This is a genomic window from Faecalibacterium sp. OM04-11BH (genome assembly GCF_003482185.1).
Lineage (GTDB): Bacteria > Bacillota > Clostridia > Oscillospirales > Ruminococcaceae > Faecalibacterium > Faecalibacterium tardum.
The window spans coordinates 1-56,638 of sequence record NZ_QULS01000010.1 but is presented as its reverse complement, the minus strand read 5'-3'; the positions used below and the strand labels follow the sequence as shown (position 1 = coordinate 56,638).

General features: G+C 53.4%; 54 protein-coding genes, 1 tRNA gene and 2 pseudogenes. 21 read left to right on the top strand and 36 right to left on the bottom strand.

The window, feature by feature from the left end:
* Positions 1–73: 73 nt before the first annotated feature.
* From DXB44_RS09760 to DXB44_RS09745, 5 genes are read right to left on the bottom strand one after another with little or no spacing between them, the layout of a single operon-like run.
* The gene (locus tag DXB44_RS09760) at positions 74–412 is read right to left on the bottom strand and encodes a GIY-YIG nuclease family protein (protein ID WP_055186469.1); all 339 of its coding nucleotides are present in this window, start codon (positions 410–412) and stop codon (positions 74–76) included.
* An 11-nt stretch (positions 413–423) separates the two neighbouring features.
* Positions 424–630: a hypothetical protein gene (locus tag DXB44_RS09755; protein WP_118658596.1), complete on the bottom strand. Its 207-nt coding sequence runs from the start codon at positions 628–630 to the stop codon at positions 424–426.
* Positions 631–651: 21 nt separating this feature from the next.
* Positions 652–804 carry a hypothetical protein gene (locus DXB44_RS14540; RefSeq protein WP_155515407.1) on the bottom strand — a complete coding sequence of 51 codons (153 nt, stop codon included), beginning with the start codon at positions 802–804 and terminating at the stop codon, positions 652–654.
* A gap of 34 nt (positions 805–838) precedes the next feature.
* Positions 839–1,021 (bottom strand): hypothetical protein, encoded by a 183-nt coding sequence (locus DXB44_RS09750; protein WP_118658595.1) that lies wholly within the window; start codon positions 1,019–1,021, stop codon positions 839–841.
* 29 nt (positions 1,022–1,050) lie between these two features.
* On the bottom strand, positions 1,051–1,236 hold the full coding sequence (locus DXB44_RS09745) for a hypothetical protein (protein ID WP_055186471.1): 186 nt from the start codon (positions 1,234–1,236) through the stop codon (positions 1,051–1,053).
* Between the two features lie 254 nt (positions 1,237–1,490).
* Here DXB44_RS09745 and DXB44_RS09740 point away from each other — a divergent pair, with 254 nt between their 5' ends.
* The 3 genes from DXB44_RS09740 to DXB44_RS09730 all read left to right on the top strand — a co-directional run bounded on the left by DXB44_RS09740 (position 1,491) and on the right by DXB44_RS09730 (position 5,082).
* Positions 1,491–2,591 carry a WYL domain-containing protein gene (locus DXB44_RS09740; RefSeq protein WP_118658594.1) on the top strand — a complete coding sequence of 367 codons (1,101 nt, stop codon included), beginning with the start codon at positions 1,491–1,493 and terminating at the stop codon, positions 2,589–2,591.
* Between the two features lie 175 nt (positions 2,592–2,766).
* The gene (locus DXB44_RS09735; protein ID WP_118658593.1) at positions 2,767–3,990 is read left to right on the top strand and encodes a DUF3048 domain-containing protein; all 1,224 of its coding nucleotides are present in this window, start codon (positions 2,767–2,769) and stop codon (positions 3,988–3,990) included.
* 12 nt (positions 3,991–4,002) lie between these two features.
* On the top strand, positions 4,003–5,082 hold the full coding sequence (locus DXB44_RS09730; protein WP_118658592.1) for a DUF3048 C-terminal domain-containing protein: 1,080 nt from the start codon (positions 4,003–4,005) through the stop codon (positions 5,080–5,082).
* Positions 5,083–5,661: 579 nt separating this feature from the next.
* Here the strand turns inward: DXB44_RS09730 and DXB44_RS09725 are convergent.
* The 3 genes from DXB44_RS09725 to DXB44_RS09715 form a co-directional block, all read right to left on the bottom strand.
* Entirely contained in the window at positions 5,662–6,267 is a 606-nt protein-coding gene (locus DXB44_RS09725; RefSeq protein ID WP_118658591.1) for a Tat pathway signal sequence, read from the bottom strand.
* A 99-nt stretch (positions 6,268–6,366) separates the two neighbouring features.
* Positions 6,367–7,041 (bottom strand): histidine phosphatase family protein, encoded by a 675-nt coding sequence (locus DXB44_RS09720; protein ID WP_118658590.1) that lies wholly within the window; start codon positions 7,039–7,041, stop codon positions 6,367–6,369.
* Positions 7,042–7,079: 38 nt separating this feature from the next.
* Positions 7,080–7,646 (bottom strand): leucine-rich repeat domain-containing protein, encoded by a 567-nt coding sequence (locus DXB44_RS09715; RefSeq protein WP_118658589.1) that lies wholly within the window; start codon positions 7,644–7,646, stop codon positions 7,080–7,082.
* 415 nt (positions 7,647–8,061) lie between these two features.
* On the opposite strand from DXB44_RS09715, the gene DXB44_RS09710 reads away from it, so the two are divergent.
* The 5 genes from DXB44_RS09710 to DXB44_RS09690 all read left to right on the top strand — a co-directional run bounded on the left by DXB44_RS09710 (position 8,062) and on the right by DXB44_RS09690 (position 11,271).
* A complete protein-coding gene (locus DXB44_RS09710) occupies positions 8,062–8,757 on the top strand; it encodes a helix-turn-helix transcriptional regulator (protein ID WP_055186477.1) in 696 nt (231 codons plus the stop codon).
* Positions 8,758–8,874: 117 nt separating this feature from the next.
* Entirely contained in the window at positions 8,875–9,492 is a 618-nt protein-coding gene (locus DXB44_RS09705; protein ID WP_055186478.1) for a twin-arginine translocation signal domain-containing protein, read from the top strand.
* A gap of 170 nt (positions 9,493–9,662) precedes the next feature.
* Entirely contained in the window at positions 9,663–10,175 is a 513-nt protein-coding gene (locus tag DXB44_RS09700) for a twin-arginine translocation signal domain-containing protein (protein ID WP_097779430.1), read from the top strand.
* 44 nt (positions 10,176–10,219) lie between these two features.
* On the top strand, positions 10,220–10,759 hold the full coding sequence (locus DXB44_RS09695; protein WP_118658588.1) for a twin-arginine translocation signal domain-containing protein: 540 nt from the start codon (positions 10,220–10,222) through the stop codon (positions 10,757–10,759).
* 421 nt (positions 10,760–11,180) lie between these two features.
* A tRNA-Ser gene (locus DXB44_RS09690) sits at positions 11,181–11,271 on the top strand.
* 198 nt (positions 11,272–11,469) lie between these two features.
* Here DXB44_RS09690 and DXB44_RS09685 read toward each other — a convergent pair.
* The 4 genes from DXB44_RS09685 to DXB44_RS09670 all read right to left on the bottom strand — a co-directional run bounded on the left by DXB44_RS09685 (position 11,470) and on the right by DXB44_RS09670 (position 14,731).
* Positions 11,470–12,711 (bottom strand): site-specific integrase, encoded by a 1,242-nt coding sequence (locus tag DXB44_RS09685; RefSeq protein ID WP_118658587.1) that lies wholly within the window; start codon positions 12,709–12,711, stop codon positions 11,470–11,472.
* 14 nt (positions 12,712–12,725) lie between these two features.
* A complete protein-coding gene (locus DXB44_RS09680; protein WP_118658586.1) occupies positions 12,726–13,001 on the bottom strand; it encodes a helix-turn-helix domain-containing protein in 276 nt (91 codons plus the stop codon).
* A gap of 693 nt (positions 13,002–13,694) precedes the next feature.
* Positions 13,695–14,132 carry a DUF188 domain-containing protein gene (locus DXB44_RS09675; RefSeq protein WP_118658585.1) on the bottom strand — a complete coding sequence of 146 codons (438 nt, stop codon included), beginning with the start codon at positions 14,130–14,132 and terminating at the stop codon, positions 13,695–13,697.
* Positions 14,129–14,731 carry an alpha/beta hydrolase-fold protein gene (locus DXB44_RS09670; RefSeq protein ID WP_243111112.1) on the bottom strand — a complete coding sequence of 201 codons (603 nt, stop codon included), beginning with the start codon at positions 14,729–14,731 and terminating at the stop codon, positions 14,129–14,131. The genes DXB44_RS09675 and DXB44_RS09670 overlap by 4 nt, the downstream gene beginning before the upstream one ends.
* Positions 14,732–15,161: 430 nt before the next feature.
* On the opposite strand from DXB44_RS09670, the pseudogene DXB44_RS09665 reads away from it, so the two are divergent.
* The 6 genes and pseudogenes from DXB44_RS09665 to DXB44_RS09640 form a co-directional block, all read left to right on the top strand.
* Positions 15,162–15,413, top strand: a pseudogene (locus tag DXB44_RS09665) (HPr family phosphocarrier protein); the annotation flags it as partial.
* Between the two features lie 199 nt (positions 15,414–15,612).
* A complete protein-coding gene (locus tag DXB44_RS09660; RefSeq protein ID WP_118658583.1) occupies positions 15,613–17,313 on the top strand; it encodes a histidine kinase in 1,701 nt (566 codons plus the stop codon).
* Positions 17,314–17,316: 3 nt separating this feature from the next.
* Positions 17,317–18,093 carry a response regulator gene (locus tag DXB44_RS09655; RefSeq protein WP_118658582.1) on the top strand — a complete coding sequence of 259 codons (777 nt, stop codon included), beginning with the start codon at positions 17,317–17,319 and terminating at the stop codon, positions 18,091–18,093.
* A 137-nt stretch (positions 18,094–18,230) separates the two neighbouring features.
* Complete coding sequence (locus tag DXB44_RS09650) at positions 18,231–19,319, top strand: extracellular solute-binding protein (RefSeq protein ID WP_118658581.1); 1,089 nt, start codon at positions 18,231–18,233, stop codon at positions 19,317–19,319.
* 24 nt (positions 19,320–19,343) lie between these two features.
* On the top strand, positions 19,344–20,432 hold the full coding sequence (locus DXB44_RS09645) for an ABC transporter ATP-binding protein (protein ID WP_118658580.1): 1,089 nt from the start codon (positions 19,344–19,346) through the stop codon (positions 20,430–20,432).
* Entirely contained in the window at positions 20,419–22,074 is a 1,656-nt protein-coding gene (locus DXB44_RS09640; protein ID WP_118658579.1) for an iron ABC transporter permease, read from the top strand. The genes DXB44_RS09645 and DXB44_RS09640 overlap by 14 nt, the downstream gene beginning before the upstream one ends.
* Before the next feature lie 500 nt (positions 22,075–22,574).
* Here DXB44_RS09640 and DXB44_RS09635 read toward each other — a convergent pair whose 3' ends face one another.
* The 22 genes from DXB44_RS09635 to DXB44_RS09525 form a co-directional block, all read right to left on the bottom strand.
* Entirely contained in the window at positions 22,575–22,955 is a 381-nt protein-coding gene (locus tag DXB44_RS09635; RefSeq protein ID WP_118658578.1) for a hypothetical protein, read from the bottom strand.
* 4 nt (positions 22,956–22,959) lie between these two features.
* Positions 22,960–23,772 carry a hypothetical protein gene (locus DXB44_RS09630; protein WP_118658577.1) on the bottom strand — a complete coding sequence of 271 codons (813 nt, stop codon included), beginning with the start codon at positions 23,770–23,772 and terminating at the stop codon, positions 22,960–22,962.
* Positions 23,773–23,835: 63 nt separating this feature from the next.
* Complete coding sequence (locus DXB44_RS09625) at positions 23,836–24,210, bottom strand: TnpV protein (protein ID WP_118658576.1); 375 nt, start codon at positions 24,208–24,210, stop codon at positions 23,836–23,838.
* Positions 24,211–24,296: 86 nt separating this feature from the next.
* Positions 24,297–25,148: a DUF6017 domain-containing protein gene (locus tag DXB44_RS14435; RefSeq protein WP_147366434.1), complete on the bottom strand. Its 852-nt coding sequence runs from the start codon at positions 25,146–25,148 to the stop codon at positions 24,297–24,299.
* Positions 25,149–25,608: 460 nt separating this feature from the next.
* Positions 25,609–26,052, bottom strand: coding sequence for a DUF188 domain-containing protein (locus DXB44_RS09610; RefSeq protein ID WP_118658630.1), 444 nt, complete (start codon positions 26,050–26,052; stop codon positions 25,609–25,611).
* A gap of 80 nt (positions 26,053–26,132) precedes the next feature.
* On the bottom strand, positions 26,133–26,801 hold the full coding sequence (locus tag DXB44_RS09605) for an alpha/beta hydrolase-fold protein (RefSeq protein WP_118658629.1): 669 nt from the start codon (positions 26,799–26,801) through the stop codon (positions 26,133–26,135).
* 322 nt (positions 26,802–27,123) lie between these two features.
* Complete coding sequence (locus tag DXB44_RS09600) at positions 27,124–27,777, bottom strand: SIS domain-containing protein (protein WP_097779446.1); 654 nt, start codon at positions 27,775–27,777, stop codon at positions 27,124–27,126.
* 4 nt (positions 27,778–27,781) lie between these two features.
* Positions 27,782–29,098, bottom strand: a complete 1,317-nt coding sequence (locus DXB44_RS09595) for an HAD-IIIA family hydrolase (RefSeq protein WP_118658573.1) — start codon at positions 29,096–29,098, stop codon at positions 27,782–27,784.
* A complete protein-coding gene (locus tag DXB44_RS09590) occupies positions 29,095–30,093 on the bottom strand; it encodes a kinase (protein WP_118658572.1) in 999 nt (332 codons plus the stop codon). The genes DXB44_RS09595 and DXB44_RS09590 overlap by 4 nt, the downstream gene beginning before the upstream one ends.
* 1 nt (position 30,094) lies before the next feature.
* Positions 30,095–30,844, bottom strand: a complete 750-nt coding sequence (locus DXB44_RS09585; RefSeq protein ID WP_118658571.1) for a WecB/TagA/CpsF family glycosyltransferase — start codon at positions 30,842–30,844, stop codon at positions 30,095–30,097.
* 62 nt (positions 30,845–30,906) lie between these two features.
* Positions 30,907–32,400: a flippase gene (locus tag DXB44_RS09580; protein WP_118658570.1), complete on the bottom strand. Its 1,494-nt coding sequence runs from the start codon at positions 32,398–32,400 to the stop codon at positions 30,907–30,909.
* Positions 32,354–33,574: a glycosyltransferase gene (locus tag DXB44_RS09575; protein ID WP_118658569.1), complete on the bottom strand. Its 1,221-nt coding sequence runs from the start codon at positions 33,572–33,574 to the stop codon at positions 32,354–32,356. The genes DXB44_RS09580 and DXB44_RS09575 overlap by 47 nt, the downstream gene beginning before the upstream one ends.
* Positions 33,528–34,739, bottom strand: coding sequence for a glycosyltransferase (locus DXB44_RS09570; RefSeq protein WP_158581888.1), 1,212 nt, complete (start codon positions 34,737–34,739; stop codon positions 33,528–33,530). Before DXB44_RS09570 ends, DXB44_RS09575 begins: the two co-directional genes overlap by 47 nt.
* Entirely contained in the window at positions 34,715–35,698 is a 984-nt protein-coding gene (locus DXB44_RS09565) for a glycosyltransferase family 2 protein (protein ID WP_118658567.1), read from the bottom strand. The genes DXB44_RS09570 and DXB44_RS09565 overlap by 25 nt, the downstream gene beginning before the upstream one ends.
* The gene (locus DXB44_RS09560) at positions 35,655–36,971 is read right to left on the bottom strand and encodes an O-antigen ligase family protein (RefSeq protein ID WP_147366430.1); all 1,317 of its coding nucleotides are present in this window, start codon (positions 36,969–36,971) and stop codon (positions 35,655–35,657) included. Before DXB44_RS09560 ends, DXB44_RS09565 begins: the two co-directional genes overlap by 44 nt.
* 61 nt (positions 36,972–37,032) lie before the next feature.
* Positions 37,033–38,355 (bottom strand): nucleotide sugar dehydrogenase, encoded by a 1,323-nt coding sequence (locus tag DXB44_RS09555; RefSeq protein ID WP_118658565.1) that lies wholly within the window; start codon positions 38,353–38,355, stop codon positions 37,033–37,035.
* Between the two features lie 25 nt (positions 38,356–38,380).
* The gene (locus DXB44_RS09550; protein ID WP_118658564.1) at positions 38,381–39,196 is read right to left on the bottom strand and encodes a ChbG/HpnK family deacetylase; all 816 of its coding nucleotides are present in this window, start codon (positions 39,194–39,196) and stop codon (positions 38,381–38,383) included.
* Positions 39,196–39,858 carry a VanZ family protein gene (locus DXB44_RS09545; protein ID WP_118658563.1) on the bottom strand — a complete coding sequence of 221 codons (663 nt, stop codon included), beginning with the start codon at positions 39,856–39,858 and terminating at the stop codon, positions 39,196–39,198. The genes DXB44_RS09550 and DXB44_RS09545 overlap by 1 nt, the downstream gene beginning before the upstream one ends.
* Positions 39,859–39,908: 50 nt before the next feature.
* Positions 39,909–41,843, bottom strand: a complete 1,935-nt coding sequence (locus tag DXB44_RS09540) for a polysaccharide biosynthesis tyrosine autokinase (RefSeq protein ID WP_118658562.1) — start codon at positions 41,841–41,843, stop codon at positions 39,909–39,911.
* Between the two features lie 15 nt (positions 41,844–41,858).
* Complete coding sequence (locus tag DXB44_RS09535; RefSeq protein ID WP_118658561.1) at positions 41,859–43,469, bottom strand: prealbumin-like fold domain-containing protein; 1,611 nt, start codon at positions 43,467–43,469, stop codon at positions 41,859–41,861.
* A gap of 62 nt (positions 43,470–43,531) precedes the next feature.
* Positions 43,532–45,094, bottom strand: coding sequence for an EAL domain-containing protein (locus DXB44_RS09530; RefSeq protein ID WP_118658560.1), 1,563 nt, complete (start codon positions 45,092–45,094; stop codon positions 43,532–43,534).
* 637 nt (positions 45,095–45,731) lie between these two features.
* Positions 45,732–46,367, bottom strand: a complete 636-nt coding sequence (locus DXB44_RS09525; protein ID WP_005925497.1) for a PAS domain-containing protein — start codon at positions 46,365–46,367, stop codon at positions 45,732–45,734.
* A gap of 277 nt (positions 46,368–46,644) precedes the next feature.
* On the opposite strand from DXB44_RS09525, the gene DXB44_RS09520 reads away from it, so the two are divergent.
* The 6 genes from DXB44_RS09520 to DXB44_RS09495 all read left to right on the top strand — a co-directional run bounded on the left by DXB44_RS09520 (position 46,645) and on the right by DXB44_RS09495 (position 54,087).
* Positions 46,645–47,019 carry a RidA family protein gene (locus DXB44_RS09520; protein WP_005925500.1) on the top strand — a complete coding sequence of 125 codons (375 nt, stop codon included), beginning with the start codon at positions 46,645–46,647 and terminating at the stop codon, positions 47,017–47,019.
* A gap of 37 nt (positions 47,020–47,056) precedes the next feature.
* Positions 47,057–48,382, top strand: a complete 1,326-nt coding sequence (locus DXB44_RS09515) for an L-serine ammonia-lyase, iron-sulfur-dependent, subunit alpha (protein WP_118658559.1) — start codon at positions 47,057–47,059, stop codon at positions 48,380–48,382.
* Positions 48,383–48,432: 50 nt separating this feature from the next.
* Entirely contained in the window at positions 48,433–49,629 is a 1,197-nt protein-coding gene (locus DXB44_RS09510; RefSeq protein WP_118658558.1) for a dicarboxylate/amino acid:cation symporter, read from the top strand.
* 758 nt (positions 49,630–50,387) lie between these two features.
* Positions 50,388–51,572 carry a cation diffusion facilitator family transporter gene (locus DXB44_RS09505; protein ID WP_118658557.1) on the top strand — a complete coding sequence of 395 codons (1,185 nt, stop codon included), beginning with the start codon at positions 50,388–50,390 and terminating at the stop codon, positions 51,570–51,572.
* Positions 51,573–51,627: 55 nt separating this feature from the next.
* Complete coding sequence (locus DXB44_RS09500) at positions 51,628–52,815, top strand: pyridoxal phosphate-dependent aminotransferase (protein WP_055186496.1); 1,188 nt, start codon at positions 51,628–51,630, stop codon at positions 52,813–52,815.
* Positions 52,816–52,875: 60 nt separating this feature from the next.
* Positions 52,876–54,087, top strand: a complete 1,212-nt coding sequence (locus DXB44_RS09495; protein ID WP_118658556.1) for an NADP-dependent isocitrate dehydrogenase — start codon at positions 52,876–52,878, stop codon at positions 54,085–54,087.
* Positions 54,088–54,231: 144 nt separating this feature from the next.
* Here DXB44_RS09495 and DXB44_RS09490 read toward each other — a convergent pair whose 3' ends face one another.
* Positions 54,232–55,119 carry an aldo/keto reductase gene (locus DXB44_RS09490; RefSeq protein ID WP_118658555.1) on the bottom strand — a complete coding sequence of 296 codons (888 nt, stop codon included), beginning with the start codon at positions 55,117–55,119 and terminating at the stop codon, positions 54,232–54,234.
* A gap of 111 nt (positions 55,120–55,230) precedes the next feature.
* On the opposite strand from DXB44_RS09490, the pseudogene DXB44_RS15030 reads away from it, so the two are divergent.
* Positions 55,231–55,368 (top strand): annotated as a pseudogene (locus tag DXB44_RS15030) (MerR family transcriptional regulator); the annotation flags it as partial.
* 294 nt (positions 55,369–55,662) lie between these two features.
* Here DXB44_RS15030 and aroD read toward each other — a convergent pair.
* Positions 55,663–56,418 carry a type I 3-dehydroquinate dehydratase gene (aroD, locus tag DXB44_RS09480; protein WP_118658554.1) on the bottom strand — a complete coding sequence of 252 codons (756 nt, stop codon included), beginning with the start codon at positions 56,416–56,418 and terminating at the stop codon, positions 55,663–55,665.
* Between the last annotated feature and the right edge of the window lie 220 nt (positions 56,419–56,638).

Here is a 56,638-nt window from a genome sequence, read left to right as displayed (position 1 = left end):
GGCGCGGAACAGCAAAAAAGACACCGGCCGAAGCTGGTGTCTTTTCAGGTTCCCGGGGGCTGCCACGGAAGCGTTACTTCCCGGCGGGTCTGCCTTCCCCGCCTTTGGAGCGGTTCAGGGTGGGGTGGTGCTTCTCGATGGACTGCTGCTCGTGCTCCCGGCGGGTGCGGGAGGTGGAGCGGCCGTCGGCCACCATGTACTCAAGGGTGCTGCCGCAGCCCTGACCGGTGGGCAGCTTACCGCTGCGGATATGCTCCCGCATACGCCGGGCGAGATCGTTGGTCTCCCCGATGTATGTAATGCAGCCGGAGCCGTCCCGCATCCGGTACTCGCCGGGACTATTGGGCGGCCTGTGTCCGGCCCCGGTGGTGGGGTCGAATTTCCACGGGCGGCCTGCCTTGTAGATGGACATAGGGTACCTCCTTATCGGTGGCCTCCGCGCTTGCGGAGGGAAAGCTCTGCGGTGGGGAAACTGGCAGGGAATGCGGGCTGCGGCGGTCGCTGCGGCTCTGGGGAGCACTGCGCTTTGCCGCAGTACCGGCACACCAGACCAAGGTCGCCGGTCGAGGGGTTATAGCTGTAGGTGCGGCGGCAGTGGACGCACTGTCGGGTCATGGGCAGCAGACTCATGCAGAAACCCTCCTTTCCGGGTCAGCGGCGGTCGCTGTCGTGCTCCCGGGCGTCCCGGGAGATCTCGGCTGCGTCGGACAGGGCCTTGAGCCCGATGGCGGCGAGGAGCAGCCCGCCGACGGGCGGGGTGGTGGAGACCACAGCGGCCGTAGCCGCAGTGAGAAGCGTGAACATACGGACACACCTCCTTTCAGGTGCAGAAAAGGCTTCAGGCCAGCGCGGATACGCTGCGGCGCTGCCGGTCGGCGAAAAGCGCGGCGCCGCAGACGGCACCACCCAGCGTGCCGATGGCGGCGGCCCGCACGGTGTTTGTGCCGGTGAGGGTGGCGAGGGCGCCGCACAGTGTGCTGCCCACACTGATGCCGGAGATCAGGGTGTTCAGAAGTTCCACGAAAGACACCTCCTTTCCTGCCGGGGCGCTCAGGCGAGCTGGCGCGCTGCGGCCTCGGTACCCTGCACGGTGCAGGCTGCCGCAGTGGTCCCGGCACCGATCAGGGTGCCGACAGCCGTGCCGGTGGCGACGGACGTGCCGGTGATGGTGGCGATGGCGCCGCCGATGGTGCCGCCCAGCGTTGCGCCGGCGATAACGGTAGAAAGAATAAACATGATAGACCCTCCTGTTGCAGATTACATGAGCGAAAACGAAATGAGCCGGAACCTGCCCGGGAAGCCGCGCTCTGGCGGCTCCCGTGGGGGTGGCTCCCTTGACTGTGGCTTTATTATACAGCAGCCTGAATGGAATTCCTAGGTGACAAAAAACTTTATTTTTTGTTCCAATTCCGGTAGAAATATGCTATAATCGCCTTATAAAAGTACCGGTATGGAACGAATGCCCGTTTTTGAGCCTGCGGAGGTGCAAGATGCTGTTTTCGGAGCTTGAGGAAGTTCTGGAGGATCTTTCCAGAAACAAACAGCGGCTGACTGTGAGCCGCCATGCCTACAATATCCTGCTTCAGGATGACGAGATCTTTGAACCGGACAAAAAACAAAATCGCTCCGGCGGCGATCCCTCTTCTACACTGGTCAACCAGCTATTCCAGAACCTTTACGAAACGGCGGAGTCCTCCATCTGGATGCGGCTCGGCGCGGAAAAGGAAAAGCTTGCCGAGCGCTTCCATGGGCAGGAGAACGCCGAAGCCTGTACCGTGGCGGTGCTTGCGCTGCTGCAGGAACAGCTTGAAGAAAAGGCGCGCTGCCGCCAGCAGGACAAGGGCTGCTCTTTTTTCGTCCGGCTCAGCAAGCCCGTGCTGGAAGCGCTTGCTTCCGATGAGCTGCGGAAGGATGCCGCGTTTTACGGCGACAAGGTCGGCAGCTACCTGAAAGCACTTCTGGAGGAATACTGCGCGCTGCCCTATGCAGAGCGGGAACGCATCTATTACAAGCAGCAGCTGCAAAGCATTGAGCTGGCCATCACCAGGCAGGAAAAGCTCAAGCTCACCCTGAACAGCAGAAAAAAGCCGACCGAGGGCACGGCTGCACCGAACAATATCACCTACCTGAAGCCCCTGTGCATCCAAAAGGACACCGAGCAGCTCTACAATTACCTTGTCGGCATGACCTCTGCCCAGCCCGGCGGCCCATGGGGCATGGGGTGTGTCCGGCTCAGCTCCATCAAAAAACTCAGCAGCCTGAAATGCAGCGGCTTCATCAGCGCTGACGACCGGCGGAAGATCGCAGAGACGATCCAGAAAAACGGGGTGCAGTACCTGCCGGAGCAGGGGGCAGGGCAGACCATCCTTGTCCGGCTGACGCCATCCGGGGAAAGAAAGTACCAGCAGATCCTTCATCTCCGGCCGCAGTACGCCCGGAAAGAGGGGGCAGTGTACACCTTTACCTGCACACAGCGTCAGGTGGAAAACTACTTTTTCAAGTTCGGCCACGATGCCAGGATCCTTGCCCCGCAGGAGCTGGCAGATAAATTCAAGCGGATGTATGAATCGGCGGCAGAGCAGTACAAGTGAAAAGCCGCAAAATCCTTTCCCGCGCGGGCGCTAATTTTCACTTTACAAACGCCGCAAGAACCGTTACAATTACAATCAAAGCAATGCCGAAAGGCCGTTCGTTTTCATCCACCGTGCGCAACCGTTCCGACAGCGCCGGGGCTGCGCAGAACACTCTTGTCAGGAGGTTTTTTGCATGAAAAAGATCACACGCCGTACCGTTCTTCGTGCCTCGGGGCTGGCAGCCGCCTCGCTGGCTCTGTCCGGCTGCGCACCCACCGGCAGCGCCTGTGTGGGCAACGGTTTTTCCGACTGGCTGCAGCAGACCTTGGGGAAGAGCGGCAGCGCCGCCTCTTCTGAAAGCACCGAAGCCGCTGCCCCGGACGCCGGAGCTGCGTCTGAAGCCCCGGCAGAAAGCGCCGACAGCAGCCTGCCCGCCTACAACGCCGACCCCCTTACCGGTGAGCCCCGCCGCAGCAATGGCCGCATGGTGGGTGTGATGGTGAACAACATCAGCAACACCCAGCGACAGAACGCCCGCCCGCAGCGCGGCCTTAGCTCTGCCGACCTGCTCATCGAGAGCAAGGTGGAGGGCGGCATCTCCCGCTTCTGCGCGGTGTACTATGACGCCAATGCCATCCCGGAAGTAGGGCCGCTGCGCTCCGGCCGCGACCAGTTCTTGCAGCTGCTCATGCCGTGGCAGGCGCTGTACTATCACGATGGCGAAAGTGCCCCCTGCACCAAGTTTATCAATGTGTACAACTACTCCGGCCTGAACATCGGCGGCAAGAGCTACTTTGATACCCCCACCCATCCCCATGTGGCGCACCGCGACAGCCGCGGCCGCAATGTGGCGTATGAACACACCGAGTTCACCTCCGGCGCCGAGATCCGGCAGGCCGCTGCCAACGCGGGTATCGGGCTGCAATACCCCTACGAGAGCACCTTCTTCCGCTTTGCGGACTACCGCACCGGTGCAGAGAACAAGATGTCCGGCGCTGCCGCCGCCAAGACCATCAACATCGTGCACTCGGACAGCTACAAGACCACCTTCAGCTACAACCGCTGGGATCACCTTTATAAAATGTCCATGTACAGCCGCGCCGCCGGTGCTTTTGAGAACACCGTGGACGAGCTGACCGGCAAGCAGCTTGGCTTTACCAATCTGCTGGTCTGTTTTGCGGGCATCGCGGACTACCCCGGCAACTCCGGCGGCGTGCAGCAGGTGGACTATGCGTCCGGCGGCGAGGCCTATTTCTTCACCCGGGGCGCAGTGCAGCGGGGCACATGGCAGAAAGCCTCCCCGGAGCACCCGCTCAAGGTCTATGCCGCCGACGGCAGCGAGCTGTGCTTCAACCGGGGCAAGACCTATCTGGCCATCGTGGACGACGACGAGTGGCAAAACTTCAACTATCAGTAAGGGGAGAAGCCCATGAAACGCAAATGGAGCCTGCGCCTTGGTGCAGCCGTGCTGTGCGCGGTGCTGCTGGGCAGCTGCGGGAGCACCGCCGCTGCGCCCGCAGAAAGCACCGCCCCGGCAGACCCGCTTACCGGACAGCAGCTGCTGTACCCGGAACAGCGGGCGGCTGCGGTGGTCATTGAGAACACCACCGGCAGCACTACCCAGTGGGGCATCGGCAGCGCCTCGGTGGTGCTGGAAGCCCTGACCGAGAGCGGCAGCTCCACCGAGCTGTGTCTGGTATACCCCGCCCTCAGCGCAATGCCCGTGGTAGGGCCGGTGACGCGCGGGCAGGACTTATACTGGCGGCTGCTCAGCGGGCAGCAGGTGCTGCCCATCCAGTGCGGCAGCAGTGCGTATGCCAAGCGGTATCTGGAATACTATAACCTCCGCGCGGTGGACGCGCAGGAGGTGGGGCGCAATGCCTTTGTCAGCACCGGTTATGGCTGGAACAGTACGCCTTTGTGGCGCACCAGCGGCAAGGCGGTCGCCTCGGTGCTGGACAGCCTGAGCATCTCCACTGCCGTGAACCAGAACACCGCCTCCGGCAGCGAGAGCGAAACGGCGGGCGTGCTGCCTGCCCTGCTGCCCCAGCGGGACACCGGCCATCTGCCGGATGCAACCGCTGCAGATGCGGTAAAAGTGACCGTGAATTTCCAGTCCGGCGGTGCCACCGGCTTTGTCTACGATGACGCCCTTGCCGCCTACGGGATGCTGCACGCGGATGGCACCCCTCAGCTGGACGCCAACACCGGCACACAGGCAGCCTTTGACAACCTGCTCATCCTGTACAGCGGCTCTTCCCTGCGGGACGATGGCCGCACGCTGGACTACGATCTTTCCATGGGCGGCGGTGTCTGGCTGAACGGCGGACACCTGTGGCAGATCACATGGACGCAGGGCGTAGAGAGTACCCTTGCCCTCTACGATTCCAACGGCAAGCCGCTGGAGCTCCCGGCAGGGCGCAGTTACATTGCCCTGCTCTCCAGCCTTACCGGGCAGGAACTGCTGGTGCAAAACAGCACCGGGGAGGCGCTGGTGGGCGCCGGTTGATCTCCGGCAACGGGACGATTTTGAATGCGCTCCGCGGGGAAGGTTCTGCTTGCCAGGGGATGTTCTCTTTTGGTGGCAAAAGAGAACCAGAAAACCACCAGCGATTTCGACGCGCTGGAGCCACGAAAAAGGGGCTGCTCGCCCCTTTTAACCCCAAAGCAGAGGGCTACACCGGAAAAAACTGAAGATTCACGCCTGTTCGGCGTGAAGATCTTTTAACCGTTTTTTCCGGCTCCGCCGATTTGAAGCCCCTCAGTCTCGCTACGCTCGACAGCTCCCCCAAGGGGGAGCGGGCACGCCCGCAGCGCCGCGCTTTCGCAGAAAGCGGTGCTGCAAATGCCGTTTCCCTCTATGACTCCTCCCGTGAAAATGGGTTACAGGAAAGTCCGCAGACTTTCCTGTAACCCGAAATTTAAAATCATTCTTCCGCTGATTATGGCCAGAGCACAGCGGAGGCCATTTCAAATCGTCTCGACCTCGGAGAAATCTGGCACGCCGCAGGCGATGACGGAAGGGGTCTTACCAAGCAAAAAAGAGCCATTGCACGTCATTTCGTGCAATGGCTCTTTTACTATGCTGTTACAGGTCTACCACGCTGCCGACCTCGGCGGGGGTGGTGGGCACGGGGCCCAGAGCGGCTTCATCGGCATCGCGGCGCACCGTAAAGATGGCGCTGCGCCCGGCGGCAAAATCCGGGTGCCATGTCAGCGCAAGGGTCTGCCAGTCCTCCGGCACGGCGCAGAAGCAGTGCAGCAGCGCACCGCGTCCGGCGGCAAGGTTCAGGGTGAACACCGAAGCATCCGCTGCATTCTCGCTGTACAGCGGGGCGGCAAAGCTGCCGCAGGGCACGCTCTGACCGTCGCAGGCAGCGGTCACGCCGGTGCCCATGCTGTACAGCTGCTCCCGGGTGCGCAGACCACGGCTTTGCAGATAGCTGGTATCCACCGGCAGGCTGGCCGCCGAAAGGTTTTCCACCGAGAGGTACACCAGCACGCCGCCCAGCTCCGGTGCCGGGGCATAGCCCAGCAGCTCTACGGCAGCTTTGCCGTCCAGCAGGGCAGGCTCACCCGCAAGACACGGCTGCTGCGCCGCAGCACAGACCCCGGTAAGCAGCGCAGCCGCAAGGCTGACCGCACCGGAACCGGCACATTTCAGGAATGACCGGCGGGAGATGGATTGGGACATGACAGCGTTCCTCCTGTATACGATACAATACACTACCCTTTAACAATAAAGGATTCTGCGCGTTCTGTCAAGGGGCAGCGGGAAACTGTAACCCTTTGTTTATTCGTAGGCCTCGTTTTCCTCGGCTTCGGCCTGCCCCTGCAGGGTGTCGGCGTAGCCGAAGGGTACGATGTCGATAGCCTCCACCAGCTTGTCCCGCATCCACAGCTGCACATCGGTCTGCACGGTGTAGCCGCAGCCCGGGTCTGCCATCCACTGCTCGGGGCGGCGGGTGGGTACGGCGCGCTGGCTGAGCATGCTCATGATCACGCCGCCGTGGGTCACGCAGGCGGCCTCGGTAACGTCCATACGGATCATGTACTCAAACAGCTTCAGCAGGCTGTCGGCACAGCGGGCATGGAACTGCTCGGTGGGCTCTGCGCCCTCCGGCAGATAGCCGGAGCCCGGGGTGATCCACTTTTTAAAGTCCTCGTCGTGCACGAGCTCTTTTACGGGTCTGCCCTCAAACTTGCCAAAACCGGCCTCCCGTAGGTCGTGCACCGTAAACTGGTGGGCAGCCCCGGGGAACAGGATGTTGGCAGTTTCCACCGCGCGCAGCAGCGGGGAGGAAAACACGGTGTCTACCTGCGGGTAGGCGAACCGCTCCTTCAGGTCAGCCAGCTGGGCGCGTCCCTCGTCGCACAGGGGCAGGTCGGTGCCGCTGCCGATGTACAGGCCTTGCAGGTTGCCCGCGGTTATGCCGTGGCGGATGAGATGAAGCTTGAAGGTTTTCATGGATCACACCTCTTTTGGTTTAAAATTACGGATGGGGCTTAGCCCTCGGCGTAGTTGACCTCCACGGTATCGGGGAACACGTTCATGTCCAGACGGCAGTTGTCGCGGATGGTCACGCTGGTCAGGGCGGTGCAGCCCTTGAATGCGCCGGTCTTGATGTAGCCCACGCTCAGGGGGATGTTGACCTCGGTCAGGGCGGTGCAGCCGTTGAAGGCGCCGGCCTCGATGTACTCTACACCGTCGGCGATGTTCACGGTGGTCAGGGCAGTGCAGTCCTTGAAGGCGGTAGCACCCACGCTGGTAACGGTGCCCTCCACCTCAACGGTGGTGATCTGGTCGGCCTGATCAGCCCAAGGAGCCGGAGCGTCCTTGGTGAAGTTGGTCATACGGCCGGTGCCGCTGATGGTCAGGGTGCCGTCAGCCAGTGCCCAAGTCACACCCTCGCCGCAGCTGTTGTTGGTGGCAGCAGCGGTGGAAGCAGCCACAGAAGAAGCGGCTGCGGAAGAAGCAGTGGTCTTGGAACCGCCGCAGCCGGTCAGGGCGATGGCGGCGATCAGGACAGCAGCGGCAGCGCTGCACAGACGGACTTTGCGCTCGAGTTTCATGATGAAGTTTCCTCTTTCTTATTCTTGGTATATTACCTTTTATAGCGTCTGGCTTGTCCTTTGCAGATTTGTGCGCCGGTCAAGAACAGTCGCCAAGAAGAGATTATAGCACAAACTGCAGAAAGATGGAACCACCTATTTGAAAAATTTTTGTTTCAGAAAAGACGGACATTCACCACGGCTGTCGGTTTTCTTTCACAGCGAAAACACAAAATCTATGTGTTAATACCCATAGTTTAGCATAGATGTGGGGGGGCGGGCAAGAGTTTTGACAATAATGACGAAAAAAGACGAAAAATATCGGCATTTTTCTTGCTTTACAAGTCGTTTTCCAATGTGTATAATCAACCTGTTGTAAACCAAAAACAAGGATGTTACCAAAAATAGATCCTGCAGATATTGAGGAGAGCACATCATGGAGTTCAATCGCATCATCAAGCTGCTGCGCAAGGAGCGCGGCATCACCCAAAAGCAGGCGGCAGAGGATCTGGGGGTCTCTCAGGCGCTGCTGTCCCACTACGAAAAAGGCATCCGCGAGTGCGGCTTGGACTTTGTGGTGCGGGTGGCAGATTATTATAATGTTTCCTGCGACTATCTGCTGGGGCGCAGCGCCGAGCGCAACGGCATGATGCTTTCTGCCGAGGATCTGCCCAACCCCGAAAAGATGAAAGACAACGTCTACCACGGCAGCGTGCTGCCCACCATGAACAAAAAACTCATCTCCAACAGCCTGAACGTGCTCTACGCCAAGATCGGCCAGTGCCACAGCAAGGCGCTGACCACCGAGGTGAGCGCTTACCTGATGATGGCGGTGGCCAAGATGTTCCGGCTGCTCTACTCTGCGGAGCCGCATAATGCTTCCAGTATGTTCAGCATCGAGCCCCACCGCTGGCACGGCTATTCCGATGCCGTGATGCGGATGGCTGAAGCCAACGTAGAGGCACTGCTGGACGGGCAGGACGTGAACGGCGGCGAGGGCGTCAAGGACCCCGCCTGCCTTGCCATGACCACCGAGAGCCTGACAAGAGAATTTCCCCTGTACACGCCCAGCCTGTTAAACTTGGTCAAAACCAGTGAGACCCACGTCAAGGGACTTTCGCCGCAGGAGTGACCCTGCTTGTGAAATTGTTGTAAAGAATCGCCCCGGGCTCTTGCATCTGCGTCCGGGAAACGGTATAACCAAATAAGAAAGAAAAAGAAAATCACCCTTCAAGGAGGATATAACGTTATGTCTACTGTCATTTCCCGCCGCAGCTTTCTCAAGTGCACCGGTGCATCTGCGGCTGCACTGGGCGCAGCCAGCCTGCTGGGCGGATGCAAGTCTAACGGCAGCGATACCGTGGTAGAGGTCAAGGTGGGCGATACCGTCCGCAACTGGAACGGTCTGGGCGTGCAGCTGACCAGCGTGTTCCACCTGACGCAGGACCCCGTGCAGCCGGCAGGCTACGAGTATCTGGGCGTGCGGGTGACCACCGTCAACCGCAGCAAGACCGAGAGCTACGCCATCGGCGCACAGGGCATTGACGCCATCAACGAGGCTTACCCTGTGCCCCCGCTGGAGAACGTGGACGCAAACTTTCAGGCTATGGCTGCTGCTACCCCGGATTTTACCGCCGTCTGCGATGGTCAGCCTGCTGCCTGCTGCGCCAATATCTCGCTGTACAATGCCAATTCCCAGAGCTTTTCCGATGTGGAGAGCCTGCCCCCGCAGGGCAGCGCCTACATTGTGCTGATGCTCATGGTGCCTAAGGACTGGAAACAGCTGAAGGTCACCTATGTGCCCACCTTCCTGGAGGGCAAGAGCCTGACTTTTGTCATGAACGCTTCCGATGTGATCCGCAGCTGACAGAATCACCAGAAAAAACACTTAAACTTCGTCTAAAATGCGCGATGCTGCCACAAAATATTCACATTTGTTTTGCGGAAAATCATTGACATTTTTCTCTGTTTCGCCTATTGTATAGGTAGTGCCCTATGGCAGAATCTGTATTGATGTGTCCCAAAGGAGGAACGAATATGACTGGGGAATTTTCCCGCCGCTCTTTCCTGAAATATACCGCCCTCACCGCTGTGGCTGTGGCGGGCAGCAGCCTGCTGACCGGCTGCTCCGGGTATGCCCCGGTGCAGCACGCTCCCGGCACCAGCAACACGGTGCTGAAGGTCGTCTCCACGCTGGACTGGGTGGAATACGATGAAGAGACCAACACCACCTTGTTCCGGCTGGTGGTGACCAACGGCCGTAAAAACGCGCTGGAGGTCACTAAGGCAAACTTTGCCGTAAAGGCAGAGGGCTACCTTGCCTATCAGAACGACAAGCTGCAGGTGATCTACCCGGATTCTCTGAGCCATCAGGTCAAGCAGGGCGAAACCTTCACCTATTATGTGAAAGCAAAGGACCTGAACGCGCTGACAGACGGCCCTGTGACCCTTACCTACTACCCTGACCTGCAGTACAGCGAGTTCAGCGCCAACTGGGAGCTGGCCGCAGATGTTCTGGAACCGGAGCTTCCCGGCACCTCCACGAACTGATCCCAGGTGGAAGAACATATAGGTAAAAAACGGAGGAACAAACCATGTCTTATACATTTTCCCGCCGCGCATTCCTGAAGTATTCGGCAGCCACCGCAGTGGCTGTGGCCGGTGCCAGTCTGCTGGGCGGCTGTGAATATCAGGATCCCCAAAACCCGGTGAGCAAAGAACTGCCCAGTGCGATCAAAAGCGATTTGAATGTCATTGCCGGCCTGAAAAGCATGAAGATCGAGAAAGGCACCTGCACTTTGGAGGTGGACATTGAGTCTGCCCGTGCAAACCCCATCCCGCTGGACCCCTACCGCTTCTCTGTTGCCGTAAAGGATGTGAAGGGCGAGCCGGTCTACTTCAGCGATAACTGGGGCGGCGTGCGCATTCTAGACGCTGAGAACAGCCTGATCCAACAGAAAAAGCCCATCACCATCCATCTGGCCGCCGACCACTTCCCCACTCTGGAAGAAGGTCAGACCGTGGTGTTCAAGTTTATGCCCATCCGCGAGAACTCCGAGTATTCCATGACTTGGGAGATCACCAAGGAAGTGTACGACGAGTTCATCGCAAATCAGAGCACCAGCAAGAACTGAGCGTATCATAGCTGAACTATGACCGCAGACCGCTGCACAAAGCTTTGTGCAGCGGCCTGTTTTTGTGTGCAGGCTGTTTTGTACTGTGTGCGGATGATTCAGGCGCAGCACCCGGCGCTGCACCGCGCTTTGCGAGGCACTTGGAGAAAAGTGTTGACGGCAGCAGGCTTTTTTGTTATACTGTATAAGGTTTATTATGGAGATGTATCGAAGCGGTCGTAACGAGAACGACTCGAAATCCAAGTGGATGCTTCGCTGGGTGTCTCCATATCACACGGGAGAACGTCAATTTTGATGTCCTGACAGGCTTCAAAGCCTGTCTGAACGATGCGTTTTCTAACAATATTCTAACATTAAATTTCTAAGATTCAAGAGGAAATCAGCAATATACAACTTGCAATTTTCTCTCGAAATACAACAAGGAGTAGTACTCAAGCGGTCGAAGAGGCGTGACTCGAAATCTCGTAGGCCCTGCAAGGGGCGCCAGGGTTCAAATCCCTGCTACTCCGCCAGAGGCGCAGATTCAAACGAATCTGCGCCTTTTTTGTTGCCAAATCCAACGGTGATGCTGTGACAACAATAGCTAAGATCCTACTTTGAAAGCCCGTTCTCTCCTAAATTCTCTCCAACAGGAACTTTAACAGGCCGCCTGTTGAATCCGTTAGAAATACTACCGTTCGTTGAAACTGCTGTGGAATGCAACGGTCTTTTTACTTTTTCATTTCTAACAGCCCGGCAATGACCCCAGCCGACCCTTCCTTGCTCTTGTAATCGAGATGTGCGTAGATGTCAGCGGTGGTAGAAAAGGTACTGTGCCCCAGCCACTCCTGAACCTGCTTCATGGATACGCCGTTCATCACCATCAGGCTGGCACAGCTGTGGCGCAGATCGTGGAAGCGGATGCGGGGCAAGCTATACTTCCGAAGCAGCCAGTCGAAGTGCTCCGTCACGAAGTTCGGGCGGATCAGCTTGCCTTCCTGATCGGTGCAGACGAAATCCAGATACTCAGTGCTGTAGTTCTTCTTGAACAGCTTGCGGTAAAGCTGCTGCTTTTCCTTCTGCTTCAGAAGTTCTTCTTCCACAGCCGGGATCAGCGGCAGGGTGCGGCAGCTGGTCTTGTTCTTCATCACATCGCTGACCACAGGAACGTACTTGCCGTTCACCAACTGTTCCGTCACCTTGTGATTGATGGTGATGGACTTGCGCTCAAAGTCGATAGACGACCACTTCAGCCCAAGCACCTCGCTGCGGCGCAGACCGTAGTAGGCTGTAATGAGGATGCACAGGTGCAGGGGGTCATCCTGCGATACTTCCAGCAGCTGCTGGACTTCATCCTTGGAGTAGAAGTTGGGCCGGAAGCTGTTCTTCTTCGGGCGGTCAACTTTCAGCATCGGGTTGGTTTCCAGATAGTCCTTGCGGACGGCATCCTTGAACGCTTTACCGAAGATGGCGTGGTAGTGAATGACCGTGTTAGTGGTGTAGCCCTCCAGCAAGATCTTCTCCTGAAACTCATCCAGCACCTGCGGCGTGACCTCGCACAGCTTCAAGCCCAGCGGCTCAAAATACTGCGTGATGCGCCCGGTGATCATCCGATTGTAGCTGATAAAGGTTGCAGGCTGGATGGATGCTTTATGGACTTGCACCCACTCGTTGAGATAGTCCAGAAACAGCATCTCCGACTTGTTAACGGGTTGGAGAGGTTGCGGCAAGGACTTGGCGGTTTTAGCGTCTACTTTTTCGTAGGTGCCTCCCCGCCCTGTGGGCAGCTCCCCGGTCTCATCATAGTGGAGCAGCACTTCCCGGAGCATGGATTCCGCCTTGCGCTTGTTGCCCCGGACGGTCAGACCTGTGGAGATCCACTTGATCTTCCGCTTGCCGTTGGCATCATAAAGATTGACCACGAAATAGAAACGTCCATTTTTCTCTTGGACAGACCCTGTAGTTTTCATCATAAACCTCCTTTGGGTCAACAGGCGTGCTGTCCGTTGCTGCACCCACAGCATACCACATCCAGCGGCGGATTTCCAGCCGGGAAGGTGCTCTGTCCGGTGAGCAGGAACTCAATCACGCTCAGCTTCGGGATACGGTAGGTGCGGCCGATTTTAAGCGCAAACAGGCGGCGGGAACGGATCAGTTCCCCGACCGTGTGACGGTTCAGACCAAGCATCTCCGCAGCCTGCTGGAGGCTGACGGCATCGGGGCAACCGGGAAACATCTGGGAATAGGCATCGTTAAACTTCATAGGCACTCCTTCTGTATAAGTAGTTTAAGGCCAAAAAGTGTGTCATCCTTTGCAGCAAGGCTGCGGTCAGGTGACAATGTAAAGAGAACTGGCAGCAATTCCAGCTCTCGCATCGCAGATGGGCTTGCAGCCCATCTGCGTCAATATGATATAGGTCTCCCATATTCGCCCTCGGCACCCTAGGAGTGGGGAATCGTCCGGCAGCGGGCTTGCACCGCACCATTGGCATTTCAGCCACCCCGTCTTCGTTATGACCGGGCTGCGAGTTACAGAAGTACCTTTTGTGAAGTACCGGACGATTGAACTATTCTGTTTTCAAAGAACAGAGTTTTATAGAAAATCTTCGAAATTTAAGGCTTCCGAAAAATTGTCCCTCTAATTGGTAGGCATCGAAAAAGGGCTTTTTGTTACCCGAAAAAGAAATCCGTTAAAAAGTTCTTGGAAAATATAGTTGAAACAACCGCCGAGTTAAAATATCGTTAGTTTGTCGAGCAGCCAACTGAGGTAGACAATTTGCAACAGTGAGCGTGTCCAAAGTCGAAGCACTCTTGAAAAAAGATGCTCTCACTTGGTAGCCGACGAAAAAGGCCATTCTACACCCACAACTTATAAACTGTAACCAAGATGTAATCATTCAAATCGATATTCGCCAAAAAAGAAGGCTGGATTTCTCCAGCCTTCAAAAAGTATGTATCAATAATTTTTGCTCAGAATCTTCTCAAGCATATCCGCAAACCTGACATCTTGTTTCTTCGTCCGTTTTGGGCTCCCCTTGGGGTGCTTTCCGGCGCGGAGGAGTTTTTTGTTTTCGTACCGCCGCAGCATGAGAGCGTCTATGTTGTCGGCGGTGTATTCCAAGCCATTTTGATTCAGCACCCGGGCGCACTTGGCAAGGCACATACTCGCCAGCCCGTAGTCCTGTGTTACGACAATATCCCCCGGTTTTACCCGGTTGACAAGCGCAAAGTCTACGCTGTCAGCCCCTTTATCGAAAACCAGCGTCTGCGCACCTTCCCGTTCGAGTTGGTGAGAGGTGTCGCACAGGATGATGACCGGAACGCCAAACCACTTTGCAATCTGCAACGTCAAATCCACCACAGGGCAACCATCGGCATCGATCAAAATGGTCATGTGTGTTCCTCCATCGTCCACCGAAAGGCTTTCGCGGTACGCAAATCAGCGTCCTTAAAGTGCCCGCCGCTGTTCCACTCAAGGGTGCAGTCTACTCCACGCGCTGTAAGCTGGCTGTGCAGGGCACGGATGTTATCGCCAACCGCAGCCATGACGGTGCTTTTCGTGTGCTCTTCCTTGTCACCAAGGCTCAGATAAATGTGCTGCGTCTGTATCGGGTGCCGCTGTTCAAACTCCATCCAGCCCGGAAACCAAACAGAGGGCGAGGCAGCGGCGACACCGTAGAACAGATTTGTCTGGGTGGATGCCCACAGTGCAAACAATCCCGCCAGCGAATAGCCGCCCAGAATGATTTTGACGTTTTCCGAGAGTTCAAACTGTTGTTTCAGTGTTGGCATGACCTGTTCCGTCAGAAAGCGCAGAGCGTCCCCAGCCTTGCCGCTGAACCCCTGCTTTCCCCAGACAGCAGGGGCTTCCCACGGGGAAAGTGCATCGTTCCAACTTTCCACCGGAATAGCCGCAAACAAAAAATTCCGGCTGCTTTGTTCTATTGTTGCCACTTCATAATCCATGCTTTGCAGCTCATGTTCACCGGTCATTTGGAGCAGTAGGTATTCTGCATGGGCTTGGCCGTAAATGCGGCAAGGTCTGTTCCCGATTTACATTATCTGTGCAGTCACTACGGCGTCCTCCCGAAAAAATTTTTATAAGCCCAGTATAGCAACTGAAAAATCATTTTGCAATTCAAAAGGCGTTCGCATTCGCTGCAAGCAGTGCAAGTTGGTACCAACTTGCGATTTTTGAATTGGATTTTTCAAAATCCAATTTCAAAATGCTTGTTGGGAAATCCCAAACCCTTGAACTGCATCGTGCCGATGCAGGCTGCGCGTTTTTGCAAAACGCTTTTTGGATGCGCCATAGGAGTGCGCAGCCATCACGGAAGCATGATGATTACAGGGCTTGAGGTTCTCCCAGCGCAAGCAGCCCTAGTCGCGGTATCGATATGTACCAAGCCAAAGCGGACCCAGTAAAAGACGCCCTACCATCAAGGACGAACTTGGCGTCCACGCCCGCCCCGCCGGTCTGCTGGTCAAGCTGGCAAAGAAGTATGCCAGCAAGGTCACCATTGAAAAAGATGGCAAGACCTCTGATATGCGCAAGCTGATGGAAGTCATGGGACTTGGCATCAAGCAGGGCGAAACCATCACCGTCACGGTTGAGGGTGAGGATGAGACCGTCGCAGCAGAAGAAATTGCTGCATTCCTGAATGAGAACGTTTGATCGGCTCATCTGATTTGAACATCCACGGTAGCAGATTCCTCCTGCTAAAACTGCCCGGAACGATAGGAGAAGGTCGTTCCGGGCAGTTTTTTGTGTTATGCAATAAAAAAGGGCAGCAACACGCCCGTTGACGCATCTGATTCAAGGCATTATAATCGAAGTATGGCAAAGTATATCGAAGAGCAGGAGCGAAGAAAGTATGGAGCATAGTCACCCCGATCGCACCTACAAAAAGAGCCGCTTTCAGCAGGAGCTGGAGCAGAGCGTCTCCCGTAAGCTGATTTCAAGCCTGTTGCTGGGATGTCTTTTGTTCTGCATTGCAATCGCTGCTGTGAATGCTCTCAACCAGAACGCTCGGCGGGAAGACCATCTGGAGAGTGTTGCCGCCACCTTCCATGAGGTGTACAATAACACGTCAGCCTTTCTGCTGGACGCTGGACACACCGAGCTGTTCCTCTCCGAGCTGCGGAATGATCAGGACAACCTGCGCTATCTTATCAGCCAGTACAACGTCTCGGCTCCTGTGGAGATACAGCTCATCCTTACCGACTCTGAGGGAAATGTTCGGTTCACAACCTTTTCGGAGGGAGAGATGAATCTCCACCGGCAGGAATTTAACAGCATCGCCGTGGACAACGCCTGCCATCTTATGCGGACCGTCTACACCACGGTCTACCACTTCCGAGCCAACAGCTCAGAATACGTTATGATACATCCGCTCTACCGGGATGGCGAATATCAGGGTGCTGTGGCAGTCTATCTGAATGAGAACGACTGGACAAAACTGTTTAGCCAGTACCAGTACGATGCTATCCTCACCAAATCCAACGGTGATGTCATTGCCTGTTCAAGTTTCTCTTTCCTCTCCCAAAAGAACGCCAACAAGTATCTGCCCGCCGATGCAGCGCAATATGTGCGAGTGAACGGGAACCGCTATCTGCGCAGCAGCCGCTCGTTGGAAAACGGCACGGTATTGGCTTACTCCTTCATCTACTCGCCCACGAATTACAGTTATCTTTTCGTGGGTCTGCTCCTGATCGTACTGCTGGGACTGAGTTGGGCGGCAATGTTCGCCCGCATTATGCACGCTATGACTGAGCAGATGGTAAAGTCGGTGGACACCCTCGTGCGGGAGATCCGCATCATCCGCAAGGAGGCCCCTGATCACATCATCGAGATCGACACCGGCGATGAGATCGAGGAGATTGCCCATCAGGTCAACAAGATGGTTCGCAGCATTCAAGAGCTGAGCCAGCGCAATATCGCTCTTGCCGAAGTGAACAACCGGATGGAGATGCAGAATCTTCAGGCGCAGATCAATCCCCACTTTATTTATAATACGCTGGACAATATCCGCTATCTTATCCCGACAGACCCCCAGCGAGCCCAGCAGCTGATTGGACGGTTTATCGGCATCCTGCGCTACAGCATCAACAACACAAAGCACAATGTCCCTGTTAAAGATGATCTGAAATATCTGCAGGATTACCTTGTGATCCAGTCCACCCGCTTCGGTGCAAATTTCTCCTACGAGATCGACATCGACGACGCCTGCATGGAGTTCATCATCCCGAAGCTACTTTTACAGCCCTTGCTGGAAAACAGCATCAAATATGGATTCCAGAAGAAGCCACGTATCCATATAAGGGTACGGGGCTGGCTGGGGGAGGATGCGCTCTATTTCACGGTAGAGGATAACGGCGGAGGCGTGGACGAGACAATGCTGGAACAGCTGCGAGACACTTTGCGCTCGGATGAAGTGAACATCGAGCACAATGGTCTGCAGAACATCAACCGTCGCATCTGGCTGGGCTACGGCGGTGACAGCGGACTAACCATCGACAGCACCGAGGGCGAAGGCTTCACGGTGAAACTCAAACTCCGGCTGGGAGGAATGTAAACCATGTATCGCGTTCTATTGGTAGAAGATGAAGAAATCATCCGCAAGGGCATTCGTTACTCGGTACCGTGGGAGGAGTGCGGCTGCTCGGTGGTGGGCGAGGCAGAGAATGGGGCAGCAGGTGAAGAAAAGATCGCTGAACTGCAGCCTGACATCGTCATTACTGACATTACTATGCCGGTAAAAAGCGGTCTTGAGATGATCGCCGACACCCGAGAGAAATTCAACTATATTGCCATCATCCTGACAGGCTACTCGGAGTTCGAGTACGCCCAGCAGGCCATTCGGAACGGCGTATCGGATTATGTGCTCAAACCCCTCGACATGGACGAGATGCGTACTGCGCTGGAGAAGGCTGTCCGCCTTGCGGGGGATAACCAATACCTCCAACAGCGGGAGGACGAGACAGAGGCCGTCCGCAGCCGGACAGCTCTGCCGCCATTAAGCGAAGATAAGGTCTCTGACCCGCTGGTGCTACGCATCGTAGCCTATCTGAAAGAGAATTACCAGAGCAAGATAACACTTGCTGACCTTCAGGAACAGTTCCACTACTCGGAACGGTACATCAACCAGAAGTTTCAAAAAGAGCTTGGCACAACGGTCATTGACTACCTCAACCGCTGCCGTATTCAGAACGCTCTGGAACTCATCCGGAAAGGAAAACTGCCCATCTCCCAAATCGGCTGGGAGTGCGGCATTGGTGAGTACAAATATTTTAACCACGTTTTCAAAAAATACATAGGCTGCTCGGTGCGGGAGTACCAGAGCACCTTGAAATAAGTGTCTATAAAAAAATACCGAACAGCCGTTGTTCGGTATTTTTTCCATTTGTTCTGCAATTTGAGTATTATTTTTGTGCTATAAGCATTAAAATGGGACTATCGAAAAGTTTCAAGTAAAAAATGGAGGTTTTTACTATGAAAAAGATTTCTCGTCGTTCGTTCCTGATGGCTACCGGTGTTATCGCAGCTTCTGCTGCTCTGAGCGCTTGCGGCGGCTCCTCCGCCAGCACCTCTTCTGCCGGTTCTACCGCTGCTTCCACTGCCGCTTCCGGTACTGCTGCACAGGGCGGCGGCGACCTCGTGATCTACTCGCCCAACTCTGAGGGTCTGATGAACGCCACCATTCCTCTGTTTGAGGAGAAATACGGCGTCAACGTCGAGCTGATTCAGGCCGGCACCGGCGAACTGATCAAGCGTATCCAGTCCGAGAAGAACGATCCCTACGCAGATGTCATGTTCGGCGGCTCTTGGTCGCTGATGTACACCAACGAAGATCTGTGGGAACCGTATGTTTCCGCCAACGATGCAAACGTCATCGATGCTTACAAAAACAAGTGCGGCTTCATCACCGGCAATGTGCTGGACGGCAGCGTCCTCATCGTCAACACCGACCTCATCGGTGACATCAAGATCGAGGGCTACGAAGATCTGCTGAACCCGGCTCTGAAGGGTAAAATCGCCACTGCCGACCCCGCCAACTCCTCTTCCGCTTTCGCTCAACTGACCAATATGCTGCTTGCAATGGGCGGCTACGAGGACGATAAGGCATGGCAGTACGTCCACGACCTGTTTGAGAATGTGGACGGCAAGATCTGCGAAAGCTCCAGCAGCGTTTACAAGGGAGTTGCCGATGGCGAGTATGTGGTGGGTCTGTCCTATGAGGATCCCTGTGCTCAGCTGGTTCTGGACGGCGCACCTGTCAAGATCGTTTACATGAAGGAAGGTGCTGTCTTCCTTCCTGCTGGCGCCACCATCATCAAGGGCGCAAAGAACATGGACAATGCCAAGCTGTTCATTGACTTCATCCTGAGCGAGGAAGTCCAGAACATCTGGGGCAGCACCCTGACCAACCGCCCTGTTATGAAGGACGCTGCTACCAACGATGCCATGACCCCGATGGCAGACATCAATGTCATCGAAGAGGACATTCCCTACGTCAGCGCCCACAAGTCAGAATTGGTGGACAAGTACACTGAGATCTTCACCGGTCTGCAGAGCGAATAATTCAAAGGGCAGCAGGAGGCTAGTATGAGCAGAATATCAGTCAAAGACGCAGTAAAGCGCTACGGGAATAATACGGTCATCCCGGACCTGAATCTGGAGATCGGAGATGGTGAGCTGTTCACCCTGCTGGGTCCCTCCGGCTGCGGCAAGACCACCCTTCTCCGTATGATCGCAGGCTTCAACTCCATTGAGGGCGGCGACATCTTCTTCAACGAGAAGCGCATCAACGATATGGACCCCAGCAAGCGCAACATCGGCATGGTGTTCCAGAACTATGCCATCTTCCCGAACCTCTCCGTCCGGGACAATGTGGCATTCGGTCTGAAAAACCGCAAGGTGGACAAGACCGAGATAAAGAAGCGGACAGATGAGTTTCTGAACCTGATGCAGATCATGCAGTATGCCGACCGGATGCCCAACCAGCTTTCCGGCGGTCAGCAGCAGCGTATCGCACTGGCTCGCGCACTGGTTATCTCGCCGGATGTGCTGCTGATGGACGAGCCGCTTTCCAATCTGGACGCAAAGCTCCGTGTCGAGATGCGCAGCGTCATCCGCCACACCCAGAAGAGCGTTGGCATCACCACCGTGTATGTCACCCACGATCAGGAAGAGGCAATGGCCATCAGTGACCGTATCGCCGTTATGAAGGACGGCGTTATCCAGCACGTTGGCACTCCCCGCGATATCTACCAGCGCCCGAAGAATGTCTTTGTTGCCACCTTTATCGGCCGCACCAACATCGTGGACGCCCACGTCAAGGATGGCATCATCACCTTTGCCGACGGCTACCATGAGCACATCGACGCTCTGGACAAGGCTGCCGAGCAGGATGTGCGCTGCTCCATCCGCCCGGAGGAGTTCATTATCTGCAAGGACGGCACCGATGGCATCCACGGCACCGTGCAGGAGTGCACCTACCTCGGCCTCAACACCCACTACACCATTGACACCGATCAGGGTGACTCGGTGGAGATCGTAGAGGAGTCCTCCATTGGCGAGGGTCTCAAGAAGGGCGAGAAGGTGCTGCTGAAGGTCAAGAAAGAGAAGATTAACGTCTTTACCAAGGACGGCGATACCAATCTCATCAGGAGCGACGCTTATGAAAAACAATAATAAGTTCCGTCTTGATGTCTGGGGAGCCATTACGCTGGGGACCATCGCACTCTATGCACTGTTCCTGCTTTACCCGATGGCATACCTGATCCGCCAGTCTGTGCTGGACCCCGACACCGGCAGCTTCACGCTGGCTTATTTCACCAAGTTCTTTTCCAAGAGCTACTATTTCGATACCCTGATCAACAGCTTCAAGGTGTCCATCACAGCGACGGTGCTCTCCATCGCTATTGGCACCCCACTGGCATACCTATTCACGATCTTTAAGATCAAGGGCAAGTCGGTGCTGAATATCCTCATTGTGGTGGCATCTATGTCGGCTCCCTTCATCGGGGCCTACTCATGGATCCTGCTGCTGGGTCGCAGCGGTATCATTACCACATTCTTCAAAAACCTCGGTATCGCCATCCCGGACATCTACGGCTTCGGCGGCATCGTGCTGGTCATGACGCTCCAGCTGTTCCCGCTGGTGTTCCTCTACGCCAAGGGTGCACTGAAGAACATCGACAACTCCCTCATCGAGGCGGCTGAAAACCTCGGATGCTCTGGCATTGCCTGCTTCTTCAAAGTGGTCGTGCCCCTAATCATGCCCACCCTGCTGGCTGCAGCTCTGCTGGTGTTCATGCGATCCTTTGCAGACTTCGGCACCCCGATGCTGATCGGTGAGGGCTACCGTACCTTCCCTGTTGTCCTTTACACCGAGTTCATCAACGAGGTGGGCGGCAGCGACGGCTTTGCGGCCGCTATCGCCGTCATCGCTATCGTCATTACCACGCTGGTGTTCCTCGTCCAGAAGTACGTTTCCAATAAGAACGCCTTTGCTCTGAACAGTATGCACCCCGTGGAGGAGCGGGAGGCCCGCAAGGGCATCAACGCTCTGGTGCATCTGGCGGTCTACCTCGTGGTGGGCGTCGCCATTCTGCCGCAGGCCTACGTCATCTACACCTCGTTCAAGAACACGCAGGGCAAGATCTTCGTGGACGGCTACTCGCTGCAGAGCTACCAGACCGCTATCGGCAAGCTGGGCCGCAGCATCCAGAACACCATCATCATCCCCCTGCTGGCACTGGTCGTCATCGTGCTGCTGGCTGTTCTCATCGCTTATCTGGTGGTGCGCCGCCGCAATGCCCTGACCAACGTGGTGGACATCCTCTCGATGATCCCCTACATCGTGCCCGGCACGGTCCTTGGCATCGCACTGCTCATCGGCTTCAATAAGCCCCCGCTCCTCATCAGCGGCACCATGCTCATCATGGTGGTGGCACTCATCATCCGGCGTCTGCCCTATACCATCCGCTCGTCGGTGGCTATCCTGCAGCAGATCCCCATGAGCATTGAGGAAGCTGCCATCTCGCTGGGCGCTTCCAAGATGAAGGCATTCTTCCGCATCACAGTGCCCATGATGGCCTCCGGCATCATCTCTGGTGCCATCCTGAGCTGGGTCACCATGATTAGTGAACTGTCTACCGCAATCATCCTGTATACCGGCAAGACCAAGACCCTGACGGTAGCAATCTATACCGAGGTCATCCGCGGCAACTACGGTACTGCAGCCGCATTGTCCACCATTATGACCATCCTCACCGTCATTTCTCTGTTGGCTTTCAGCAAGCTCAATGGCGGCAAGGATATCAGTCTTTAAGTAGTTTCCCCATTCTCCTTCGATCACTGAGTTTCCAAACCGGGCTGTTTCTCAGTAACGCAAATAGCCCCCAACGGAAAAATGAGACAGGCTTCCCGAAAGGCGGGTCGCCTGTCTCATTTTTGTTGTAAGTTGGACGCTTGGGGACTTTAGACCTTTGCAGTCCCGAAAAACCGTGCCGATCCTGTACGGTTTAGAACATTTTGATGACCCACAGGATCAGGATACGCAATCGCAAAGCAGTGCACCCAAGGCGACCAACTGCTTAAAATGGCAGTTTCCTGCGCACACGCTTCTCTGGAATTGCCCGGCACACAAATGTGCACCATGGCAGGCGTGGAAAAAAGATTCCCGCTTACACCTGTTAAGCAGCTCTGTACGTTTTAGTATGGGACAGATTTAATAACGCGGAAAATTGTCAAAGCCCACAGGCCGGAATTTCATCCACCCGGTGGGCTTTGTTGTGCCCACTAATTGATATAAGTTGATATCAATTAGTATCAGTTGCTTTTCCAATTCTCATTCATGATCCTTCTGGCTCGTCCGCGCGTGGTGTCCTCAAAGGTCTCATCTTCGCTGAATCGCAGCCAATAGGGGTCTTCCATCAGGCAGGCATTGGTACGTTTAACAATTTCCCACGCATTGTAGTCCGGCAGACCCATCATTTTCAGAATCTCTTTACAGTCCATCCGATTCCGGGGAAAGATGCGCTTCTTTGCCCAGACGACCACATCGACCAGCGGCACTTTGCGGCTGTTGCCGATAAAGAGGTTCAGAGGCAGGTCATACTGCGGCACACTCTCATTGGCGCAGAGATACTGCCCATCTTCGCTTAGGTGTGCGATTTCTTTTTCATCCATCATCAATTTCAGATAGGCCATTTTATCACCCCATAGCGACTTTCAGGTAGTGCAGACGGTATTTCAGGTATTGACGGATCGCAGATGCTCTTTTTTCGCTCAACAATGCAAGAATAGGCGAAATAGCCTGAACGATTTCTGTATACAGCGTATCCAGATCACACACAGGCAGCACAGGCTCGTCGACCAGTTTGATCTGCTGGGCGTGATGGCTGCGGAACGGCTTCGATTTATCGAACTGATAACGGAGCTTCGTGTCAGTCAATTCTTCATCCATCGCCCATGCAAGCAGACTGCCGCCATTGTCGTAAATAGGCGGAGCATAATTTTTTCCATCCCGGACGATTACATCAAAATTGTTCTCGTGGCGGTCTTCGTTGCCAATAAAGGCGTCGAACGCCAGCATTTGATAGAGCCACTTCTTGCCATACAATTCTACCGCATACTGAAACAGTGCCTCCGGTGAAGCGGCCCGACCGCTGGCAAGGAAATGGGCATCAGCCAAGTCTGCAAAATGATACAGTTGTTCATCGTCCGTTGTGAACTTGGGGCAGACGCTGACCACATCGCAGGAATAGGTCTGAATGTCGGGAAAGAGTTTGGCAGGCATCAGGGCGTATTCCACATGAGGCAGACCCAGTACCTGTGCAATCAGCGAGGCCATCACCTCAGAATACGGCTCATACCCAGCGGTTCCGGCCTCTGTGATGGAGTTGCCCTTGACCATGACAAGCTGGTCGTCTACCTGATACCAGCCCTTTGAGAGCATTCCACGGCTCGTCCGTGTTTCACGCTTTTCGACCAACTGGATTTTTGCAGGGACTTCGATTGGGCTCATGGTATCACGCTCCTTTGTTCCATTATACCATGTTTGGATGGATAGACAAGATGAATCGTGGTTTCATTCTGCATACACGACTTCCCTCACCACTACCTCTTCAGCCTGCGCTTTCAGCCCATTCATGTGCGCCACCCAGAGAAGCTGTGCGCGCTCTTTGTCCGGCGCGGGGTACTTGTCTAACAGAGTGGTCATCGTGCGTTCCAGCCACTCGCAGGCTGTTTTCTGGACATCCTGCAAATGCGGCCAGAGCGTGCCGTTCAGCAACATCCGGCTGTACAGCACAGGACGCTGATTCTTGAGATAGGCCAGCCGCATCCGACTATACTTGCCCAGCAGTTCGGTATCATCGGTCTGTGGCAGGGTGAACAGGGGCAGCTGATACTCCCCAACCTGTGCGTAATGGATCTCGGTGCGGACGGCGTTCGAGTTCTTCATGGAAATTCTCCTTTGTACTTTCAACGTGTTTTGCGGTCTTTGTGGAAAACGGTGTTCACTCCTTCCGGCTCTGCGCGGTCAGCCAGTTACCCTGCGCCTGATAGTAGTGCTCCATCGTGGTGGGGGGCGTTCAGGATGGTGGTGCGCAGATAGGCCATGATGTTCTTGATGGGCTGGGTGGTGTTGGACATCACATCGAAGATGTACTCAATGTGTTGGCTGGTCAGCTTGTCCAGCCGCAGCCGGATGGCTTTGGTGGTCTGCGGCTGTTTGCCGACATACTGGGTCTGCCGAGGACAGCAGTACATCTCCACAATGTTGTCCAGCAGTTCCTCCAGCTTGTCGGGGTCGTACCGCTGGGCAAGAGTGTCAATTTCCAGCCGTTCCCGAAACTCCTCCCGTACCTGTGCTTCCATCTGGTCAAAATCTGCGGATTCGCCTGCCTGCCCTGATAGATTAGTACTTTGTCTTTTAGTATTTTGTTTATTAGTATTTTGTTGCGTTGCCTTTTCCAAATTGGGCTCAGCCAAATTTGGAAAATCCAAAAATGGTGAAGAACAAGGTTTCATGCGGCTTTTCGGGCTTTTGGTTGCGGACGGGTTCGATGGCCCGCCTTCCTTGTCGGGAACGGCAGGATCGTCCTCAACAGGCGATTCATAAACCTGATAATCGTAGTCGATGATCTGCCCTTTGGCATTGCGAACTTTCTGACGGCGGACGTAGCCGTGTTCTTCCAGTTCCAGAACAGCGGTGCGTACACTGTCCAGACCATCCTTGCAACCAACGGTCAGCCCTTTCAGGCTGTAATCCCAATCGTCCGGCAGGGAGAGCATATAGGACAGCAGTCCCTTGGCCTTCAGGGACAGTCTCTTATCCTGCAGGTGGTGGTTGCTCATAACGGTGTAGTTGACGTTTTTATTGACGCGGAATGTTGACATGGCGGCTTCCCTTTCAGCCCAATGCGGGCAAGAGAAAACGCAGCATCTCCCGGCTTTCGGGAAACGCTGCGTTCAGACAGGGAAGCCTGCTGTGAGCTGGCACAGCAACGGCAGCACTGCATAATTCTAACGGACATCTAACACAACTACACCTGAAATGCAGCCGCTGACGACCTGTGTGAAAAAGGCTTTTTCTAACGTCGTTTCGCAAAAAGTGGCCGATTTTCGCCTGCAAATTGCGGTGCGACGTGCCTTTTGGGAGGTTACAAAAATGCCCTCAGCTGCCAATGACGGCCGCGAGGGACCAGCTTCATCCAACAATTTCAAAGACTCGAAATCGTTTTGTCCTTAACCGGGCACGTGGGTTCGAATCCCACCATCTCCGCCAACAAAAAGCACCGGCTCAGGCTGGTGCTTTTTTGTATCCAATCGGATTTCTCCAACCTTCCAAAAGTATGTATCAATAATTTTTGCTCAGAATCTTCTCAAGCGTGTCCGCAAACCTGACATCCTGCTCCTTCGTCCGCTTTGGGCTCCCCTTGGGGTGCTTCCCGGCACAGAGGAGCTTTTTGTTTTCATACCGCCGCAGCATGAGAGCTTCCATGTTGTCGGCGGTGTATTCCAAACCGTTCTGGTTCAGCACCCGGGCGCACTTGGCAAGGCACATACTCGCAAGGCCGTAGTCCTGTGTTACGACCACATCTCCCGGTTTTACCCGGTTGACAAGCGCAAAGTCCACGCTGTCAGAACCTTTATCGAACACCAGCGTCTGCGCACCTTCCCGTTCGATTTGGTGAGCTGTGTCACACAGGATGATGACCGGAACACTGAACTGTCTTGCAATCTGCAACGTCAAATTCACCACCGGGCAGCCGTCTGCATCAATCAGAACTTGTCGGGGCAAGACCCCTCCATTTGTTTCGCAAACCGTTCTGTCGCTTAAACGCCCCACTGGGGCGTTCATTGCTTCGCAAACGCGAATGGTCATGTGTGTTCCTCCATCGTCCACTGAAAGGCTTTCGCCGTGCGCAGGTCGGCGTCTTTGAAATGCCCGCCGCTGTTCCATTCAAGCGTGCAGTCTGCGCCACGCTCTGTAAGCCGACTGAGCAGGGTGCGGATGTTATCGCCCACCACAGCCATGACGGCGTTTTTCGTGCGCTCTTCCTTGTTGCCAAGGCTCAGATAAATGTGCTGTGCCTGTATCGGGTGCCGCTGTTCAAACTCCATCCAGCCCGGAAACCACACAGAAGGCGATGCGGCGGCGACACCGTAGAACAGCTTTGTCTGAGTGGATGCCCACAGTGCAAACAATCCCGCCAGCGAATAGCCACCCAGAATGATTTTGACGTTTTTCGAGAGTTCAAACTGCTGCTCCAGTGTGGGGATGACCTGCTCTGTCAGAAAGCGCAGGGTGTCCGCAGCCTTACCGCCAAACCCCTGCTTTCCCCACACAGCAGGGGCTTCCCACGGAGAAAGTGCATCGTTCCAGCTTTCCACGGGAATTGCCGCAAACAGAAAATTCCGGCTGCTTTGCGCGATCATTGCCACTTCATGGTCCATGCTCTGCAGCTCGTGCTCGCCGGTCATTTGGAGCAGTAGGTATTCTGCATGGGCTTCGCCGTAAATGCGGCAAGGTCTGTTCCCGATTTGCATTGTCTGTGCGGTCACTGCGGTGTCCTCCCGAAAAATTTTGATAAGCCCAGTATAGCAACTGAAAAATCATTTTGCAATTCAAAAGGCGTTCGCATTCGCTGCAAGCAGTGCAAGTTGGTACCAACTTGCGATTTTTGAATTGGATTTTTCAAAGCCCAAATGCAAAATGCTTGTTGGGAAATCCCAAACCCTTGAACTGCATCTGACGGGCGCAGGCTGCGCGTTTTTTGCAAAACGCTTTTCCGGTGCGTTGTATCGCGTAATATCTTCAAAATGACGAGCGCTGTATTTTGCAACAGCCTCGTGCTCCGAGAAAATGTACTTACTCGCAAAAAAAATGCTCTTCCAACATCAGGCACAAGCAATGATAAATGGGAAGATGCAGTTCTTGAATTTGATAAGTTTCCAGCAGCGGTGCCCGGATACAGACGTCGCACAGTGGAATTAGAGGACTGTCTGCCGCACCCGTCAGGCCGATTACTTTCATCCCGATGGCGCGAGCGGTTACAGATGCATACAGGATATTTTTGCTTTTTCCGCTAGTAGAAATCGCAAGTAGAACATCTCCTGCTTTGCCGTATCCATTGACCTGTTGCGCAAAGCACATCAATGGTGCACAGTCATTGGCATAGGCAGTGGAAAGCGCTAGGTGTCCATCCAACGCGATAGCCGGCAGTGCTTTTTGCAGATTTTGTACAAGCTCCGGGCCAAGTTCAGGGCTTTCCTGCAGCAGTCGTTCTGCGAGCGCTGCGTCTAGCTTGCGGGGCTTCTTAAAGCGTTTCATCAGTTCGCCTACAATATGTTCTGCATCGGCAGCAGAGCCGCCGTTGCCTGCGATTAGAAGTTTGCCACCGGCCTCATAGGTTGCGGCCATGACCTGATACGCTTTTCGAATCTCTTCTTTCTGCACGGTTAGAATTGGGTAGCGCTGCAGCAAAAGATCCAAATGTTTTTCAGCCCGATCTGTCTGTTTCATGATGTCAGAGCTCCTTTTTTCCACACAGGACCTGTCCTACAAAGTTGTACAGCGATGTGGCCGTCCAATCTTGTTCAAGTTTTGGCGGCACTACATCCGCACAGAGCAGTGCCGTTTTGCAGCCCGCGTTCTTTCCCGCCTGAATATCACGGCTTCCATCACCAACGATCCATGAAGATGCTAAGTCAATATTGAATCGCCGCGCTGCCTCCATCAGCATTCCCGGTGCGGGTTTACGGCAGCTGCAGTGGATTTTTAGTTCTGCCCTCTCCCCCGGGAATCCCTTGTCCGGGTGGTGTGGACAGTAATAAATGGCATCCAGCCAGGCACCTTCCTTGCCCAGAAGCGTTTCCATTTTACAATGGATGGCTTCCAATTGAGCCTCCGTCACCTCGCCGCGTGCGATCACCGGTTGGTTGGTCACCACAATAGCAAGCCAGCCCAGTTCGTTGATTTTCCGAATCGCCTGCGCTGAACCCGGCAACAGCTCAAATGCATCTGGCTCCCGCAAAAAACCGACATAGCGGTTGATGGTTCCGTCTCGATCCAGAAAGACTGCTTTTTGCTTCCGGCATAGATTTCGCGCTGCCGCACGGCCACTGTGCACATCTGCACAGACCGCCGCATAGCGTTCCGGGGTCCCCATATCCTTGACATACTCCGGGCTGTCATAGCAAACCAACTTTCCAGTCCCTGCCAGCGGTTTCAGGATTTGACGATCCAAATCTACCTTTCCCACCGGGATCTCTCCTTGCAACAATTCTGGGTTGAGGATATGCAACCCTGCATTGACCCTGTTGCGATAATACTGCGGACGAGCATCTTCTTTGGTCAGCCATTGTGTTACCCGTTGATCGCCGTCGGCTATGATCAAGCCGCTGTCATACGGATGCCCGTTTGGGTGGGTAAACAGTGTTGCCAGCCCGCAGTGTGCCTTATGGAATGCCGCAAAGCGCCGCAGGTCTATGTCAAACATCACATCTCCGTTCAGAAGTAGAAAATCCTTATCCAGTTTATCCCGGATGCGGAACAGCGCTCCTGCGTTGCCCAGAGGTTCTGTTTCCACAAAATATTCGATGTGAATACCAAACGGTTTGCCAGTCTGTGGGGAGCAGCCGCTGCCATCACCAAAATAATCCATAATAGCCGGTGCCAAATACCCGACCGTAATCAGTACCTCGGTGAAACCCTGCTCCCGCAGGGATCCCAGCTCCCATTCCAGTATAGGGCGGCCATCAATAGGCAGCATCGGCTTAGGCAAATCTTTCGACAACGCTGCAATTCGGGTGCCGCGGCCGCCGGCCATAATCACAGCTTTCATAGCACTTCCTCCTCTGGCGCATAATAAATGACACGTGTCCCGCCATTTTCAAAGCTGAACGGGATATAGAGAAGATCGCGCATAGCCTCGTGCACGGCAGCCTGATATTCTGGCTGCACATAAAAAACCAGAAAGCCACCACCGCCCGCACCCAGAAGCTTGCCGCCAAGTGCGCCTGCCGCCATACCTTTGGCATACAGTTCATCGATACAGTCGGTGGATACAGCTGCGCCGGTATGGCGTTTCAGCTGCCATGTATGATCCAGTAGACGGCCAAACTCGTCCAAGTCCGCCTGCTCGTTCACCAAAATTGCCTCAGCATCATCTACGAGAGCCATCATTTCTCTCAATAACGCTGTTTTGTTTGCTGCGCTGTGGCTGCAGTTGAATTGCTGAACATCTGCAGAAAAACGGGTGAAACCGGTAAAGAACATCATTAGATTTCCGTTCAGTCGCTTTTTGCGCTCCTGAGACAGTAGTACCGGTTTTACCTCATATCCATCTGTGCTGAAGTTGATCCGGTTGAAGCCGCCAAAAGATGCGGCAATCTGGTCCTGCCAACCGCCGGTTTCCGCGCAGAGCACTCGTTCCAGATAAATGGCATCAGCTGCCAGTTTCTGCTTGCTGGCATATTGCCCCTTAAGAGCATAAAATGCATTCAGCATTCCTACGGCAAATGAACTGGATGTCCCCAGACCGGATCGTGCCGGAAGGTCGGCCTCATAGGTCAGGCGAATCTGATGCATATCCAGTAATTTCATGGCATTGCGAATTGCTGGATGCGCAATCTCATCCAAATTATTTACGCGCTCTATTTTGGAATAAGAAAACTCACTGGTATACGAAAAGAATGGCGGCAGATGCCGGACATTGACGTAACAGTATTTGTCAAAGGTTGTTGACAGCACTGCTCCGCCATACTGGCGAAAAAAACTTTCCATATCGGTTCCGCCGCCAAAAAAGGACATTCGGAATGGCGTTTTAGTAATGATCATTTCATTCCCGTTCCTTTCTGTACTTCCATGCCAGACGGAAGATATGCATATCATCTACAAAGTACCGATGAAACAGCCGCTTCGGCTCCTTGAAAAAGCGGTAAAGCCACTCAAAACCATGGTTGCTAAGCATCTTAGGAGCACGTTTGATATTGCCTGCAAGAAAATCCACTGTAGCGCCTGCACAGAGCGTGACCCCAGCACCACAGTCCCTATAATATCGACTGACCCATTTTTCCTGTTTTGGACAGCCAAAACAGGCCAGCAAAATATCCGGTTTTGCCGTTTGCAGTACAGCTTGAATCTTTGCAAGCTCCTCTGGGTCATTCTCAAATCCCATACTGGGCGAGAGCTCTCCTGCTACCACTAAATTGGGGTAATCGGTCTGGATGTTTTCTGCCGCCTTGCGCGCTACATCCTCCCTGCCGCCTAACACAAAAACCGAACGCCCCTCTCTTGCTGCACTCTTTAACAGTGCTGGCACAAGGTCTGATCCTGACACCTTCATTTTCAGGGGGCGGCCATACCACCGAGCGATCCAAAGCAGCGGTTGACCATCCACAAGGGTCAGGTCCGCGTCATCTGAGATATGCCGAAGCTCTGGATCGTGCTCCATTTTTACCACGACATCTACATTGATCTCTATCACATAGGCTGGGTCACGTTTCCGTATCTTTTGCAGCAAAAAATCCACCGCTTCGTCCATTGTGATATTGTTGACATAGGTGTTCAGCAACCGTGTTTTTTTCATTTTGTATAACCTTTATCGTTTTGTAGTTGTTATCTATAAGAACGTGCCAAGAACGTGCCGTTTTATCTTTTGCTGAACTTTTGAATTCCCGCTATCAGAAGTTCGTTTCGGGTATAGTACAAATAGAGCAGCGACAGGCTACAATAAACGATGCTGCCCACAAAAATTTCTATCAATAACCATGGAATCGTAACGATTGCGACATGATCTATCACCCGAACCGCTGCTGCCATTATAAGGCCGGCAACGCCAAAGGGAACGATACAGTTTAGGTATTTCTGGAGAGCAATCCGCTTTCTTACTGCAAAACACTGGGCAATGCATACAATACCCTCCGCGATTACTGTACCAAGGGCAGCGCCCAGTGCACCATAAATCGAAATCAGCAGCGAATTTGCAACCAGATTAGATACTGCACCTAAGATCACCGAAATGATATAGGCACGATCCATTCCGTTTGGAATCAGATACTGCATCCGTATTACGTTGGCGAATCCTGAAAATGGAATAGATAGAGCCAGCGCACTCAGAATATAAGCACAGGATGCAAAGTCTTTACCCCAGAAAATCGGTGCAAAAAGGCGTGAAACGCTAAGGATTCCAAGCGAGATTGCAAAGGAACTGGCCATGACCGCTTCTACGGAAAGCTTCATATAGCGCTGGCTTTCTCTCACATTTCCATCGGAAAACAACTTGGTCATGCGTGGCATCATCACCGTACCAAAGGCTGTGATTACCGAGCTGGCGCAGAGAATGATTTTCTCTGCGGCTTCATAAAATCCAAGCTGCGCCTTAGTGCTCATCGCTCCCAGCATGAGCTTATCCATCATCGTGTACAGACTGACTGCAATGACCGGAATAAACAGGATCAGCATTGGTTTTCCATGAGCCAAAGATCTTTTTAGGTTAAAGACAGGTTTGCCGATGGCTTGCCGGGCGTAATACCACAGCATGAACTGATTGATAAAAACACCGCCACCCATGATCAGGCAGTATTCCAACAGATCTCCGGGTTCCCGGACCAGCAAAAATACTGCTGTCGTGGTCAGAAGCTTAACGATCGTGCTGCAGGTGGTGGTCTTTTTGAACTGCTCCATTCCAAACAGAAACCAGCTGATGTCCAGCATCGAATCTACGATCAGGATGGACTGCACTGCCGCAATAACCTGATTGTCAACGACAAAGAAGATGGTATAACCTATGTAAAGGACAAGCATTGCCAGCGATGCGAAAAATTGCACGGCGTAAATGCTCCAGAACCAGAGGTTTAAATCCTTGTCATCTCGATGCCGGGAAATCTCACGGTTTCCGTAATTCTTGACCCCCAGCATTCCAAACAAACCAAAGTAGGTAGCTAAGGTGCGGGAATAGGAATAAACGCCAAGCATATCTGCACCCAGTATCCGAGAAATAAACGGTGCTGTGAACAGGGGGAGCAGCATGGCAAACAGTTCATAGGAAATCTGGTAAAAGATGTTAGTTACGACGTTCGTTTTCTTCGTAGATCGTTCATCCTTTCTGCGGAGAACCAGCTGCTTTTTCGGCAGGAGTCCCAAGTACCTGATCCAGATACTGCTCTGCAGTTTTTTTGCTGGTCATTTGCCGAATGGTCTGCACACCGGCGTATGCAATGGACTTTTTTTCGTCCTCTGAAGCTGCTGCAATGTATTCCAAGCGCATCCGTAGTTCCTCTGCATTTCCGGATTCCACCAGATAACCGTTTTTTTGGTCCACAATGATGCCATCAATTCCTTCATTTTTCGAGCCGATTACAATGCACCCTTGTGACATCGCTTCCAAATACACCAATCCAAGAGTTTCCAAGCGGCTGATCATCACAAATACATCTGCTTTCCGGAATTCGGCAAGCGTTTTTTCTCTTGTCATTCTGCCCGTAAACCTGCAGGAACCCGCAATGCCCAGTGTCTGCGCCAATTTGATGCAGGAAGGCATACAAATGCCATCACCAATTACCGTGAATTCAAAGGGAATCCGGTCTTTCCAGCTGCCAAGCGCTGCCAAGATCGCATCCACTTTTTTGTCTCTGACAAGATTGCCTGCATAAACGATTTTTATTGGATGCACCTCTGCTGACCATTTTTTCTGAAACGCTGCATCCGTCATGATCAGAGATTCATCAATACCCGATTGAGCAAGAAAGGAGGTCTTTATACCGGACTTTGCAAGTTTTTTCTGCAGTTGGCCGGTGCGTGCTCCCAGCAGATCATAGGTGTTTTGAATGCGCGGGCAGACCCACGGTTTTGCGTTCACGGTTGCCACATCGGTTTTATGGAATACCGCAGCCTTTTTGCACGAAAAATCCAGACGCTCTACAATGCCAACGTAGTTTGTGGGAAAATGCACCAATAATACATCTGGCTGGTAATTCGGTTGCTTTTCATGAAAATAGTGATTGATGGCCTTTGCAATCCTTCGCTGTTGGAACGGGAGATACCATTTGGCGTTCCGGAGCCAGAACTGATTTTCTATCAGCAGCACTTTGACGCCTTCATTCTCCGGACATTCTTGTACCTTACCATACTGTCGGAAATCGTGCTTTCCCAGTTCTTTGATCAGTTCCCGGAAGTAATGCCCGTAGCAGTGCAGCACAGTTACCTGATGACCCTGCTGCACCCATTCCCGCGCAATGTAATGGATGGCCGAAGTATCCCGCAACAGATCGTTACGCTCTGGATGAGGATAAAATGTTGTGATGACCAGAATGTTCATTTGTCCCTCCCACAGCCATAGACAGGAATGTGTCGGCGCATGGTTTCCAGTTGTAGAGCTGTACTGTCCTTGCCGCGCTCTCACGCAGCTGCTCTTGTGCAGGATGCTCGGCCAGCAGCCAGTCTCGAATCTCTTCGTAACTGCTGCACAATTTGTGCCCCGGCATATCACGCAATGTCACCGAAGGCCCGGGCGCTGCCAGTGCGGCAACGGAGACGCCATAGTACATCGCTTCCAGAATTGCCATTCCAAAGATTTCTGTCCGGCAGAGGTTTACAAAGTAATCAGCTGTTGCGTAGACTTTCCAAATCTGATCATTCGGGATACGGTCGATCAGAACGATATCGCTTTTCCATTTGCTGGCTGCAATTTTAGTTTTCAGATCTTCACTTTGAGTTCCTTCGCCCACCAAAAGCAGCTTGCAAGGCTTTTGTTCTCGGACTTGCTGATAGATCTCCACCAGATCCAGCGGATTTTTTTCAGGTCCCATTCTTCCCACAGTACAAATTACCATGTCTTCCGGCAGCAGTCCGAATTCCCGGCGCAGTGCGGCACGGTCATACGCCGCAAAATCCGATTTCATCACTGAAAAATCTAATCCCACCGGAGCGACTTTTACATCTTTTACGCCCAGTTGCAGAAGCTCCTGACGCACTTCTTCAATTTTAGAAATTGCCGGCCCCCGCCGGAACCAGCGCAGAGTTCCCAGATGAAAAAGAGCGTTCATTGCAAATCCATGCACCCCGCCGCTGCTGCTGTGCGTTCTGCCTATGTACGGCACCATCCGAATTTCATGCCGTGCACAGAAACGGTAAATGTGCGGAAGAAATATCTGATTATCTGCAAAACAGAGAACGGCATCCAGATCTGTGGATAGCACCGCAGTATCCAAGCAGCCGTGCGCGCCAAAAGACGAAACGGGAATGTACAAAATGGACAGTGTGTTCCCCAATTTTACACGTTCTATGGACTCGCCGCCTGTTTTTTTAACGCATTTATAAATGGTGACCTCATGGCCTTGCCGTTCCAGTTCTCGCCCCAAGCCGATTTCTTGTGTATTATAATAACCACGCCGCCCAAATCCATTGATCATGGTGCAGATAATTCCAAGCTTCATATACTCCCCCACAGTTTTGTTTTTTACTTCCGATTTCTCAACTTCCATATCACCCATTCCAGCTTTGGGGAAATGCAAGACAAAAACACCGAGAGCTTTTGGGAATATCCAGAATTGGGATCCTGATAAAACAAATGCGCTCCCCTATGAAGAATGCCTTTCAGCCGGACATAATCTGCGCCATGGTAGCCTGCCGCCTCCATAGAGCGAAGGACGATCCCGGCTTCCCGAACCTCATGGATCCGGCAGGCTGCAGACACTGCTTCATCATGGTACAGCTTTGCCATGTATTCCGTCATTTCAAAAACGCTCATCCATTTTGGATCATAGACCGTTTTTGCCGCATAGCGTCCGCGGTTTGCGCCGCTGCGGACCTGTCGGTAGCAGTGCAGTACATCTTCAGTGATGTGGATTCTGCTGCAGTAGTAGAGATAGTTTCCTACAAACATCGTATCCTCACATGCAGGATAGTTTGACTGGAAGCGAATGTGATGGTTCTGAATGATCTGCAAGTCAAATAGTTTGTTCCACACATAGCCATTAAAACTGTTGTAGCCCATCAGCAGCTGCATCGCCTTCTGACGGTTCACGATTGCCGCAGAAAGCGTTTTTACCTGAGGAGGATGCTCTGTACCAACAGCCTTAAAAGCACAGGAAGCTAACTGGCACGCACCATCTTCCATTGCAGCGTTCATCATACGGAGAAAATCTGGATGATACCAGTCATCTCCGTCCAAAAATGCCACATATACTCCACGGCTGCATTCCAGTCCGGTATTTCTTGCTGCGGCAACGCCCTGATTTTTCTGGTGGAGCGGCACGATGCGTGAATCCGTTGCGGCCATTTGATCTACGATTTGTCCGCTTTTGTCCTTTGAGCCGTCATCCACCAGAATCAGCTCGAATTCTCCATAAGACTGCTCCAGAACAGAACGAATGCACTGTTCCAGATATGCTTCAACGTTATAAATCGGTACGATCACCGTTATCAACGGGTTCTTGTTCATAGGTTTTTCTTCTCCGAAGCAGTTTACGATCAGGAAGCCAACTGCACGCAACAGCAAGCAAAATAAAAAACATTACAACACGGTACGCATAGGCATTTTCAAAGATCCGCTCGGTCAGCCCGCAAAGGGTCAGATAGAAAAAGATCGAGCTCAGTTTCATATACTCATCTTGTTTCATGTATTTGACGAAGCGCATAGAGCCAATGATCGCCAGAAAATATGAAGCGATGCCCAGCAGGCCGATGTTCAGCCAAAGCTCCATGATTTGATTATGCGCACCAGTGGACATTCTACTGAAGTAGGATTTTCGGTTATACATCAGATGCAGTTTTCGCACATTTGCCTGACCGTTCCAGAATTGGCCATAGCCAAATCCGGTAAGCATATTGTGCTGCTGCATAAAGCGGTAAATGCCGTTCCAGAGTTCTGTTCTTCCGGTCAGTGTTGCATCCTTGCCCATGCTTTCCAGCAAAGGAGCAAAAAGCGGCAGAATTGTAAAGGCAAAAATCAAAAAACCAACACTGCATATCACGTAGATCCAGCCCAGCGGAAGACGCAGATCCTGCAGCTTTCCAAACACAAAATGATACAGAGCAATCATCACAGAGATGAGCAATGCGCCGGTTGCCTTGGCCATCAGCAGCAGAATGATCTGCAGCGCCATCGCTGCCAGCCAAAACGCTGAAAATCTATTTTTTTCCTTTGCTTCATCTATGACATAAAGTGATAGGATCACAAGTCCAAAGGCAAGCTCCGAAGCCATCGCGTTTTTGGCCTCGTATACGCCCCGGAGTGCATGAGAGAAGGTATCACCGGACTGAAATGCAAGACCAGGTCGTAAAACAATGATTCCGATAATGGCCAGATTCAAAAGTACCTGTGCAAAGGAAAAAAGTTTTATGATGCGATGCAGGGAAAGGTTTTCTACCAGCCAGATGGAAAACAGGATCGTCACCGAAAGCCGTAGGCAGGTAACCAGTTGTGCACTGCGGGTAGTGGTTACAAGCATGGACTCAGCAAAGACAAACACCATGAATTGATAAATTGGCGAATAGCGCGGTTTTATATCCAGAAGTCTAACATCCATGATGTTCTCTCCACTGGACCGCAGCATGATCGCAATCTGCAGCAGAAAGGAGAGGTATTCGTACAACGTTTGCACAAATGCACCGAAGATCTTTCGGTAGGTCCCCGGAAAGCCGATGCTGCCAAGAAAAATGAATACAATAAGAATCTCCGTCCGAAACTGTGCAAGTTCACTTTTTTGTTTCATGAATGCTGTGCTGCTGCCCACAACTTGTGCTGCGAACGGAGCGCTCTCCTTTCCTGCAAAATTATAGCCGCCAGAACCGTATTCCAGATGCTTTCAGCTCCGGTACGGCATAAATGCCTTTGACATCGATCAATACTTTCTTCTCATTCGGGATATCTTTATACAAGGCTTTCAGCTCGTCTACAGACAGCTTACGGAACTGTTCGTGTGCAACCGCGGCAATGATGCAGTCTGCATCCCGAATCTCAGCAAAAGGAACCAGCTCCACATTGTAAAACTTCTTTGCTTCCTCTGCACTTGCCCATGGATCCACAACAGTCGGCTGGATCCCATAATTGCCTAGTCGTTTTATGATGTCAACTACTTTGGTATTGCGTATATCCGGGCAACCCTCTTTGAAAGTCAGTCCTAAAACGACTACTTTTGCTGTCTTTGGAGTCTGCCCGGCCAGAATCATCTGCTGTATTGCCTTATCTGCAATGTAAGCACCCATTTTGTCGTTGAGAATGCGTCCATTCAGAATAATCTGGCTGTGATAGCCAAGTTTTTCTGCTTCGTATGTAAAATAATAGGGATCTACACCAATGCAATGACCGCCCACCAGACCTGGCCGGAATCCCAATGAATTCCACTTGGTGTTCATGCCATCTACTACTTCATTTGTATCGATGTTCATTCGATCGAATACCATTGCCAGTTCGTTCATAAAGGCAATGTTGATATCCCGCTGGCTATTCTCCACGACCTTGATCGCTTCTGCAGTACGGATGTTTGACACCGGATAAGTTCCCACCTTGATCACAAGGTTGTAAACCGCTTGAATCTCTCTGCAGGTGGCATCGTCCATGCCGGAAACGATTTTATGGATATTTTCCAGACGGTGGACTTTATCGCCGGGGTTTATGCGCTCCGGGCTGTAACCCACCTTGAAATCTGTTCCGCAGACCATTTTGGATCCTTTTTCCAAAATCGGGATGCAGACGTTTTCAGTGCAACCCGGATAGACTGTGGATTCATATACTACAATTGCACCCTTCTTCAGATTTCGGCCTATAATCTCGGAAGCACCGATTACAGGAGTCAGATCCGGTGTATGGTCAAAATTTACCGGTGTAGGTACTGCCACCACAACAAAATCCGCCTGCTGCAGCTGCTGTTCGTCTGCGGTAAACTGCACGGATGTCTGCTGGATCTGTACATCTCCCACTTCTTTTGTAGGATCCAACCCAGAGAGGTATATCTCTATTTTTGCGTGGTTTGTATCAAAACCGATCACATTCAGGCCTTTTTGCGCAAATGCCACAGCAATGGGTAATCCTACATAACCAAGGCCAACAACTGCCAGCACTGCTTTTCGGGCCATCAATTTTTCAGATAGCAACATATAATCTCCTCCTTACTTTGCTTTTTCAAAGTAGGTCATATTTGATTTTCTGTGCATTTCCTGAATGCTTCCGAACCAGACTTTCCAGATCTTGCCCTTGTGCGATGATTTGGCCATCCGGGAGATGTTCTTTTTTCTGACGGTCGATCAATAAGCCGTCCGGGTTATAGTCTGGATGTACCATCATTTCCGAAATGCCGGCAAGCGGTTTTTCGTACATCCGAATGCTCTCAAAATGATCTGGGAATCGGAAACCACTCCATCGGAGCCGAAACCGGTAGAGCCGCGCGTACAACCCATTCCACAATCTGAATCGTCCTGCGACATTTTTGTGACATCGTATCCTATAGATGCTGTGCTCTCGGCATACACGAAAAATAATAGGTGCAAGCATCCAATTGCAGTGGATGTGATGGTGCGAATCCACATGACTGATTTCGATTCCCTCATCTATGAGCCGATCGACCTGTGCTGTCAATTCAGTATAAAGATCCTGCCGATCTTTTTTGGAAAGGCGGAGAAAATAGGTGCCTCGCCCTTTGAAATAATCTGTAAAACGGCCATGCGAAACAAACTTTGGGTTTTGCTGTATTTCCGGCGTTAGAGCAGTTCCTTCTGTCAGATTCAAATGAACCCCGACCCTGCCTTGCATTTGGGAAGCCAGTGCAAAAGCAAGCTCCATTGCGTCTCCATTTGCTACCATGGTCGTATCTGTAATAAGACCACTCTCAAATGCTTCATAAATTGCTTTTGTACACGATTCGGTTTGTCCAAAGTCATCGGCATTGATGATGATCCTACATGTTTTCTGCTTCATCTCTGCACCCGTTTGTTGTTTCATCAGTTGTGTCTGTGAACTATTTTAAATAGTGCCCATCCCAGAAAGATACCAATGGTATTGGCCAGGATATCATCCATATCGCAGTTACCCAGCCGGAATATCAGCTGACAGGTTTCAATGACAGACGAGAGCATTATGCCAACACCTACGACCTTTGCGGGATCTCCCAGCTTTTGGGGATGCATTTGCACAAACAGATATCCCAGCGGCATAAACATTACAATGTTCAGGACCATGTGGTTCAGATCCTCGACTGTGCCTTTGACCATGAACTCCTTTACAGAGGCAAACATCTCCGTTTGCAGAACTACATCTGCCCGTGGCCTGCGGGTGACCAGCGTCACCAGCAGGATTGCGAAAAGATATAACAAAAAGAGGATAACATGTCGAGATTGTATCTCACGGTTGCAGTGGGAAAGCGTCAAAAATATCATTCCGATCTCTATCAGCGAAAAAAGCAGGCAGATCGCATACATTGCCAGTCCGGGGTTTCGCCATTGATAAGCCCAAATTGCAAAGCCGGCCGCAATGCAGGAGTATACAAGGAACAGTACTGCCAGAAACGTTATTCTGTTACGCGGGGCAACTGCCCCGGCAACCGTTCGTCTGGCGAGCAGATAGAATCCTGCGATATACAGGATAATTGCGAAAAAGATGGTCATAATTTTCCCTCTTTTGGGCTGTGGTCTTCCAGCACGGTTTTTCCGAACTCTCAGTGCTTTGATTTTTTGCTCGAAAAAACCAGTCCTCTGCGCCCGGATGTTTTTCCATGTTTGGAAGGCGCAGCCGGCTTCAGCACACGGCTGCGTTTTTTATCAGACCTCAGTTCAGACTCCTGCTCGATCAAGGGAAGCGGACTGCCCTTCAATTTTGCTTCGGATTCCGAATGTGCAATTTTCGGCTTATCCTCTGGCACCTGTGTTGACGGTGCCTCTGGTACAGGCTGGGGGGCCGGAAACGATTCCAAAGACGGATGTGTGTCCGGAACAGAGCGTGACTTCTGGAGGGCATCGCTGTCTGCTGCAGTTTTTGGCTCTGACTGTTTCCAGCTTCCGTCTTTCCCCATGCGGAGCAACTCCCACATTATTTCATCATCGCTCCGAGTATTCTGACTGCGCTGCAAATCATCTGTCAATTCGTCCATCACGCTTCGGCCATCGTTTGCTGGTTTCCATGTCGAATCGGCTCCGGGCTCTGCCGGGCGGAGCAAGTCTTCAGGCAACGGAGAGCCTGAGTTCTCCGTGTTTTTTTCTTCCTTTCGAATAGGGGCCTTTATATGTTCTGAACGGAACTGAAACGTTTCCAGCGATTGCACTTCGTTGACCACACACCCCAGCACGCGCACACCAGACTTGTCTAACTTTTCAATAGCATCCTGTATGGCGGGGAGCGGGGTTGCATCGTAGCGCACAACAAACAGCACATTATTTGCCAGTTTGTTTAAGCGTAGCACGTCCGAGGAACGTCCTACCGAAGAAGCATCAATTACGACGTATTCGTAGGGCTCCATGATGCTTTCCAAAAAGTCGAACAAGGTGCCATCCAGCGGTACCGCATTGCGTTCAAGCACCATTGGCAAAAGATCCAGATAGCCGGTCAGTGAAATAACAGCATCCTGTTCGGCAGATTCGCCTTTGTATAGTGCATTCAGCGTCCGGCTGTATTCTACATTTTGCAAAAACATTCCGCTCAGACTGGGGGAACGGGTGTTCAGATCTAGCAGTAGGGTGCGCTTTTCCATATCGGATAGCTGCAAGGCTAAATTGGCGGCCACCGTGCTCTTACCTTCGCCATCCTCTGCCGAAGTTACGTAGAAGCGGTGCTGCTTTTCCTTGGTGCCGAACCGATTGATCAGAATATACGCAGCGGAAGCAAAGTTCTGTACAGCATCGGCATCCACACTGTGCTTTTCGCTTAAAAGCTGAATATCCTTTTGGAAGTAGCTGTTATCCCTTGGGATACTCCCCAAGGTTTCAAGTCCCAAAACATCTTCCACGTCTTTCAAATTCAGCAGCGTGGGCCGCATGAGCAGCTCCAGCACAGCCATGCCTACACCGGCTACCAGACCCAGCAGACAGAAAATCACCCACAGGCTGACATATCCGCCGCCGCTCATCATATACTTTGCTTCTGGAGCATCGATTACGGCCACAGATCCTACCATCAGCGTTTGCGGCAGAATCTCCTTGCTGGCATCCAGCAACGCGTTCATCAGTCGAATGCCGGCATCTGCGTTGTTCCAACTTAAAGTAAGTAACAATACCTGCGTTTCATTGTATCGACTCACTTCTAGGTTCTGAGAAACATCCTTTGTTGTGACTGATACAAGGCCAGCATTATCAATGGCAGTCTGCAGGGCGCGATTGCTCTTTATTACAAAGGTTGCCGCATCAACCATATCCTGTGCCAGATAAAAATCACTGGAACTCAGATAATCGGAATTGTTGATAAAGTTGCCAGTAGATGATTGGGATGTGATGGCAATGGAACAATCGATCTCGTAACTGGTATAGTTGCCCTGCAGATAGGATATGCCGCTGAGTACAAACCCGCAGAAAAATCCAAGCAGTCCCAGCGCCAAAATCATTTTCCAGCGCTTGAAGGCTGCGTACAGTAGATCACTCACGCGAAGCTGTACATTGTGCATTGTTTCTCACCGCCTTTACGATTTTTCTTCGTTCTGGTCGTGGGGTTCTTTCTGGGCTGCAGCAGATCTCTGGGCTTTGCGGTGACGTGCAAAAATACCCCACAGGAACACCAGCAGCCAGATCGCACCAGCTGCGAGCGCAGCCAGAATGGCCAAAGCCACAGCGCTGTACCGTGTAAATACGGATACATTCCAGTTCTGCTGTCTTGCCGTATCTTGTACGGTGAAAGGATATTTCCGGGCGTTTTCGGTGTCTGTTTTGCCACGCACCACATAATAGTCGCCCTCGGTCAGATCGGTGAACAACTGGCCGGAGCCGTTGGTTGTCCAACTTCTGAGTAGCTGATCCTGCTCGTTGTACAGTGAGAGCTGCTCGCCCGCCGTATCGCTGCGCAGCACCATATCCACTGTGTGGATAGATACCCGGAGAATCCGGTTCGTAATGTTCAACGTTGTACTGCTTACACCGTCGATACGGCCATCTGCAGCTACGGTTACCGTGTAATCTGTGTCATCCGGACGGTAGTTCTCCGGTGCCTGCTGTTCGTGAACATGATAGGTTGTGCTCTTATCCAGATCGGTCAGATATATCATGCCCGATGCATCAGTCGTCACGGTCTGCGCGATGCCGGTATGCTCGTTGGTTACCGTAAATACCACGCCTTCCAGTGCAGAGGAAGTAAGCTCATCCGTGACATTCAAAATGATCTTGGTCTTTTCAGTGTCGATCTCATGCAGTTCTGGATCTTCACCGTTCTTCTTTTCTACTTCCACATCCAGATCCTGCTGCATGGTCGTGTAGTAGTTCGGGGATGACTGCTGCTGCACAGTGTATTTGCCAAGATACAATTCTTTGCTTTCGCCGTAGCCGTTTTCATCACAGGTGATGGTGTCTACCTGCTGCCCCTGGGTATAACGTGCCGTGCCATCCTTAGTTACAATATCTTCGGCAGCAATCACCCGGAACGTACCGCCGCCTACAGGCTGCTGTGTTTCGGCATCATTCATCTGCAAACGGATGATGTTCTTGCAGGGAGCCACCCGAATCTGCACTACGTATGGGTCCGGCCAATCGTACATGCGTTCCACATCATAGTAGGTGTCATCTGCCGCATCGTATCCTTCCGGCTCGCTGAGCTCATGGAAGTAGTAGCTGCCTTGCCAAATCTTTTCCGGCAGATAGAATGTACCTTCTTCCGTGGTTTCATATTCCCGGTAGTTGATTTTTTCCGGGTAGTAAGTATTCAGGGTCTGCAGGCTGCCGTTCATCAAATGGGTCGTATCCGTACGGTACAGCTCAAAGCGCACACCTGCTTCCGGGATGCGCCGCTCGGTTTCGTCATCGATCAGCTCTACAAACACAGCGGTCTTAATGCCGTCCTCACCATAGCCGCCGCCACCGCCAGTCTGGATGATCTGCTGATCGTATTGTCCGTTGCCGTCGCCATCGCCATCGCCAGTGCCGCCGTCATAGTACCAGCCGCCGGGGTCGTTGTTATTCCAGCCGCTGGATGCAGCCTCTTCACTGGAAGATGACGGCTCTTCATAGCCGGTGTAATCGCTCAGAAGGTAAAGGCCCAGCAGCGCAATGACCAGAACCAGCACAAACACAAGAGCGCTCATCATATCAGTTGCCGGTTGCCAGAAATTGTATTCTGCATCCGGATCCTGTCTGCGTTTTCTCGCTTTCATCCAGAGTGCCCCACTTTCAGAATCTTGGCAAATTCATCTACAGACAACGGACGTGAGAAAATGTATCCCTGTCCTTCGGCGCAGCCAGCTTTACGCAGCACATTCAACTGCTCTGTACTTTCAATGCCTTCGGCCATCAGGTTCAGCCGGAGTGTACGCGCCTGTGCGAAAATACCGGGCAGCGTGTTGATCCGATCTTGCAGCGCAGCACTGCGCAGATCCAGTTTGAGTTGGTCTGTGCCGATGCCGCCTAGCGCACTCAATTCCACAAAGTTGCCGTCAAAGCCATCCAATATCACCCGGAAGCCCATCTGTTGCAATTGTGCTTCCGTTTCACTCAACGCACCATGGGTCTCCAGATATGCAGACTTTGCAATATCAATATCCAGATACTTCGGCGGTATTCGGTACTTTTTTAGCATGTCAGAGAAAAACTCCGCCACGTCGATGGCCAAAACATCCGTCTTTGTTACATTGACTGCGATCGGTATCGGGCGGATTCCCTCATCGATCCACACGCGAATGGTTTTACACACTTCCTCCCAAATGTACTGATCCAATTTGGTGATATAACCATTGCTCTCTAGGACCGGGATGAACACTGAAGGCGAAATTACGCCCAGCACCGGGTGGTTCCAGCGCACCAGTGCTTCGGCACCGATCACCCTGCGGGCGTTCAACTCATATCTGGGCTGCAGGAAGAAGGTGAACTCGTTCTTGCGTAGACCTTCCAAGATTTGCGGCATCAGCACGCGCTCGTTGCTGCCTGCACTGTTCACGGCCTCGCTGGTTAGAACACCGTTACCCATATTTTTGGGCAGGCGTTCCAACAGTTCCAAGATCTGCCGTACTTCGCGGCGGCCGCTGTAGCGCGCCTGTTCGTCTGTGGTAGGAATGACCGATTTGTGGAATTCCTCCAGAAACAGCCCGGTTTCACGATTCATAATGTTGCGCAGTACATTATTTATAATATTGAAGAGAATTGAAAGGATCACGCCCGCAATAGAGGTGTAGAATGCTGTATTGATACCGGCCAGAATGGATTGCACACTACCTAGCGCTGCTTCCACCGTGACAAAATTGATATCCCGTAAACCCAACAACAGACCCACAAATGTGCCAAGGATCCCTAGACCTGTCAGAGTACCGGGAAGCTGCGCGATTACACCTTTCCATGTGTACAGCGCCAGAACATCCTCATTGAGTACTTCATCAATATCGCTGACGATTTGTCCGGTTTCACGCTGATGCTGCACTTTCTCGCGATAATCCCCAAACAGCCGGTCCAGTGTTTTTTGCTGGAAAAAGCGCTCGATCTGCAGGGCTGCGACCCATGCGGAACTGCCTTCGGTTCCAGAAGCCTTTCGGATGCTGTTTTGTCCGTTCAGCAGACCGTTCGTAATTGAAATAGTTGGTAAAAGACCATAAATGCACCCCGCCAATGCAATGATGCACATAAAACCAACGATCACGACTGAAAGCATATCCGGGGAGTATGCCGTAAGCGCGATACTGCTTACAAGCAGCACTGCTACAGACAGGTAGGAAAACAGCTTCATTTTTTCTATCCTTCCTCTTGCTTTGACTTACAGAGCAGGCTGTGTTCTGCATCCATCAAAATACTCGCCATTTGGAGAACATCGGCCAAACCGATCGTTTGTATGTGATACGACCATAATTTTTATGAAAACGTGAATTTTTCGTGTTTCGACCTCAATTCTACCACGTTCTTGCTAAAAGGGCAATCATTTCCAAAAGAAATTGAAATTGCAGTACTTCCCGCTAGGGGGTCAGTTCTTTGTGCACAAAAATCGATTTTTCAAACCTTTTACAGTTCACATCGCAGAACAGGTGATGCAGCTGCAGGCGGTCAGTTTCCGCACAGACTGTGTACCGCTTGTTACATCCTCTGCCAACAAAAAGCATCAGCTCAGGCTGGTGCTTTTTTGTATCCAACCGGATTTCTCCATCCTTCAAAAAATATGTATCAATAATTTTTGCTCAGAGTCTTCTCAAGCGTATAGACAAGATGAATTGTCGCTTCACTGCGCGTACACGTTCTCCCTTAACACCACTTCCTCCGGTTTGGCACAGTCTGCTGTTTCCGGTGGCTGGAACGTAAACGATACGCAAAAGACCGCCTCCGCGTTTGAAAACGGAGACGGTCTTTTTTTCATGGAACAGTTCGTTCGCAGCTCACTTCAGCTTGCTCAGGTAGCGGTAGATGGTGGCCTCCGAGGAGCCCAGCTGGGCGGCCACCTCGCTGACGGCACCCTTCATATAAAAGATGCCCGCATGGTGCAAAGACTCCACGATGCGGATCTTCTCTTCCATCGTCAGCCGGTCGGGCGGCAGCCCGGCGCTGCCAGTCACCTCGGCAATGGCATTCTGTACGGCGTCCGGCAGGGAACTGACAAAGTTCTCCACCCCGATGCCGGTGGAGGAGGGCTCGGTGTGCGCCCCGCAGAGGGCAAGCAGCTCCTGCGCGATGCGGCTGTACTTGCCGGCATCAAAGTTGATGCAGAGCATGCCGATGAGCTGGCCGTTATCCTTGATGAACATGGTGGAGGAGCGCAGACGCCCCTTGGCCTGCGAAGCACCCTGATAGCCCGCCAGATAATCCTGTTTTTCATACATCCGCTCCTGAATGAAGCGCAGCGCCATGTTGGAAAGGGGCGCACCCTCGGTGCGTCCGCTGATGTGGTTGTTGACGATGGCAACAATGGTGCCGTCCTCACTGGTAAGGTCGTGCAGAACTACCTCGTAGTCCGGGCCCAGCGCTTCGCCCAGAAAAGATACCACTACGCGATAAGGCTCAAGTCTTGCATCCATCCCGTTCACCTCTTTTGTACTGCTGGAGCGCGTAAGAAAAAATTCTCACGTGTGTTCTATTGCTATCATAGCAGAAATGACAGTTTTTTACAATAAGAAGGTGCGTTGTATCCATTGTTTCGTCAAATTGATGACGTTTATCGGGACTTTTTGTCATGCGCGACGATTTGTTCTTACGATAAGAAAATATTATTGACAAAATATTCTCACTGCGTTAGGATAGTGTCAGCAAGGGAAGGACAGCCCTCCCCAACAAATGGAAAAGGAGAAAAATCGGATGAAACAGGTGATCGTTACCCCCAATGCTCCCGCTGCCATCGGGCCCTACTCTCAGGGCATCGCTGCGGGGCAGACCGTCTATGTATCCGGGCAGCTGCCCATCGATCCGGCCACCGGCCTGATTCCGGAGGGCATCGCCGCCCAGACTGCACAGTCCCTCAAGAACATCCAGGCCATTTTGGCACAGCAGGAGATGACGCTGGCCAATGTGGTCAAGACCACGGTGTTTCTGGCGGACATCAACGATTTTGCAGAGATGAACAAGGTGTACGGCGAGTACTTTGCGCAGCCCTACCCCGCGCGCAGCGCGGTGCAGGTGGGCAAGCTGCCCAAGGACGCTCCGCTGGAGATCGAGTGCATTGCTGTAAAGTAAGTTCCCCCGCACGGGAAGAAAAGAAACGGTGAACCAAATGGATAAACAGATGTTCGTTCGCATCCTGAACAGTGAGATGGAGCTGGCCACCGGCTGTACGGAGCCCGGCGCAGTCGCTCTCACCGCCGCAGAGGCGGGCGCAGCACTCCGCAAGGCGGGCGGCACACGGGTAGAAGCCGTGACCGTCCGCGCCAGCATCAATATTATCAAAAACGCCATGTCGGCAGGCATTCCGGGCACCTCGTATCAGGGCATGGATTACGCCGCTGCCATTGGTGCCGTAGGCGGCGACCCCGTCCACCTGCTGGAGGTCATGAACTATGTGCCCCGGGAGCAGATGGAAGAAGCCGCAGCCCTTGTCAAGGCAGGCAAGGTCAAGGTAGAGGTGGCACAGGTGCCGCAGAAGCTCTACGTTGAAGTGCTTGTAACTTCTGACGGCCACACCGGCCGCGCGGTGGTGCGGGATCTGCACACCAATGTGGTGCTGGTGGAGCAGGACGGCGTGGCGACGCTGGACAAGCAGCACGCCGACCCCGCAGCAGCAGGGGACAGCGATGTGGTGACCCCAGAGCAGATCGCAGAATTTCTGACCGTCCGCTCCATCTGGGATTACTGCACTGAGGAGCTGGACCCCCTGCACGACCCCATCGACATCATCCGCAGCGCCGTACAGGTGAACACGACCATCAGCAACGAGGGTCTTTCCAAGGAATACGGCCTTGCCATTGGCCGCAATCTGGAACTGAACTGCCGCAAGGGTCTGATGACCCGCGACCTGACCACCAACGCCATGGTCATCGCTTCTGCCGGTGCGGACGCCCGTATGGCAGGCGCACCGGTTTCGGTGGTGGCAAACTCCGGCAGCGGCAATCAGGGCATCACGGCTACCATGCCTGTTGTGGCAACTGCCCGCTGGCTGGACATCGATGAGGAGAAGATGCTCCGCGCCGTGACCCTTTCCAACCTGATCGCGATCCGCATCAAGGCCAAGTTTGGCCGCCTGAGCAACCTTTGTGGTGCAACGGTTGCTGCCACCGGCGCAGCCTGCGGCATTGCCTATCTGCTGGGCGGCGGCTACCACGAGGTATGTTGCACCATCCAGAACATGGTGGGCAACATCACCGGCATGGTATGCGATGGTGCAAAGGCCGACTGCGCGCTGAAGATTTCTACCTGCGTCAACGCCGCCTGTCAGGCAGCTGCCATGGGCGTGCGCGGCGTGCGGGTGCAGAGCACCGACGGCATCGTGGAGCACAATGTGGAATATACGCTGGACAACTTTGCCACTCTGAGCACCCACGGCACCAGCGACAGCGTGATCCTTGATCTGATGCTGAACAAACACCTCCCGGAGACGGAATAAGTCTCCCCACCCGGCCCCTTTCCGGGGAAAAAGAAAGAGGTACTAAAGTTATGAAAAAGCTATTCAATAGTCTGCCCTTCCGGCTTTTGCTGGGCATTTTTGTTGGTATCATCCTTGGCCAGCTGTTCAACGAGAGCACCATGGGCGTTGTGGTGACCCTGCAGTACATCATGGGTCAGCTCATTACCTTCTGTGTGCCGCTGATCATCATCGGCTTCATTGCCCCGTCCATTACAAAGCTGGGCAAAAACGCCTCCCGTCTGCTGGCAGTGGCCATCGTCATCGCCTATGTGTCCTCTGTCTGCGCAGCCTTCATGAGCATGGGCGCAGGCTACGGCTTGATCCCTCACCTGTCCATCGACAACAACGTTGCCGGTCTGCGCGAGCTGCCGGGCGTTGTCTTTGAGCTGAACATTCCCCAGATCATGAGCGTCATGAGCGCTCTGGTGCTGAGCGTTCTGGTGGGTCTGGCTGCCACCTGGACCAACAGCAAGCTGACCTGCGACTTTTTGGCCGAGTTCCAGAACATCGTGCTGGACATTGTGAGCAAGGTCATCATCCCCGTGCTGCCCTTCTACATTGCCGCCACCTTCTGCGGCCTGAGCTACGAGGGCACCATCACCCATCAGCTGCCCGCCTTCCTGCAGATCATCGTCATCGTTATGGTCGGTCACTACATCTGGCTGGCTGTGCTGTACCTGCTGGCAGGTGCTTACTCCGGCAAGAACCCTTGGGAAGTGCTGCGTCACTACGGCCCCGCTTACCTGACCGCTGTCGGTACCATGTCCAGTGCTGCTACGCTGGGTGTGGCGCTGGAGTGCGCCCGCAAGAGCAAGGTCCTGCGTAAGGACATGGTCAGCTTCGGCATCCCCCTGTTTGCAAACATCCACCTGTGCGGCTCTGTGCTGACTGAGGTGTTCTTCTGCATGACCGTTTCCAAGATCCTGTACGGCAAGCTGCCCAGCATTGGCACCATGATCCTGTTCTGCCTGCTGCTCGGCATCTTCGCTATCGGCGCACCCGGCGTGCCCGGCGGCACTGTCATGGCTTCTCTGGGTCTGATTACCGGTGTCCTGATGTTCGACGACGCCGGTACGGCTCTGATGCTGGCCATCTTCGCCCTGCAGGACAGCTTCGGCACCGCCTGCAACGTGACCGGTGACGGCGCGCTGACCCTGATGCTGACCGGCTACGCCGAGAAGCACGGCATCGCTGATACCGGCGACCTCGAAAGCCCGATCCTGTGATAAAAACCTGAGCACTCCTCCTTAATTACAAGAGACTGTGAACAGACAGTCCCGAAATCTCCGAAAAGCCCCGGCGACCGCATGGCCGCCGGGGCTTTTTGTGCGGCAGAAAAGTGTGCGCCGTAGGGTAGGAGGATGCAGCCGAGGGATGTTCTCTTTTGACACCAAAAGAGAACCAGAAAAGTGCCAGTGATTTCGACGCGCTGGAGCCACGAAAAAGGGGCTGCTCGCCCCTTTTAACCCCAAAGCGGAGGGCTACACCGGAAAAAACTGAAGATTCACGCCTGTTCGGCGTGAAGATCTTTTAACCGTTTTTTCCGGCTCCGCCGATTTATAGCCCTCTCAGGCGCTCCCGCGCCAGCTCTCCCGAAGGGAGAGCCAAGCCGTTACGTTCGTTGCTGAAGTTTTAAGTGTAATGAGAGAGTTTCCGGCAGTGCTCTTGCCTCTCCCTTTGGGAGAGGTGGATTTGCGAAGCAAAGACGGAGAGGGCGCACGCCGTTGCCCTCAGTGCTAAAGTATTAGGCGCAATGAGAAACCTTGCCGCCACCGCAAAAAGCTCCCCCCTCGGGGGAGCTGGCACACCGTCAGGCGTGACTGAGAGGGTTCAGCCACCCGCCGGGGCTTTTTGTGTTGCAACCCGGTTTGATATCCGGCGTAATGGGATGAAATTTCTGAAACGCCTTTAAAACCATAAAGTAAAATGCTATACTAGAAGGACATTGGGTGCGCTGAAAATGCGCAGCCTGAAAGGAGCTTTTATGACGCAGCTTTTGATTCGTCTGTTTATACGCCGTCCCAATTCTCCGCAGGATCCCCGCGTCCGTGCCGCCTACGGCAATCTGGCCAGTGTGGTGGGCATGGTGTGCAATATCCTGCTCTGTCTGGGCAAGTTTGTGGTAGGTACCCTGTTCGGCTCGATCGCCATCACCGCCGATGCGCTGAATAACCTTTCGGATGCTTCCTCCAATATCGTCAGTCTGGTGGGCTTCAAGCTGGCCGCCAAGGCACCGGATGCCGAGCATCCCTACGGACACGCCCGTTTTGAGTATCTGGCGGGTCTGGTGGTCAGCGTGACCATTCTGGGCATTGGCTTCTCCCTGCTGAAGGAGTCGGTGGTCAAGGTGCTGCACCCCACACCGGTGCAGTTCGGCTGGCTGACCGTGGCGGTGCTGGTGGTGTCCATTCTGGTCAAGCTGTGGATGAGCGGCTTCAACCGCACCATTGGCCGTATCATTTCCTCCGAGACCCTCATTGCCACTGCCGCCGACAGCCGCAACGATGTGCTGAGCACCGCTGCCGTGCTGGTGGCTGCCATCCTCTGCCGGGTGACCGGCTGGGACGTGCTGGACGGCCTGATGGGCGTGGGCGTGGCGGTGTTCATCCTGATCTCCGGCTGGGGGCTGGTGATGGATACCCTGAGCCCGCTGCTGGGTGAAAGCCCCAGCGAGGATCTGGTGGAGCATATCGAACAGACCGTGATGGGTTATCCCGGCGTGCTGGGCGTACATGACCTGATGGTGCACGACTACGGCCCCGGCCATCAGTTTGCGTCCATCCATGTGGAGCTGCCCGCCGAGCAGGACCCGCTGGAAGCGCACGACCTGATCGACAACATCGAGCGGGACTTTATGAAGCACGACCACCTGATGGTGACCATCCACTATGACCCCATCGTTACCTCGGACGCCGCCGTGGGGGTACTGCGCAGCCGCCTGACCGAAAAGCTGCGCCAGCTGGACCCGGCGCTCTCACTGCACGACCTGCGCATCGTGCCGGGCAAGACCCACACCAATGTGCTTTTCGATCTGGTGCTCCCCGCGGGCTATGCCGGGGACAAGGTGGAACTGCTGACCCAGATGGAGCAGTTTATCAAACAGCAGGACCCCACCTATAACTGCATCATCAAGCTGGAACAAAGCTATACGGCTGCGGCTCATAAATGAGGGGGAGCCGCCCCGCACAGGCTTTGCGATATAAGGAAAGCAGAGGGAAAGTAGTATGCTGAACGAGACCTACCGCGCCATGCTGAACAACAAAAGCGTCATCCGCGAGACCTTCATGTATGGCAGACAGCGCGCTGCCCAGATCGGCAGCGAGAATGTGTTCGATTATTCACTGGGCAACCCCAGCGTGCCCTGCCCGCCGGAGTTTACCGAAGCCATGCAGACCCTGCTGGCACAGGAAGAGCCGGTAAGCCTGCACGGCTATTGCCCCAGTCAGGGCGACCCGGGCTTCCGCACCGCTGTGGCGGCGCATCTGACCGAGACCTTCGGCCTGCCCTACGCGCAAAAGCACATCTTCCCCACCACCGGCGCGGCGGGTGCGATCGCCCACGCCATCCGGGCGGTGACACAGCCCGGGGACGAGGTGCTGACCTTTGCGCCTTACTTCCCGGAGTACGGCCCCTATGTGGCGGGCACCGGCGCGGTGCTGCGGGTGGTGCCCCCGCAGGCACCCACTTTCCAGCCCAATCTGGATGCCTTTGCACAGATGCTGACCGAAAAGGTCACCTGCGTGCTCATCAACACCCCCAACAACCCCACCGGCGTGGTCTACTCTGCCGACACTCTGACCCGCATGGCGGCGATTCTGACCGAAAAGAGCGCCCAGTACGGACACAATATCTTTCTTGTCAGCGACGAGCCCTACCGGGACATCGTGTTTGATGGCAAGACCGTGCCTTATCCGGCGGCGTTCTACCCCCACACTCTGACCTGTTTCTCCTACTCCAAGAGCCTGAGCCTGCCCGGTGAGCGTCTGGGCTATGTGGCGGTGCGCCCGGGGTGCGAGGGGGAGGACATCCTTGTGGACATGATGAGCCAGATCTCCCGCTTTACCGGCCACAACTGCCCGCCCAGCATCATCCAGCGGGCGGTCAGCCGCTGCCAGAAGGTGACCAGCGATCTTTCAGTCTACCAGACCAACATGGAACTGTTGTACGAAAAACTCACCGCGCTGGGCTTTGAAGTGGAGCGCCCGGGCGGCACCTTCTATATCTTCCCCAAGGCACTGGAAGAGGACGCCAACGCCTTCTGCCAGAAAGCCCGGGAATTCGACCTGCTGCTGGTGCCCAGCGACAGCTTTGGGGTAAAGGGCTATGTGCGCCTTGCCTACTGCATCGACACCGAAAAGGTAAAGCGCAGCCTGCCCGCCTTTGAAAAGCTGGCAGACGCCTACCGCAAATAACCGGAACGCCCCGACCCGGGGCATAAAATAAACAACTGATAGAGGAAAGGGAACCCTGCTATGGAAAAGATCAAGATGACGACCCCGCTGGTGGAGATGGACGGCGACGAGATGACCCGCATCCTGTGGAAGATGATCAAGGACGAGCTGATCCTCCCCTTTGTGGATCTTAAGACCGAGTACTACGATCTGGGTCTGCCCAACCGCGATGCCACCGCAGATCAGGTGACCATGGATGCCGCTCTCGCCAACAAGAAGTACGGCGTGTCGGTCAAGTGTGCCACCATCACCCCCAACGCCCAGCGCGTGGAGGAGTACAAGCTGCACGAGATGTGGAAGAGCCCCAACGGCACCATCCGCGCTGTGCTGGACGGCACCGTGTTCCGCGCACCCATTATGATCGACAGCATCCATCCGGTGGTCAAGAACTGGAAAAAGCCCATCACCATTGCCCGCCACGCCTACGGCGATGTGTATAAGTGCACCGAGTTCCGCATTCCCGGTGCAGGCAAGGCAGAGCTGGTGTTCACCGGCGCAGACGGCAGCCAGCAGCGTGCCACCGTCTTTGACTTTGAGGGTGCCGGTGTGCTGCAGGGTCAGTACAACAAGGATGATTCCATCCGCAGCTTTGCCCGCAGCTGCTTCAACTACGCACTGGACGTGAAGCGGGATCTGTGGTTCGGCGCAAAGGACACCATCTCCAAGAAGTACGACCACACCTTCAAGGATATCTTCCAGGAGACCTACGATGCCGAGTACAAGGAAAAGTTTGAAGCTGCCGGCATTACCTATTTCTACAGCCTGATTGACGATATCGTGGCGCGCGTCATCCGCAGCGAGGGCGGCTTTGTCTGGGCGTGCAAGAACTACGACGGCGATGTGATGAGCGATATGGTCTCTACCGCCTTTGGTTCGCTGGCCATGATGACCAGTGTGCTGGTCAGCCCGGATGGCAAGTACGAGTACGAGGCCGCACACGGCACCGTCACCCGCCATTACTATAAGTATCTGAAGGGCGAAAAGACCTCCACCAACCCCATGGCTACCATCTTTGCATGGTCGGGCGCCTTCAAGAAGCGCGGCGAGCTGGACAACCTGCCGGAGCTGGTGCACTTTGGCGAGGCACTGGAGGCCGCAAGCCTGCAGACCCTGAACGAGGGCATCATGACCAAGGACCTGTGCGGTCTGGCAGAGGGCATCACCCCCACCGCTGTGGACAGCGAGGGCTTTATCAAGGCCATCCGTGAGCGTCTGGAAGCCAAGCTGGCATAAAACGATTTGCAATATAACATAAAAACCGGAACGATCCACCCGAAAAAGGGAAGATCGTTCCGGTTTATGTTTTAGGCAGGATGTGTGACAAACTGGAATTTATCTGCTTAGGTTACGTACTTTCGTTGCTAACCTTTTCCTCCCTTACCAATCCTTTTTTTCTTTTGTACAGTCATGGTTCTTTTTGCGTTCTTCCACCATATTTGCAAACCATTCCACCTTAGCTGGGTCATAGTGGGAAAAGAAAGCACTCATTTTCGTGTCCAGTGCGGCAATTCTTGCCATATCCTCCGCAGAGAGTGCAAAGTCGAATACATTCAGGTTTTCCTGCATTCGTTCAATATGTGTGGACTTTGGAATCACCACTACGCCTCGTTGCAAATGCCAGCGGAGAATAACCTGTGCTGCACTTTTACCATACTTTTTGCCGATTTCATTCAGCACAGGATTCTGAAACATATTTCCTCTGCCTTCGCCAAACGGAGCCCAGGCCTCAATCTGTACGCTGTACTTGTCCATCCACTTCTTTGCCTCTTCCTGCTGATAGAAAGGATGTACCTCCACCTGATTCACCATCGGTTTAATGCGGGAAAAGGAGCAAATATCCACCAAACGGTCAGGATAAAAATTAGATACACCAATGGCACGAATTTTTCCTTCTTCGTATAGTTCTTCCAGTGCCCGCCATGCCCCGTAATAATCCGAATACGGCTGATGCAGCAGGCAAAGATCAAGATAATCTGTACGTAGCTTTTCCATAGAGTCTAAAACCGACGCTTTAGCTTTCTCATAGCCGTAATGCTCAATCCAGACCTTTGTGGTCAGGAAAATATCTTTACGGTCAACACCGGCTTTTTCGATTGCTGCACCGACCTGCTCTTCATTATAATAGCTTTGTGCCGTATCAATGGCACGATAGCCGACCTTTAGTGCATCCAGTACGCAACGTTCGCATTCCTCCTGTGTCACCTGAAATACGCCATAGCCCAACTGTGGCATTTTCACACCGTTGCTCAAAGTAATATAGTCCATAACAAAAGCCTCCTGTTGTGTTAAATTTTATTCTGTGGTATTATCATAACAGCCGGTAGTTACTGCCGGTCAAGGCTTTTTTCAAAAACAGGAGGATTTTTTGTGTATTCTATGAAAGAGGCTTGTACTCTCACCAATATGACCTATGAAAATCTGAAATTCTACTGCAACGAGGGATTGGTCCCCAATGTCAAGCGAGACAGACGAAATTATCGTGTCTTTGACGAACATGACATCAAATGGATTCAGAGTCTGAACTGCCTGAAAAGCTGTGGAATGAGCATTGCAGAGATGAAGCAATATCTTGCTTTGTGCATGGAGGGCGAAGGCACAATTCCGGAACGTAAGGTGATTCTTGCAGAAAAAAAGAAACCCTGCTCCAGTCTATTACTGAACTGCAAAAGGCAGTGGCATACATTGACTGGAAGCAGAGATTCTATGACGATGTGCTGTCAGGCAAGACAGCGTATTACAGTAATCTTGTTCCGGAATTGCTTAAGTGATATATCGGTACAGTTGACACAGCAAATTTCGATTTGTTGGTTACAAATGCAGTGCATCCAGCACTTCATTTACGATGTTCAGCGATACCTGCCCCGGGGCGCTGGCCTGCCCGGGGTTGGCAAAGGTCATGGCAGAGCCGAAAGTCTCCCCAGCCAGACGGCTCACCGCGCCCAGCGCCCCCATGCTCATGGTGACGACCGGCGTTTCCGGGTGAAGGTCGGCCATCTCGGCGGTAGCAGTCAGCAGCTCCAGTACATCGCTGCGGCACCGGGGCATCACAGCTAGCTTGGGCAGGTCGGCTCCAGCCTGCTGCATCTGCACCATGCGACAGACAAGTTCTGCCCGGGGCGGGGTCTTGGCAAAATCGTGGCTGGAACACACCACGGCTACCCCGGCGGAATGTGCCTGCTCCACCAGCTTGGGCAGGTCTGCTCCGGCGGTGAAGAATTCAATGTCCAGCAGGTCGGCGCAGTCGGTGTCGAGGATCAGGCGCAGAAAGGCAAGGTATTCCGGATGGGAGAGCGCCTGCTCGCCGCCCTCTGCTTTGGTACGGAAGGTCACCAGCAGAAGCTTGTCCCGCAGGGCGACCCGCAGTTTCTGTACGCAGCGGGCAATGGCAGCGGGGGACTGAAAGCCCTCGAACCAGTCCACCCGCCATTCCACACAATCGGCCGACAATGTTGAAAACTGCGCGGCCTTTTCCAGAATGGCAGCTTCGGTGCGCTCCACAATGGGCAGAATGACCTTGGGGCGGCCCTCCCCGATGCGGCAGCCGCGGATGTTGACACAGGACATGGCACTTCTCCTTTATATAATAGGTATAGCTATATCATACAGGATGCTGGAATGACTCCATAATACGTTCTGCCTGCTGCCTTGTCAAGAAAAGATGGTTATTATAATAGGAGAAAAACAGGAGCATTTCCCCCTCCGCAAAGAATTTGGAAAAAAGATGTCAAAAAGTGTTGACAAGCGCCCCGGGGTGTGGTATTATACTTGAGCGCCAAGCGCTGAG

What these genes read in the sequence shown, in the direction of transcription:
- DXB44_RS09760 (WP_055186469.1), bottom strand. Translation starts at nt 412, where the DNA reads ATGTCCATCTACAAGGCAGGCCGCCCGTGGAAATTCGACCCCACCACC.
- DXB44_RS09755 (WP_118658596.1), bottom strand. Translation starts at nt 630, where the DNA reads ATGAGTCTGCTGCCCATGACCCGACAGTGCGTCCACTGCCGCCGCACC.
- DXB44_RS14540 (WP_155515407.1), bottom strand. Translation starts at nt 804, where the DNA reads ATGTTCACGCTTCTCACTGCGGCTACGGCCGCTGTGGTCTCCACCACC.
- DXB44_RS09745 (WP_055186471.1), bottom strand. Translation starts at nt 1,236, where the DNA reads ATGTTTATTCTTTCTACCGTTATCGCCGGCGCAACGCTGGGCGGCACC.
- DXB44_RS09740 (WP_118658594.1), top strand. Translation starts at nt 1,491, where the DNA reads ATGCTGTTTTCGGAGCTTGAGGAAGTTCTGGAGGATCTTTCCAGAAAC.
- DXB44_RS09735 (WP_118658593.1), top strand. Translation starts at nt 2,767, where the DNA reads ATGAAAAAGATCACACGCCGTACCGTTCTTCGTGCCTCGGGGCTGGCA.
- DXB44_RS09730 (WP_118658592.1), top strand. Translation starts at nt 4,003, where the DNA reads ATGAAACGCAAATGGAGCCTGCGCCTTGGTGCAGCCGTGCTGTGCGCG.
- DXB44_RS09725 (WP_118658591.1), bottom strand. Translation starts at nt 6,267, where the DNA reads ATGTCCCAATCCATCTCCCGCCGGTCATTCCTGAAATGTGCCGGTTCC.
- DXB44_RS09720 (WP_118658590.1), bottom strand. Translation starts at nt 7,041, where the DNA reads ATGAAAACCTTCAAGCTTCATCTCATCCGCCACGGCATAACCGCGGGC.
- DXB44_RS09715 (WP_118658589.1), bottom strand. Translation starts at nt 7,646, where the DNA reads ATGAAACTCGAGCGCAAAGTCCGTCTGTGCAGCGCTGCCGCTGCTGTC.
- DXB44_RS09710 (WP_055186477.1), top strand. Translation starts at nt 8,062, where the DNA reads ATGGAGTTCAATCGCATCATCAAGCTGCTGCGCAAGGAGCGCGGCATC.
- DXB44_RS09705 (WP_055186478.1), top strand. Translation starts at nt 8,875, where the DNA reads ATGTCTACTGTCATTTCCCGCCGCAGCTTTCTCAAGTGCACCGGTGCA.
- DXB44_RS09700 (WP_097779430.1), top strand. Translation starts at nt 9,663, where the DNA reads ATGACTGGGGAATTTTCCCGCCGCTCTTTCCTGAAATATACCGCCCTC.
- DXB44_RS09695 (WP_118658588.1), top strand. Translation starts at nt 10,220, where the DNA reads ATGTCTTATACATTTTCCCGCCGCGCATTCCTGAAGTATTCGGCAGCC.
- DXB44_RS09685 (WP_118658587.1), bottom strand. Translation starts at nt 12,711, where the DNA reads ATGATGAAAACTACAGGGTCTGTCCAAGAGAAAAATGGACGTTTCTAT.
- DXB44_RS09680 (WP_118658586.1), bottom strand. Translation starts at nt 13,001, where the DNA reads ATGAAGTTTAACGATGCCTATTCCCAGATGTTTCCCGGTTGCCCCGAT.
- DXB44_RS09675 (WP_118658585.1), bottom strand. Translation starts at nt 14,132, where the DNA reads ATGACCATTTTGATCGATGCCGATGGTTGCCCTGTGGTGGATTTGACG.
- DXB44_RS09670 (WP_243111112.1), bottom strand. Translation starts at nt 14,731, where the DNA reads ATGACCGGTGAACATGAGCTGCAAAGCATGGATTATGAAGTGGCAACA.
- DXB44_RS09660 (WP_118658583.1), top strand. Translation starts at nt 15,613, where the DNA reads ATGGAGCATAGTCACCCCGATCGCACCTACAAAAAGAGCCGCTTTCAG.
- DXB44_RS09655 (WP_118658582.1), top strand. Translation starts at nt 17,317, where the DNA reads ATGTATCGCGTTCTATTGGTAGAAGATGAAGAAATCATCCGCAAGGGC.
- DXB44_RS09650 (WP_118658581.1), top strand. Translation starts at nt 18,231, where the DNA reads ATGAAAAAGATTTCTCGTCGTTCGTTCCTGATGGCTACCGGTGTTATC.
- DXB44_RS09645 (WP_118658580.1), top strand. Translation starts at nt 19,344, where the DNA reads ATGAGCAGAATATCAGTCAAAGACGCAGTAAAGCGCTACGGGAATAAT.
- DXB44_RS09640 (WP_118658579.1), top strand. Translation starts at nt 20,419, where the DNA reads ATGAAAAACAATAATAAGTTCCGTCTTGATGTCTGGGGAGCCATTACG.
- DXB44_RS09635 (WP_118658578.1), bottom strand. Translation starts at nt 22,955, where the DNA reads ATGGCCTATCTGAAATTGATGATGGATGAAAAAGAAATCGCACACCTA.
- DXB44_RS09630 (WP_118658577.1), bottom strand. Translation starts at nt 23,772, where the DNA reads ATGAGCCCAATCGAAGTCCCTGCAAAAATCCAGTTGGTCGAAAAGCGT.
- DXB44_RS09625 (WP_118658576.1), bottom strand. Translation starts at nt 24,210, where the DNA reads ATGAAGAACTCGAACGCCGTCCGCACCGAGATCCATTACGCACAGGTT.
- DXB44_RS14435 (WP_147366434.1), bottom strand. Translation starts at nt 25,148, where the DNA reads ATGTCAACATTCCGCGTCAATAAAAACGTCAACTACACCGTTATGAGC.
- DXB44_RS09605 (WP_118658629.1), bottom strand. Translation starts at nt 26,801, where the DNA reads ATGCAAATCGGGAACAGACCTTGCCGCATTTACGGCGAAGCCCATGCA.
- DXB44_RS09600 (WP_097779446.1), bottom strand. Translation starts at nt 27,777, where the DNA reads ATGAAACAGACAGATCGGGCTGAAAAACATTTGGATCTTTTGCTGCAG.
- DXB44_RS09595 (WP_118658573.1), bottom strand. Translation starts at nt 29,098, where the DNA reads ATGAAAGCTGTGATTATGGCCGGCGGCCGCGGCACCCGAATTGCAGCG.
- DXB44_RS09590 (WP_118658572.1), bottom strand. Translation starts at nt 30,093, where the DNA reads ATGATCATTACTAAAACGCCATTCCGAATGTCCTTTTTTGGCGGCGGA.
- DXB44_RS09585 (WP_118658571.1), bottom strand. Translation starts at nt 30,844, where the DNA reads ATGAAAAAAACACGGTTGCTGAACACCTATGTCAACAATATCACAATG.
- DXB44_RS09575 (WP_118658569.1), bottom strand. Translation starts at nt 33,574, where the DNA reads ATGAACATTCTGGTCATCACAACATTTTATCCTCATCCAGAGCGTAAC.
- DXB44_RS09570 (WP_158581888.1), bottom strand. Translation starts at nt 34,739, where the DNA reads ATGGAAGTTGAGAAATCGGAAGTAAAAAACAAAACTGTGGGGGAGTAT.
- DXB44_RS09565 (WP_118658567.1), bottom strand. Translation starts at nt 35,698, where the DNA reads ATGAACAAGAACCCGTTGATAACGGTGATCGTACCGATTTATAACGTT.
- DXB44_RS09560 (WP_147366430.1), bottom strand. Translation starts at nt 36,971, where the DNA reads ATGAAACAAAAAAGTGAACTTGCACAGTTTCGGACGGAGATTCTTATT.
- DXB44_RS09555 (WP_118658565.1), bottom strand. Translation starts at nt 38,355, where the DNA reads ATGTTGCTATCTGAAAAATTGATGGCCCGAAAAGCAGTGCTGGCAGTT.
- DXB44_RS09550 (WP_118658564.1), bottom strand. Translation starts at nt 39,196, where the DNA reads ATGAAACAACAAACGGGTGCAGAGATGAAGCAGAAAACATGTAGGATC.
- DXB44_RS09545 (WP_118658563.1), bottom strand. Translation starts at nt 39,858, where the DNA reads ATGACCATCTTTTTCGCAATTATCCTGTATATCGCAGGATTCTATCTG.
- DXB44_RS09540 (WP_118658562.1), bottom strand. Translation starts at nt 41,843, where the DNA reads ATGCACAATGTACAGCTTCGCGTGAGTGATCTACTGTACGCAGCCTTC.
- DXB44_RS09535 (WP_118658561.1), bottom strand. Translation starts at nt 43,469, where the DNA reads ATGATGAGCGCTCTTGTGTTTGTGCTGGTTCTGGTCATTGCGCTGCTG.
- DXB44_RS09530 (WP_118658560.1), bottom strand. Translation starts at nt 45,094, where the DNA reads ATGAAGCTGTTTTCCTACCTGTCTGTAGCAGTGCTGCTTGTAAGCAGT.
- DXB44_RS09525 (WP_005925497.1), bottom strand. Translation starts at nt 46,367, where the DNA reads ATGGATGCAAGACTTGAGCCTTATCGCGTAGTGGTATCTTTTCTGGGC.
- DXB44_RS09520 (WP_005925500.1), top strand. Translation starts at nt 46,645, where the DNA reads ATGAAACAGGTGATCGTTACCCCCAATGCTCCCGCTGCCATCGGGCCC.
- DXB44_RS09515 (WP_118658559.1), top strand. Translation starts at nt 47,057, where the DNA reads ATGGATAAACAGATGTTCGTTCGCATCCTGAACAGTGAGATGGAGCTG.
- DXB44_RS09510 (WP_118658558.1), top strand. Translation starts at nt 48,433, where the DNA reads ATGAAAAAGCTATTCAATAGTCTGCCCTTCCGGCTTTTGCTGGGCATT.
- DXB44_RS09505 (WP_118658557.1), top strand. Translation starts at nt 50,388, where the DNA reads ATGACGCAGCTTTTGATTCGTCTGTTTATACGCCGTCCCAATTCTCCG.
- DXB44_RS09500 (WP_055186496.1), top strand. Translation starts at nt 51,628, where the DNA reads ATGCTGAACGAGACCTACCGCGCCATGCTGAACAACAAAAGCGTCATC.
- DXB44_RS09495 (WP_118658556.1), top strand. Translation starts at nt 52,876, where the DNA reads ATGGAAAAGATCAAGATGACGACCCCGCTGGTGGAGATGGACGGCGAC.
- DXB44_RS09490 (WP_118658555.1), bottom strand. Translation starts at nt 55,119, where the DNA reads ATGGACTATATTACTTTGAGCAACGGTGTGAAAATGCCACAGTTGGGC.
- aroD (WP_118658554.1), bottom strand. Translation starts at nt 56,418, where the DNA reads ATGTCCTGTGTCAACATCCGCGGCTGCCGCATCGGGGAGGGCCGCCCC.